General features: G+C 59.6%; 49 protein-coding genes and 1 pseudogene (1 of these 50 running past the window's edge). 24 read left to right on the top strand and 26 right to left on the bottom strand.

Annotation, left to right across the window (positions count from 1 at the left end; genetic code table 11):
* Both I5S59_RS20895 and I5S59_RS20890 read right to left on the bottom strand, forming a co-directional pair.
* Positions 1–1,974 carry the 5' portion of a dynamin family protein gene (locus I5S59_RS20895; RefSeq protein ID WP_197878284.1) on the bottom strand. 270 nt of this gene lie to the left of the window's left edge, so only the first 1,974 of its 2,244 coding nucleotides appear in the window; its start codon is at positions 1,972–1,974; its stop codon lies beyond the left edge, outside the window.
* A gap of 13 nt (positions 1,975–1,987) precedes the next feature.
* Positions 1,988–3,694 carry a dynamin family protein gene (locus I5S59_RS20890; RefSeq protein ID WP_197878283.1) on the bottom strand — a complete coding sequence of 569 codons (1,707 nt, stop codon included), beginning with the start codon at positions 3,692–3,694 and terminating at the stop codon, positions 1,988–1,990.
* 538 nt (positions 3,695–4,232) lie between these two features.
* Here I5S59_RS20890 and I5S59_RS20885 point away from each other — a divergent pair.
* Complete coding sequence (locus I5S59_RS20885) at positions 4,233–4,718, top strand: hypothetical protein (RefSeq protein ID WP_197878282.1); 486 nt, start codon at positions 4,233–4,235, stop codon at positions 4,716–4,718.
* Between the two features lie 55 nt (positions 4,719–4,773).
* Complete coding sequence (locus tag I5S59_RS20880; protein ID WP_197878281.1) at positions 4,774–6,021, top strand: hypothetical protein; 1,248 nt, start codon at positions 4,774–4,776, stop codon at positions 6,019–6,021.
* A 534-nt stretch (positions 6,022–6,555) separates the two neighbouring features.
* Here I5S59_RS20880 and I5S59_RS20875 read toward each other — a convergent pair.
* The 7 genes and pseudogenes from I5S59_RS20875 to I5S59_RS20845 form a co-directional block, all read right to left on the bottom strand.
* A complete protein-coding gene (locus I5S59_RS20875) occupies positions 6,556–9,840 on the bottom strand; it encodes a DEAD/DEAH box helicase family protein (RefSeq protein ID WP_197878280.1) in 3,285 nt (1,094 codons plus the stop codon).
* Position 9,841: 1 nt separating this feature from the next.
* Positions 9,842–13,165 (bottom strand): site-specific DNA-methyltransferase, encoded by a 3,324-nt coding sequence (locus I5S59_RS20870; protein ID WP_197878279.1) that lies wholly within the window; start codon positions 13,163–13,165, stop codon positions 9,842–9,844.
* 20 nt (positions 13,166–13,185) lie between these two features.
* Entirely contained in the window at positions 13,186–14,307 is a 1,122-nt protein-coding gene (fic, locus tag I5S59_RS20865; protein WP_197878278.1) for a protein adenylyltransferase Fic, read from the bottom strand.
* Between the two features lie 196 nt (positions 14,308–14,503).
* A complete protein-coding gene (locus tag I5S59_RS20860) occupies positions 14,504–17,404 on the bottom strand; it encodes an SNF2-related protein (protein WP_197878277.1) in 2,901 nt (966 codons plus the stop codon).
* Between the two features lie 263 nt (positions 17,405–17,667).
* Positions 17,668–18,818 (bottom strand): IS3 family transposase gene (locus tag I5S59_RS20855; protein WP_197878276.1). Its coding sequence is split into 2 segments (ribosomal slippage): positions 17,668–18,578 and positions 18,578–18,818, totalling 1,152 coding nucleotides; the frame shifts between segments, so codons are not numbered across the junction.
* Positions 18,819–18,872: 54 nt separating this feature from the next.
* Positions 18,873–19,622 (bottom strand): annotated as a pseudogene (locus I5S59_RS20850) (tyrosine-type recombinase/integrase); the annotation flags it as partial.
* Positions 19,623–20,007: 385 nt separating this feature from the next.
* Complete coding sequence (locus I5S59_RS20845; RefSeq protein WP_197878275.1) at positions 20,008–20,718, bottom strand: LexA family transcriptional regulator; 711 nt, start codon at positions 20,716–20,718, stop codon at positions 20,008–20,010.
* A gap of 465 nt (positions 20,719–21,183) precedes the next feature.
* On the opposite strand from I5S59_RS20845, the gene I5S59_RS20840 reads away from it, so the two are divergent.
* Together I5S59_RS20840 and I5S59_RS20835 are read left to right on the top strand one after the other, a co-directional pair.
* Positions 21,184–21,459, top strand: a complete 276-nt coding sequence (locus I5S59_RS20840; RefSeq protein ID WP_197878274.1) for a hypothetical protein — start codon at positions 21,184–21,186, stop codon at positions 21,457–21,459.
* The gene (locus I5S59_RS20835; protein ID WP_197878273.1) at positions 21,456–21,725 is read left to right on the top strand and encodes a DUF3077 domain-containing protein; all 270 of its coding nucleotides are present in this window, start codon (positions 21,456–21,458) and stop codon (positions 21,723–21,725) included. Before I5S59_RS20840 ends, I5S59_RS20835 begins: the two co-directional genes overlap by 4 nt.
* 54 nt (positions 21,726–21,779) lie before the next feature.
* Here the strand turns inward: I5S59_RS20835 and ppa are convergent, their stop codons facing one another.
* The 8 genes from ppa to I5S59_RS20795 all read right to left on the bottom strand — a co-directional run bounded on the left by ppa (position 21,780) and on the right by I5S59_RS20795 (position 30,063).
* Positions 21,780–22,307, bottom strand: coding sequence for an inorganic diphosphatase (gene ppa / locus I5S59_RS20830; RefSeq protein ID WP_007933577.1), 528 nt, complete (start codon positions 22,305–22,307; stop codon positions 21,780–21,782).
* A gap of 91 nt (positions 22,308–22,398) precedes the next feature.
* On the bottom strand, positions 22,399–23,214 hold the full coding sequence (locus tag I5S59_RS20825) for a zinc-dependent peptidase (RefSeq protein WP_197878272.1): 816 nt from the start codon (positions 23,212–23,214) through the stop codon (positions 22,399–22,401).
* Between the two features lie 9 nt (positions 23,215–23,223).
* A complete protein-coding gene (locus I5S59_RS20820) occupies positions 23,224–23,874 on the bottom strand; it encodes a DedA family protein (RefSeq protein WP_197878271.1) in 651 nt (216 codons plus the stop codon).
* Positions 23,875–24,141: 267 nt separating this feature from the next.
* Complete coding sequence (locus I5S59_RS20815) at positions 24,142–24,600, bottom strand: GNAT family N-acetyltransferase (RefSeq protein WP_197878270.1); 459 nt, start codon at positions 24,598–24,600, stop codon at positions 24,142–24,144.
* Between the two features lie 103 nt (positions 24,601–24,703).
* Positions 24,704–25,528: an ethanolamine ammonia-lyase subunit EutC gene (gene eutC, locus I5S59_RS20810; RefSeq protein ID WP_197878269.1), complete on the bottom strand. Its 825-nt coding sequence runs from the start codon at positions 25,526–25,528 to the stop codon at positions 24,704–24,706.
* 11 nt (positions 25,529–25,539) lie between these two features.
* Positions 25,540–26,934, bottom strand: coding sequence for an ethanolamine ammonia-lyase subunit EutB (locus I5S59_RS20805; protein WP_197878268.1), 1,395 nt, complete (start codon positions 26,932–26,934; stop codon positions 25,540–25,542).
* Positions 26,935–26,985: 51 nt separating this feature from the next.
* On the bottom strand, positions 26,986–28,434 hold the full coding sequence (gene eat / locus I5S59_RS20800; RefSeq protein ID WP_197878267.1) for an ethanolamine permease: 1,449 nt from the start codon (positions 28,432–28,434) through the stop codon (positions 26,986–26,988).
* Between the two features lie 108 nt (positions 28,435–28,542).
* Positions 28,543–30,063 (bottom strand): aldehyde dehydrogenase family protein, encoded by a 1,521-nt coding sequence (locus I5S59_RS20795; RefSeq protein WP_128323107.1) that lies wholly within the window; start codon positions 30,061–30,063, stop codon positions 28,543–28,545.
* Between the two features lie 266 nt (positions 30,064–30,329).
* Here I5S59_RS20795 and I5S59_RS20790 point away from each other — a divergent pair, with 266 nt between their 5' ends.
* The 4 genes from I5S59_RS20790 (at position 30,330) to I5S59_RS20775 (ending at position 34,581) form a co-directional block, all read left to right on the top strand.
* A complete protein-coding gene (locus I5S59_RS20790; protein ID WP_197878266.1) occupies positions 30,330–32,255 on the top strand; it encodes a sigma-54-dependent Fis family transcriptional regulator in 1,926 nt (641 codons plus the stop codon).
* Between the two features lie 66 nt (positions 32,256–32,321).
* On the top strand, positions 32,322–33,671 hold the full coding sequence (mpl, locus tag I5S59_RS20785) for a UDP-N-acetylmuramate:L-alanyl-gamma-D-glutamyl-meso-diaminopimelate ligase (protein WP_197878265.1): 1,350 nt from the start codon (positions 32,322–32,324) through the stop codon (positions 33,669–33,671).
* Positions 33,668–34,297, top strand: coding sequence for a flavin prenyltransferase UbiX (gene ubiX, locus I5S59_RS20780; RefSeq protein WP_128323104.1), 630 nt, complete (start codon positions 33,668–33,670; stop codon positions 34,295–34,297). The genes mpl and ubiX overlap by 4 nt, the downstream gene beginning before the upstream one ends.
* Positions 34,294–34,581, top strand: a complete 288-nt coding sequence (locus I5S59_RS20775) for a YceK/YidQ family lipoprotein (RefSeq protein WP_197878264.1) — start codon at positions 34,294–34,296, stop codon at positions 34,579–34,581. The genes ubiX and I5S59_RS20775 overlap by 4 nt, the downstream gene beginning before the upstream one ends.
* 219 nt (positions 34,582–34,800) lie before the next feature.
* Here I5S59_RS20775 and I5S59_RS20770 read toward each other — a convergent pair whose 3' ends face one another.
* The 3 genes from I5S59_RS20770 to I5S59_RS20760 all read right to left on the bottom strand — a co-directional run bounded on the left by I5S59_RS20770 (position 34,801) and on the right by I5S59_RS20760 (position 37,743).
* Positions 34,801–35,442, bottom strand: coding sequence for an oxidoreductase (locus I5S59_RS20770; RefSeq protein ID WP_197878263.1), 642 nt, complete (start codon positions 35,440–35,442; stop codon positions 34,801–34,803).
* 26 nt (positions 35,443–35,468) lie between these two features.
* A complete protein-coding gene (locus I5S59_RS20765) occupies positions 35,469–37,199 on the bottom strand; it encodes a C13 family peptidase (protein WP_197878262.1) in 1,731 nt (576 codons plus the stop codon).
* Between the two features lie 88 nt (positions 37,200–37,287).
* A complete protein-coding gene (locus I5S59_RS20760) occupies positions 37,288–37,743 on the bottom strand; it encodes a MaoC family dehydratase (RefSeq protein ID WP_197878261.1) in 456 nt (151 codons plus the stop codon).
* A gap of 167 nt (positions 37,744–37,910) precedes the next feature.
* On the opposite strand from I5S59_RS20760, the gene I5S59_RS20755 reads away from it, so the two are divergent.
* The 3 genes from I5S59_RS20755 to I5S59_RS20745 are packed head-to-tail and all read left to right on the top strand — an operon-like array spanning position 37,911 to position 39,586.
* The gene (locus I5S59_RS20755; RefSeq protein ID WP_197878260.1) at positions 37,911–38,273 is read left to right on the top strand and encodes a CidA/LrgA family protein; all 363 of its coding nucleotides are present in this window, start codon (positions 37,911–37,913) and stop codon (positions 38,271–38,273) included.
* 2 nt (positions 38,274–38,275) lie between these two features.
* The gene (locus tag I5S59_RS20750) at positions 38,276–38,986 is read left to right on the top strand and encodes an LrgB family protein (RefSeq protein ID WP_197878300.1); all 711 of its coding nucleotides are present in this window, start codon (positions 38,276–38,278) and stop codon (positions 38,984–38,986) included.
* A gap of 9 nt (positions 38,987–38,995) precedes the next feature.
* Positions 38,996–39,586 (top strand): LON peptidase substrate-binding domain-containing protein, encoded by a 591-nt coding sequence (locus tag I5S59_RS20745; protein WP_197878259.1) that lies wholly within the window; start codon positions 38,996–38,998, stop codon positions 39,584–39,586.
* 4 nt (positions 39,587–39,590) lie between these two features.
* On the opposite strand, the gene I5S59_RS20740 is transcribed toward I5S59_RS20745, so the two are convergent.
* Both I5S59_RS20740 and I5S59_RS20735 read right to left on the bottom strand, forming a co-directional pair.
* Positions 39,591–40,907: a bifunctional DedA family/phosphatase PAP2 family protein gene (locus tag I5S59_RS20740; protein ID WP_197878258.1), complete on the bottom strand. Its 1,317-nt coding sequence runs from the start codon at positions 40,905–40,907 to the stop codon at positions 39,591–39,593.
* Between the two features lie 4 nt (positions 40,908–40,911).
* Positions 40,912–41,604 (bottom strand): DNA-3-methyladenine glycosylase, encoded by a 693-nt coding sequence (locus tag I5S59_RS20735; protein WP_197878257.1) that lies wholly within the window; start codon positions 41,602–41,604, stop codon positions 40,912–40,914.
* 261 nt (positions 41,605–41,865) lie between these two features.
* On the opposite strand from I5S59_RS20735, the gene I5S59_RS20730 reads away from it, so the two are divergent.
* The 13 genes from I5S59_RS20730 (at position 41,866) to I5S59_RS20670 (ending at position 54,178) form a co-directional block, all read left to right on the top strand.
* Positions 41,866–43,137 carry a glutamate-5-semialdehyde dehydrogenase gene (locus tag I5S59_RS20730; RefSeq protein ID WP_197878256.1) on the top strand — a complete coding sequence of 424 codons (1,272 nt, stop codon included), beginning with the start codon at positions 41,866–41,868 and terminating at the stop codon, positions 43,135–43,137.
* A 31-nt stretch (positions 43,138–43,168) separates the two neighbouring features.
* Positions 43,169–43,825, top strand: coding sequence for a nicotinate-nucleotide adenylyltransferase (gene nadD, locus I5S59_RS20725; protein WP_197878299.1), 657 nt, complete (start codon positions 43,169–43,171; stop codon positions 43,823–43,825).
* Between the two features lie 45 nt (positions 43,826–43,870).
* On the top strand, positions 43,871–44,299 hold the full coding sequence (rsfS, locus tag I5S59_RS20720) for a ribosome silencing factor (protein ID WP_128323093.1): 429 nt from the start codon (positions 43,871–43,873) through the stop codon (positions 44,297–44,299).
* 9 nt (positions 44,300–44,308) lie between these two features.
* Complete coding sequence (gene rlmH, locus I5S59_RS20715) at positions 44,309–44,776, top strand: 23S rRNA (pseudouridine(1915)-N(3))-methyltransferase RlmH (RefSeq protein ID WP_010222895.1); 468 nt, start codon at positions 44,309–44,311, stop codon at positions 44,774–44,776.
* Between the two features lie 16 nt (positions 44,777–44,792).
* The gene (gene mrdA, locus I5S59_RS20710; RefSeq protein ID WP_128323092.1) at positions 44,793–46,682 is read left to right on the top strand and encodes a penicillin-binding protein 2; all 1,890 of its coding nucleotides are present in this window, start codon (positions 44,793–44,795) and stop codon (positions 46,680–46,682) included.
* Between the two features lie 38 nt (positions 46,683–46,720).
* Complete coding sequence (gene rodA / locus I5S59_RS20705) at positions 46,721–47,824, top strand: rod shape-determining protein RodA (protein WP_197878298.1); 1,104 nt, start codon at positions 46,721–46,723, stop codon at positions 47,822–47,824.
* A 17-nt stretch (positions 47,825–47,841) separates the two neighbouring features.
* On the top strand, positions 47,842–48,852 hold the full coding sequence (gene mltB / locus I5S59_RS20700) for a lytic murein transglycosylase B (RefSeq protein WP_197878255.1): 1,011 nt from the start codon (positions 47,842–47,844) through the stop codon (positions 48,850–48,852).
* A complete protein-coding gene (locus I5S59_RS20695) occupies positions 48,852–49,850 on the top strand; it encodes a septal ring lytic transglycosylase RlpA family protein (RefSeq protein ID WP_128323089.1) in 999 nt (332 codons plus the stop codon). The genes mltB and I5S59_RS20695 overlap by 1 nt, the downstream gene beginning before the upstream one ends.
* A 134-nt stretch (positions 49,851–49,984) precedes the next feature.
* Complete coding sequence (locus I5S59_RS20690; RefSeq protein ID WP_197878254.1) at positions 49,985–51,145, top strand: D-alanyl-D-alanine carboxypeptidase family protein; 1,161 nt, start codon at positions 49,985–49,987, stop codon at positions 51,143–51,145.
* Positions 51,146–51,221: 76 nt separating this feature from the next.
* Entirely contained in the window at positions 51,222–51,494 is a 273-nt protein-coding gene (locus I5S59_RS20685) for a DUF493 domain-containing protein (RefSeq protein WP_038606559.1), read from the top strand.
* Positions 51,494–52,141, top strand: a complete 648-nt coding sequence (gene lipB, locus I5S59_RS20680; RefSeq protein WP_197878253.1) for a lipoyl(octanoyl) transferase LipB — start codon at positions 51,494–51,496, stop codon at positions 52,139–52,141. Before I5S59_RS20685 ends, lipB begins: the two co-directional genes overlap by 1 nt.
* Before the next feature lie 2 nt (positions 52,142–52,143).
* On the top strand, positions 52,144–53,142 hold the full coding sequence (lipA, locus tag I5S59_RS20675; protein WP_010222903.1) for a lipoyl synthase: 999 nt from the start codon (positions 52,144–52,146) through the stop codon (positions 53,140–53,142).
* A 76-nt stretch (positions 53,143–53,218) separates the two neighbouring features.
* Positions 53,219–54,178: a S66 peptidase family protein gene (locus I5S59_RS20670; RefSeq protein WP_197878252.1), complete on the top strand. Its 960-nt coding sequence runs from the start codon at positions 53,219–53,221 to the stop codon at positions 54,176–54,178.
* A 30-nt stretch (positions 54,179–54,208) separates the two neighbouring features.
* On the opposite strand, the gene I5S59_RS20665 is transcribed toward I5S59_RS20670, so the two are convergent.
* From I5S59_RS20665 to lptE, 4 genes are all read right to left on the bottom strand, one after another.
* The gene (locus I5S59_RS20665; protein ID WP_197878251.1) at positions 54,209–55,525 is read right to left on the bottom strand and encodes a lytic murein transglycosylase; all 1,317 of its coding nucleotides are present in this window, start codon (positions 55,523–55,525) and stop codon (positions 54,209–54,211) included.
* Positions 55,526–55,586: 61 nt separating this feature from the next.
* On the bottom strand, positions 55,587–55,751 hold the full coding sequence (gene arfA, locus I5S59_RS20660; protein WP_010222906.1) for an alternative ribosome rescue factor ArfA: 165 nt from the start codon (positions 55,749–55,751) through the stop codon (positions 55,587–55,589).
* Positions 55,752–55,835: 84 nt separating this feature from the next.
* The gene (gene holA, locus I5S59_RS20655; protein WP_197878250.1) at positions 55,836–56,873 is read right to left on the bottom strand and encodes a DNA polymerase III subunit delta; all 1,038 of its coding nucleotides are present in this window, start codon (positions 56,871–56,873) and stop codon (positions 55,836–55,838) included.
* A 36-nt stretch (positions 56,874–56,909) separates the two neighbouring features.
* A complete protein-coding gene (gene lptE, locus I5S59_RS20650) occupies positions 56,910–57,518 on the bottom strand; it encodes an LPS assembly lipoprotein LptE (protein WP_197878249.1) in 609 nt (202 codons plus the stop codon).
* Between the last annotated feature and the right edge of the window lie 153 nt (positions 57,519–57,671).

The following is a 57,671-nucleotide window of genomic DNA, read 5'->3' as shown; positions in this document are numbered from 1 at the left end:
CAGGGTGTCAGGCAACGGAATGCCCAAATCAAAGTCATCGTCAGGAATCGATTGAATGATCGAAAGAATCGCGAGCTTGATCATTTGCGCATTGGCATCCTGTTCAAGCACCTCACGGATCTTCGGCGTGAGGGTCCGGGCCAGCTCTTCGTTCAACCCGCGATGAGAGCTCTCCACCTTGGCGCCCAGCTCATCCTGGATGTCGTTCATGAACTCGTTGATGGTGGAGATGACCTGGCTACTGATGATCTTGGCGCGGACGACCGTTTTCTCGGTAGTGCCGCCGCCCCATAGATTGCGGGCAATCCAGCTGCCAACCCCGGGGTTGTCGACGACAATGGTTTCACTGAAAGAGCCTTCCGCGTCCTTGACAGTGGACTGCGTTTCGCGAAGCAATTGCGCAGCTGTCTTGCGCATTTCGTCACGCAACTTCTGGCGGTAGTCGGCCATGGTGTATTTGAAGCTGACATCCAGTTCCAGCGAGAGATCCAGTCGCTTCGATTCCAGCGAAGCCAGTTGTTCGTCCAGCTGATCGACGTTGGCGTTCTTGATCTGGATGACCTGGTTGCGTGCCAGGGTGATGATCAGCGCCTTGAATGCTTCAAGGTTCTTTTGTTTGCGAACCATCAGGTTGGCGATTTTTTCCCGTGTGATCTGCGCTTTCTTTTCGCGCACCTGGGCAAGCATGGCGTTGATCGCATCAATGTTTGCCAGGCTGTCCAGGCTGCTCAACGACAGTGCCTGGTTGTCGCGGGTGAAGTAATCCGGGTAATCGGTGGACAGGTTGTCCCACGTCACCTGCTCATTCGAGTCCCAGGTTTCGGGCGATTCGAAGCGGCGGTTGAGGCTGTGGCACAAGCCGGAGCTATGCAGCAGGTTACGGTGCACCGAACCGATCAGGTTGTCGAACACCGAGCCCACTTCCGGGCTGCTCATCTTGAGGTCTGCAAGGGTGCTCTGTGCCCGTGCCGACAGCTGGGCACGAATGGCTTCCACGGCATCGCTCAAGCGCGCGCGCTTTTCGCTGCCGTACAGTTGTGTGTCGATCTGGCTGGCCACCAGTACCAGTTCCTGAATGCCTTCCTTCTGGGTAATTCGCCCCATCACCTCAAGGTCTTGCTCATTGAGGAACTGGCCGGCCGGGCTGACGATGAACACCACGTCGCAGGTTTTCAGCAATTCGACCGTGCGCTCTTCGCGCGACTGGACCGGATCGTTCATGCCGGGGGTATCGATGATGCAGATATCGCGTAGTGCCTCCAGCGGCATGGCGACATGAACCGTCTTGGTGAACGGCATGTATGTGCCATCGGCACCGACATAGTTGTGAAGGCCAGCCGCCAGCTCTTTCGGGTTACCTGCCTGAATCTCGCTGTGCAAGTGCAGCTTGGTCGCATCGAGCCCTGACTTCTTCATGCGCTGGAACTGGTCGTATGCCGCGAACAAGCCTTCTTCGCGTTGCAGTTCGTTCAAGGCTTTTTTATCGGCCATGATCGTCAGCTGCGCCATATCGAGGGGCGCGCCATTGGCTTGGGCGTTACGACGCTTCACCAGCTCTTCCAGGCATTCGCGCTTGCGCGTGGCCAGGCGTTGCTCGAACTGGTCCGATTTGAAGCGGATCGCGGCGATGTCCGTTTCGCTGTAGAACTCAACCTTGGCCTGGAACACTTCGCCCCAGGTAATGGTGGTCAGTGCAGCGGTCATGGGAGTGGCGGCCTTGGGCAGGATCGGCTCGCCATTAAAGATCAGCGCATTGAGTAGCGATGACTTTCCGGCTTTCACGCGACCAACAATACCGATGTTCATCAGCCGGTTCTGGTCCTGCAGCGTCTGGCACGCTTGCGCGAGCTGTTGCGGTTGGTCGATGCCGTTCAGCCGCTTGAACTGCTCGATTTCGCGCTCAAACAGGTCCTGGTTGCTTGCTGCCAGCGTGTGCAGGCTTTCGCTAAAAGCGACGAGTGATTGGTAATCCATTAGGTCGTTCGCCTTACTTGTAGAGGTGTTCGTTTGCAGCGGCTTTTACTGCGGTGGCGAGGTTTTCCAGCACAGCCGTCTTCTCGCTGATCTGCGCTTCAAGCTGCAGGCTTTCCTGTGCAATTGAGTCGATCACATGCTTTTGCTTGGTGATCTGCTCTTCGAAACCGTCGCTGATCTTCTTCAGCATGGCGTTGAGTTGCTCGTCGATGATTGCTGGAATTTTCCCGCGCAGTTCCGCCTTGATGTTGGGGAACACTTCACCGGTCAGCTTCTGGCGAAACTTCTCGCGCTCGTTACCGCCACCGTTAAACATCTTGAGAATTTCGGGCAAGAAGATGATCACCAGCTCTACCAGCGGATTGACCACGGTGGTGGTGACAGCGAGCACGGTAGAGAGGCTGCGGTAGAGCATGACGCCGCTGTTCTTGTCTTCCTCGGCCCGATTGCTCAGGCGTGTCGACCAGTCGCTGAGCATTTCCGTGGTGCGCTCCAGCGAGAATTTGACCTTGTTGGAAAGTTCCTCGCTCCAGTTGCCGCTGATGTCCAGCACGGACATCTGGCTGCTGGTGGCGCTGAGGTTGCTGGCAATCCGGTCGACCATGTTGGTGGAGATGTCCTGCACTTCAGATTTGATCGTGCTGGACAGGCTGCTGCGGATGATGTCGGAGAGTGCATTCGACAGGGCACTCGGGTTCTTGCTGCTGCCCAAGGTGACCAGCTCGTCGAGGGAGTCATTAAGCGCGTTGTCCAGGCCGCGCAGGCTACGGTCGAGCATTTTTCCCGAGTAGCGATCTTTCAGGTCCGACTCGACGTCTTTGCGTTGCTCCAGCAGCTTGGCCAGGGCCTGCTCGAGTGCGCGTGCGGTTTGCTCGCTCTCGGCCTTGTCCTTTTTCAGCATGCTCAGCGCCAGGTTGATCTGCGCCAGTACTTCGAAGTTCTGGTCCTTGAGGATGTCGATGAACAGGCGCGAGAACAGCACGTCAGGCTGCAATGCGGTCAGTGCATTCGTCAGTTCCTCGCCACCCCGGTTGCCGAGAGTGATGCTGCGGTAGTGCTCGCCGAAATACACCCCGAGCTGGTCGTCAATGTAGGCCTGCACGTCTTCCACCTGGTCGGCGGCGCGCAGGTTGCATTTGCTCAGCAGGAAGGTGAAATCGGTGTTGTAGGTTTTTAGCTCGTCGAGTTTGCGCAGCATCGACTGCGTAATGTTGCCGTCCTCGATGCTGGTCAGTACCACGAAGTGCACACCGCGCGGCAGGTAGTACGCAATGGCCTTATTGTGGTTTTCCAGCGATGAGCCAAAGCCCGGCATGTCTACCAGCACCAGGGGAGCAATGGCTTTCAGCGCCTCGCTGTCTAGGTAAAGGCGCAAGTGCGAAAATTCGCTGGAGCGACGATTGATGGTGCTCAGCGCTTCAACAGGCAAACGTTCTTGCACACCGTCGGGCTTGATCGCCAGCAGATAAGGCTCGGAGGAATAACGCAGCTCGGTCGCCAGTTCCGTTTCTGGCGCAATCCCGACCGGCAAGATGTCCTTGCCCATCAGCGCGTTCAACAGCGAGCTCTTACCGGCACTGAAGGCTCCGATTACAGGAACCACAAGCTCGGTCTCCATCACTTTTGCAAGCAATGACTGATCGAACGAAAACGCTTGGTCACTAAGCAGTGACTGCATTTTCTTCAAGTAAGTGGCGAACTCTTTCTGGCTGTTGAGCATGAAAATAATCCTTTAAGTGTTGATGGTCTGCGCGAAGACCCGCATAGGGTGCTCAGGTGCTTATGCGCTGGGATAATCAAGTAAACGCTGGTCTTTACTCGGGGTACGAGAAGGGGGGGCGATCGAAGGCGAGGGGCAAAGCATGCACAGGTCCTTGTGTGTTGGCTGTTGTACGCATGCCCTGTAATTGAAGGCATATCGCTTCCGGGATGAGCGGGCGCCGGTTCAAATCTATACATCGGCGCGATCTGTTTTGCCTGCATGATGGCACTTTGATTTGGCATCGTAAACTGTCAACAAAACGCCCATATCCCGGGGGATTCCTCAGCGGCAGCGCGTATTTTAAAGGCCTTGCATCAAGGTACATGCTTGAAAAGCTTACCTGTGTACTTAGCCAGTGTTCAGCCGTTGCCATCGACATCAAGCATTTAGCGACAGCTCCATTTTTTTGGTAATGGCCTATTGGTATTATGCTGCTCGTTTTTTGATGAAATGGATCTCGCTTGGTTATCCAGCGAACTGGCAGGAGCACTAACGAATGGTGGCAGTGATTGGTATCGTCGTTGCATTGATCGGTTTTGCGATGATGTCTCGTCCTTTCAGGATTGGTTTCGCCCTCTATCTGGCCTTCCTGGCTTATTACATTTACCTGTATGGCGGTAAAGGGGACCTGGCAGAAGCGTCCACTGCACTGTCACTCGTGTCCGGGGCGGTAGGATTATTAGTTCTCGGTGCGGTTTTGGGTGGCATACGGTCAAGTGCTGGTAGCGAGTCGGAGTACATCGCCAAACGCAAGCGCGTATTTATGTTCCTGCTGAAGTTTGGCGGCGCTTACGTTGTGTTTACCCAGCTACTGACTGTGGCCTTTTTTCTTGGCGGCGGGGGCCGTTCCTGGGACGACTGGACCGCAGCAGGGTTCGTGGTGAAGTTGCTGCCTTACAAGTGGGTTGGCTTTTTGCTGATGTTGGGTGGGTACTACTGGCTTAAAGGCAGGGCCAAAACGAGTCGCGCCCTGCGTACCTGAAACCTGCTTTTTCTTTTTTCGCACCATCAGGCGTTACCCGCAACGGAGCCCAGGGATGCATGCTTTTCGTTCAGTGATCAATTGCGCCGCTTTCGGCGTGCTGCTATCAGCGCTATCTACTGGCTCACAGGCAAGTGTTCCCGACATAGCCTTGGCCCCAAGCCATGTCGAGGGCTATATCCAGTGCATAAAGGCAGCCTATGCCTCAGAACGCTGGCGCTCAAAGACCGTTGCTGAATGCCGTGCAAGTAATCCGGCTGTGCAGTCGCTACAACAAGGCGACTACGTGGCGCTGACGTTCACCACCGCGCAAAGTAATGACTACAACCAATCCCGAAAGCGTTGGGTCGACTTCGATAAAACCGTCAAGCAATTGATCTACTCGAAGGGTTTGGCGCAGCTGTTCGGCGCTGTAGGTGTGCAAACTGCTTACTCGTTCAAGCAGGTTTCAACTGATCTGGATACGCGCTTCAGTGAGTTGGAGGCGCCGCCGTTCTCTTGGTACCCAGGCAAAAAGCCACCTTACCTGACAGCGTCCGGGCTGACGCTGGAGCAGTTGCATGCGGCTGAGCTGGATCGGTTTTCACGGTGCCTGGGGGCGTCTATCAGTAAGCTCGATGTGCTCACTAGCACTCGCCAAACTGTGGATGTCAAAGCCGGTGCCTGCATCCGCGACATCACCAAGTTGAACTCAGACGCTACTCAAGGGTTGTATAACGTCGGTGATTTCAGCCAGGTCACCAACCAGTATTGGGCACAGATAGCATCAACTCAGGCGCAGGCGAGGGAAGCAGAACGGGTTCGACTCGAACAGGAAAAAGCCAATTCGTGGCCGGTCAGACTCAAGGCTCTGGCGGGACAGGCGATGGTCTTTTTACTGATAATTGCCGGGCTGTTTGCAGCTTATCGGTATTTCAAGGACTTCTTCAGTGTCGGGCATGCTGAAGGAGTAGAGGGGCAATACATAAGCCAGGCTCACTATCGGACGCGACGTACAGAACCTGATGACGCTGACGATGAGCCAAGAAGGGAAGCACCTCGGTCAGCGCCTACGCCTCGGCGCCCGGACCTGGGGACTTTCACGCTGCAGCACAAGAAGGTGTGTTCGCTGACAACCAAACACATGTGTTCGAGTTGCAGCTGGTGGGCAGGCGAGAGGACACCGCACCCGGTTACCAGTGAGCTGTACGTGAAGGTCGGGACGGTCGGGAAATGCTCGCATCGACACCCAGGTTCGCCGTACGGGATGAAACGGTATGACGCGGGGATGACGTGTAAGGATTTTCAGGATCTTGGGGTGTGAGTGGCCGGGAGGGTGGTTGCTGGTCGGCGCTTTCCGATAGATCTCAGACCGAGCGGGTTTTCTGCAGGCATTAAAAAGCCGGCTTGTGGGCGGCGTTATTGGTTGGTTTTGGCCTTATTTTGTTGGAGTTTATGAGGGGTTCAGTTTCTGTCCCCCCATTTATCCCCCCACTCTTGCTCTGCGAGATGCGCTGCTACGTTAACCATCCACGATTTTAGTCTGACTTCTCAGCGATTCAACGGCCTTTGCCAACGCTTCGATATCCGGTGCTTGAGAACCCCAATCTTTCCAGAAATCACGGGTTGCGCTGTCAGGTGTGATGCTGGGGAGGTCCAATTTGATGCGTGATGGTAGGAGTACTGCATCCCCTAGCATTAACGCTTCCACATTCAGCCACCATTGCGGAGCCGAGGTGGTGCGACGTCATTTTTCCTCCGTACATTGTTCGCGATGACCATTTCATTCTGGTGTTAGAGCTTTTTGATCATTGAAGTGAAGCCCCCCGCCCTTCACTTCAATGACTGCAGTAAAGTCTTAAGGCTGCACCAATGCCATTACTTTGCTGATGTAGTCCTGCTCTCCAATAAAGAAGACATGCAGAGCGTTCAAGTCAGGTACCGGCAGGCCTTGTTGGCTCCACAGGTGTTCGATCCGCATACGGTTTGTGCTCGGCGACAGGATGATCGACTCCAGCTTCACGCCTGGGTCACTCAAGCGCGCTTCCAGATCCTTAATGTTCTGCGAGAGCTGAATTTTGTCGCTGCCGGGACCTTCGTGTTCTAGTCCATGAGGATCGATGAAACAGATGCGTTGGCTGCCATCCGCCTTCAGGCTCCAGAGAATGAAGTCAGGATAAAAATTCCCGGCCTCAAAGAAGCCGACTCCCTGCTTGACCAGGTTACGCAGCAGGAAAATACGTTCGCCGCGCTCGGCAAGGTTTGCTTCGTGGGCTTCCAGCCATAGGCGCAAATCGTCGACGAATTGAAACTCGGACTTATTGAGGGCGACGGGCAGGATCTTCACCTTCTCACTGGATAGCAGTGGCTCGTAGAGGTGAGCGGCAAGCTTCAAGCCCTGTACGTACCCATGATCACGCCAGCCAACTTGAGCGAGCTCTTCCTTCAGCGCCTTAATGTCGTCGATTAGGTATTGCTCGGTGGCCTCGACGATCAGGTGGTAGTTAATGTCGTCAGCCGGCAGGTTATCGTTATCGCGGGTCAGCAGAACCAGCTCCATGCGGGGATCGAGGTATTTTCGCTTTTGGTGATTGAAGCAGCGCTCAAGCGCGCCGCTGAGCAGCTCGAAAGCTATTGACTGCCAGTGGCGCAGGTTTGCCATCGAGGGTGCCCACCAATGTGCCGGCACCAGGATGCGATACCAATCAGGGGTCTCCAGCAGCAGCCGTAATGTTTCAGCTTTTACGATGACGTTGTCTAAGTGTCGCTGGCGGCGGAAACGCTCCAGATCGAACCACAGCTTGTCCCAGTCGAGCATCGACAGGCGCAGGACATCGAAATGACGTGGTGGGTTATCGATTGCCTCGGGGGCCAGGCCCATGACCTCTTTGGCCTGGATCATCTGCAGGCGTGGGAAGCGATCAACAACCAATGGCATTCCTCCCTTGGTCATGCCAGGTGGGAGAGCACCGATAGTGAGATCCACGATGGGGCCATGTTTACGGAAGTCGTACTGCTCCTGGGTGTCCTTGCGGAACTTGGAACGGAGGATCTTCAGCTTCTGGCCAAAGTCGTGGGTGACGTTGAGGGTGATTTCCTCAACATGAGGTGCATCGTTCGGCGGTAGGCCTTCGCTTTCTAGGAAGTCGCGGAAGGTTGCCATGAAGTCAGCCTGCACACCGAATACGTTCAGCGTTTCCAGGAAGTGAATATCCTTTGGTGGATTCACCGGTTGATAGCGGCTGGTACGCATCAGGCTCATTTCTTTGCCTTTTAGGCGCACTCCACGTCCGAACAGCTGAATGATCTGTGCGCCTTCACTCTGGCCCATGCGCATAAGGCCCAGGCTGGACACCCGCCAGCAATCCCAGCCTTCGATGAACTTCTTCGAGCCAACCAGCATGTGTATGGGAGAGGTCGGTTTATGTACGTCGCCAAATACGGGCTCGCCAAATTCGCTGGGGCGCACCTCGGCCAGGGACTGTTTGTTTTCCAGTTCGTCCTGAATGTGTTTGGCCAGCGCAGCAGCATCGCCGACGTTGATTACTCCAAAGGGTTGGTCGGCTTTGCCAACCTTCAGCAGCAACTCACCGCTGTCGCCTTTCACGCGTTCTACCACCAAGTGACCGCCGCCAGGGGCATGGAACAGACGCTGGCAGATGTCAGAATAGAACTGTGCCGCGCTTTGCTTTAAGCCCTTTAGGTAAGGGAACGACTGCACGAAGATGTCGCGCCCTTGGGCATCGAGCAGACCCGTCTGCTGGCTATTACCGTTTAGTACGGTATGGATGAGCGTGGTAAAGGCTTCACGGTGCGCAAGAAAGCGTGCAAGGAAGTCGAGGATTTGTGCCACATCGGATGGCGATACGTTTTCCTCATCGACCTTGCGCCCGGTGACGCTGGCACCGACAAAGACCCACAACGGCTTTTCCAGGTTGTAGCCGGTGTAGCGATTGCCGGCCTCGGTGAACATGCGCAGCTGCTGATAAAACCCCAGTAGGGCTGCGGTCAGGTAAGTGTCCTTGTGGGCCAGCTCATCCCGAGGCAGGTTGAATATGCGGTAGTCCTTGCCATAGCCGTCCGCATAAAAGTAGCGGTAGCTGTAATCGAAAAGCACTGCTTTGGCGTAGCTCTCGGCCAGTACGCGGTCGTTGGCTGCTTTGACTGCCTGCTTGAAGGTGGCGGAGTACTCGAAGGTGAAGCCCTTGGCCGCCAACTTATCGCGCTTGCTTTTCCAGTCACTGCCACTCATGCCCCGGTGGCCCTCGTCTACCAGCAGCAGGTTGGCATCGCCAAAACTGTCGACGGCCATTTGTTTAACCTTTTGTTCGTCCGCCAGTTTGGTAATTTCAGTCAACAGCGGCACATCGAGGGCGTTTTGCCCTCGTGAGATCAGGTCACTTTCCTGGCGCAGTGGCTCTGGGTAGAAGCCGTTTTCGCGCAGCTCACGTTCGTGCTGCTCGGACAGGCGTTCGTTCGGCGACAGAACAATGACCCGGCTGTAAGCATCGGCCTGGCCGGTTGCTCGCGTATGCTGGGCAAACTGCAGTAGGTTTACATGCATAAGCAGGGTCTTGCCGCTGCCCGTGGCGTTTTGCAGACAGAGTTTGTTGAGGTCTTCAACAGCGTACGCGCCGATGCCTGTTTCGCGCCCCTGGCCTTGGTGGTGCTGGTTGAAACGCTCGATAAACGCATTAAGCGCGGCACACAGACCCTGGCGGTCGTTGAAGTAGCGGTCGAGGTAGATTTCAACAAAGAGCAGGGTCAGCCACTGAAAGTACTTCCAGGCGATTTCTCCCTTGTGTTTGCGCCGGGCATTGATGGTCCGCGTATGCACCACCAGGTTGGCGTCGTAACGCTCCAAATCAGTCGGGGTTAGGGTGGCCGAGGTCGGCAGATGCGAGACCAGCTTTGCTAGAAAGCGGTGCTTGCCGTCTGGGCCGATGCCGGTCTCGGTAGTGCGCAGTGCTTTGGCAATAAGCTCCAGTGGTCGCACCTGACGACCTTCATCCTTGTGCACCACCAAGGGGTCGATGCCAATCAAGCTTATAAGGTACTGGTTCAGTACCAAGGCATCCTGAAAGTGACTGGCCACCAATGGAGGTTGTACTTTGCTTTTACGCGGGGCTCGACTTACAGCCATCTCAAGCATCCTCCCACATACGCTGAGCGAAGGTCTCTTCGATCAGACGCACGCGCGTGAAGGCACTGCCGTCGGTGGGTAGGGCATGATTACCGTTGACGTAGATGTGTTCGAATTCGCTTTCGCGCGGATTGATGCCGCGCTTGTTCAGCCAAGCTTCCAGCGCTGCTTGATCGCGGCCGGAGTCGCCGGTCAGCTTGCGCCAGATCACCAGCACGCGCTCGCGGGACAAGTCGTCGCCCGGTACGGTCAAGATGTGACCTTCCACACTGCGGAACCAAAACTCGCCGTCGTCACGTTCTTTGATGGCGCTGGTTCGCCAGCGTGTGTCCTGATCTTTGGGCAGTTCCGGGTCAGTCTCACGCATCAGTTCAATGGCGTAACGACGCGGCTGGTCGAGGTGGGCCACATGCAGGCCAATCAGCCAGTTGAAGGTTTCCACCAGGTCGATGGTTTTCTCCACTTGGGCATCGCTGCCGGCCTGTTTGACCTTGAGCTTGTAGGACGTTGGGTCAGCGAACTCGCGAACGTTAAGCAGGCTTGGACTACCGGCCGTTTCGAACTCCAGCCAGTACTTGAATAGATAGTCGCGTGCCATTTCGTGGAATTCGGACGAGCTGACATCTAGTCGGGGAGTATCCGGCAGTCGCAGATTGTTTAGCGTGTCCTCAAAAGACTCCAAGCGCAGATATTTGAAGCATTGGCCCATGCCGTCACGAGAGGAGGGCTTGCCATTTTTCCAACTGGAGGCATAAACGGCTTTTTGGATTCTGACTCGGAGTACTGTATCGAAATGCTGGCCCATCTCGACCAGAGTGTATTTGCGTTTTCCGCCATCTTCTTTGTTGAGGTCTATTACTGCTTGCGCTGTAGTTCCAGTGCCCGCAAAAAAATCCAAAATGCAGGCATCATTATCGGCTCCGATTTTTGTGATTTTCTTTAGCAACCCAGAGGGCTTTGGAAAACCAAACTCACGCAGTCCCATCGCTCCGAGCTCGACGGTACCCTGTTCGTAGATTACATCGGTATCGGTCCAGATAGATTTTGCCTTGGCTGTGCTTTTTCGCGCTTTTTCGTAGACGTTCCACCCGCCATCTCGACGCTGCTTGGCAAGGATTTTCTGCGTGCCTTGGTGACTTATCGCAAGTTGAGACTTCTCTTTTCCCCAACGCCAACATGATTCGGCACCCGTGCTGTTTAGTGGGAAAATCTCAATGCAGTAGTCATCGCTTAATTCAAGGGATACCGCAGCATATCCCTCAGGGTCAACTGAAGATGGGCTGGCGTACAATGGGTAATACAAGTTTGGACGATTGAACCGTCCGAATTTTGGGTTTCTGTTCCTCAGCTCCCATAGCTCGTATGGTCCGATGCCATCCTTAAGTGCGTCAGGGTTAACCGGCTTGTCGAGTTCGTTGACTTCTGCCTCGGTTCCCACTGAGTAGGCGAGGACATACTCATGTGTCTTTGCAATTGGCTGGTAGGTCTGTCCGCGCTTGTTGGACTGGACAATTATATTTGTTTGAAAAGCTTCGCTACCGAACTGATCGTTAAAGATCGTTTTGGCCGTCGCTTGCTCGTTGTCGTCGATGCTGCAAAAGAAATTTGCTCGGTTCGAAAGTAGTGGTGAGACTTCCCTCAGTCTGTCCTGCATCATCGAGATCCAGCTAGAATGCTGGTATTGGTCCTTGTACTTGAAATCGTCCCCTCCGGTGTTGTACGGCGGATCGATGTACACCATGTCGAATGACGCATGTGTGCTTTTTTCAATGAGCCGTAGAGCTTGGAAATTGTCGGCGTTAATTAACAACCCATCCTGGCTTTCATCTGTGTTGCTGATGCTAGCCAACAGTCTTTCCTTGAAGGACTCCTCAAAGAAAGCAGTATCCACGCTAAGGTAGGGTTGGGATGACAGGAATGCCACCGATAGCGGCTCGCTATACCCTGGCTGAGCCATGTCTTCCTCGGTTTGGTCAATGGCAAAAAGCTTCACCCACTCTTCACGCTGCCGCTCATTGGCAGCAATTTCCGGATAGAAACTTTCTGGAATGCGGTTCAAGGTAATGCAGTACTGAGTTTCGACAACGAACTTCTTCTTGAGCCAAAGCTTTTTTTGGAAGTCTTCGAGCTGGGCGAGGAAGTCGACAACACGCCGTGCAATCTTGCGCAGTACGCGTAGCTTTTTCAGGTATTCATCCACTCGCGGAGCATCGGCGGCCTCGATGTCGTCGAGGCGGATGATCTCGTTCTTGATATAAAAATCCAGCTCGCGGCGCAGAAAACCACCCAAGTTCTTATGGATGAAGTAGTCCATGGTATTACGGGCCGTGAACTGGCCCAGGTATTTGCCTAGTAGCGTGCGAGTGGGCTGCTTATCGGTGGGGGCTGGCGCAAATAGTGGCTGCTCGAATGCGCGATACTCAGGGTGTTTGAATACCAGGTTGGCGAGCTGCTCGCCTACTACCTGTTCAGCCTCTGCTAGACGTTTCTGTTGCCAGGTGCCGGCTTGGCCGGACTTCGTGCTGTCCGGGCGGTAGTCGAATTGTACGATGAGCTCCGGTAGCCCTTTATCGTTGGTTTCCAGCTTCAGCGGTTCTGCCGCGTGGATGATAAAGAATCGCTCTTGGCCTTCCTTGACGTTGTTGTGTTCACCCTCTGCCGCTGCTGCCAGGCGGAAATGTACCTTTAAGGGGGCTGTGGTTGCTGGCTGGAATTCGAAACCGCTTTGCGGGCCCTGTTCTTTGGCCAGGGCTGCAGTGAGGTCGAAGGTGAAGTTGCTGAGTGCCTCGCTCGACTTGATGTAGTACTGGTCTTTATTGGCCCAGTGCAACATGAGCTCTCGGCCATCGTAGGGCACAGCATAGGGAGCGGCACGGCTGTCGTTTTCGGCGACAAAGTAGCGCTTCGACATGAAGTCGCCTTTGTCGTAATAGCGGCTGAAGAAGCGGTACAGGTGTTCGTATACCTGGGCATCGTCAGCCAGTACGCCGCCGCCATCGCGTGCGTGCTGCTGGGCAAGCTCGTATTCCTTACCGACCTTGGTGCCGCGATATTCAGGCTTCAGTTCACCCGTGGGTAAGAAAGCATCTTCCCCGAGAGTCTCGGCGACTTTTAGGCGGGCGGCTTCTAACGCGTCATGAGCGTTACTTTGCGATTGGCCGGCGAAGTGGGCATCGATCTCGCTGCCCAGTTCGGTATCGATAAAGGCTTTGATCTGCGCGCTTCGGGCGTGAAGGATGCGGTACAGACCGAAGTCGAGTTCAGACTGATTGAGCTGGAAGAGATCACCCAGAAGGGCGATAAATTGGTCTTTTTGCTTGCTCATATGTGCTTCTCAAAAATGGGTCAGGCGTAGGGCTTGAAGTCGTTGTTGTCGCGAATTAGTAACTGCATCAGCTTGGGATGGATAAAGAGCTTTTCCTTGCCGACCTGCACCTCTTGCAGAACGCCAATGACGACCAGCTCTTTGAGGTAGCGCGAGGCGGCTTGGCGCTGAGCAATCTGCTTGTCGACGACGTTGCTGATGCGGCAGTAGGGCTGCTCGAAAATTACGTCCACCAGCTCGCGGGAATAGGTTTTCGGCAGATGCTCGCGAACAAACTGGGTGGTGTGCTCGGACAGGTTGCGGATGGCAGCAATTTTGGTGCTGGTCCAGCGGGCGGTTTCTTCCACGGCGCTGAGCATGTACAGCAGCCAAGGCTCCCAGGCTTGCTCGCGGGTAACATCGAGCAGCAGACGGTAGTAATCGGCTCTATGCGCAATGATGTAACGGCTAAGGTAGAGAATCGGCAGATTCAGCAGACCTTCCTGGATTAGGTACAGGGTATTGAGCACTCGCCCAGTACGGCCATTGCCGTCGGTGAACGGGTGAATGGCTTCGAACTGATAATGGCCAACAGCCATGCGCACCAGTGGGTCCAGGTCAGTCTCGTTGTGCAGGAAACGCTCCCAGTTGGCGAGCAGGTCACGCAAGCGATCCTCACCCTCCGGTGGGGTGTAGATGATCTCGCCGGTACGGTCATTGGCCAACTGGGTACCTGGCACCCGGCGTATATCCATGTTCACGCCCTTGAGCGTGCGACAAATCTCGACTGCTGTGCCGGTGGAGAGTGGGCGCTCGGCCAGCGACTGGTAGCCTTGATGTAGGGCCTTGCGGTAGCGCAGGGCTTCCTTGGTCGCGGGGTCGGCATGGTTGTCGCCATCTTGGACGTGCTGGAAGAGCAAATCCGTGGTGGTGACGATACTTTCGATCTCCAAACTGTCCTTGGCTTCCAGCAACGGGATGGTGTTGATCAGCATTGTCTGGTTAGGGATCAGCTCGGCTGCCTGTTTCAATTCGGCTAAGGCTGTGCGCGCCTTAATACAGAGTTTGAGCACTGCGCGGGTTTCAAGCTCGGCCGCCGGTGGCAAGGGCGGAAGCTGGTTATAGGGCTTGTCGGCCTGCCAGGGGAAGTGGGATGCAGTCATGGATGATAGCCTGGTCCTTGGGGTATCCACCTAAAGGCAAGGGCGCTCATCAGAGCGCCCTTTTTCGTGGCGTCAGTGTAAACATGTGTCCTTTACGTGTCGCTGTTTTTTGATTTCTGCGACATGTTTTGTTCTTGTGTCGCTGGTGGCGACATGTTCGCAAAACATGTTCTTGAAATCGGTTTTTTGCGACATATCAGGCGACTGCCCAGTGAATGGTAAAGAGCGCATGAGTACGGCTGGAACGGTGCAGGCGTTTCTCAAGTGCCTCGATGAGTGCATCACGTCGTGCTTCGATCTCGTCCTCCACGGAGAAGATCTCTTGGCGCTGGCGGCGTTGTTCGCCTTCCACCTTGCGAATGTCGTCCTGGAGACGGCGTGCTTCGTCCATGCTCTGGGCGGTACGGGCTTGCCGCTTTAGGCCTTTCAGCTTGAGTTTGGTGTCTTGTAGTGCCTGTTCGGCAGCGAGGATGCGGTCTTCGGCCCAGGCATCAAGTTTTTCACGCTCCTGCTGGAAGAATTTGTCGTTCTGCTCCAGCGCCTGGCTCAATGCTGCATCGAGCTGGCGACGGGCGTTGCCATGCAGATCATCTGGGGGCGTGGCATGGGTTGGCTCGGCTGTGGCAGAAAGCTGGAAGAGTTTCTCGCAGGTTTCCTGGTCAAGCAACTCGCCGGTATCTGCCATTGCGGTGAATACCAGGTGTTCCTCATGCTGGAAGCTGTCGAGCTCTAGCAAGTTGAGTTGCAGCCAGCCCTGCTGACCGACCAGCTGCTCAATGACGCTGATACGCGGGTTACGGCTTTCCAGCCATAGCGCATAACTGAAGCGCAGAGTCGCTGTGGGGGCAGGAGCATTACGTCCTTGATCTAATACGTATTCGCCCAACGGGTGCGTCAGGCGGTAGATTCGAGTGTTCTCAATCTGAGCTTGCTTTGCCAGCTCGCCCTTGCGAATGAGCTGGTAGTGCCCGGTTGCGATCTGGGGGAGGGGCGGTAGGCTAAGGTCGAAGGTTAGTAACTTGCTGTCGAACCTTGCTTGTTCTGCCAGGATGTACTGGGTCAGCTGCCAAAAAAGACGCGTGATTCTATCTAGTTGGCTTTCAGCGCGTTCTTTGTGGGTTTTAAGTAGGCTGTGGATGTCTGCATCGAAATTTTCCAGCAGGAGCTTTTCGGTTTCCAGCATGCGTGCCTGGATATCTGCATCCAGTTCCTCGCGCAAGCTGGCGAAAGCGGCGTCGATCTCTTGAGGCGTGCGGCAGCGGTCGTAGATTTCGGCAATGCGCTTCTCGAAGTCGATGCCGATTTCGATCCTGCCGAGTACTTGGTCAGACGCACCGAAGACACCATCGAACAGGTGAAGCTTGTCCTGCAGTAGCTCCAGTACGCGCTGGTCTGCGGCATTACGTTGGTTGAGGAAATTGATCACAACCACGTCAAAGCGCTGCCCGTAGCGATGGCAGCGACCAATGCGTTGCTCTACGCGCTGGGGGTTCCAGGGCAGGTCGTAGTTCACCACCAGGGAGCAGAACTGCAGGTTCACACCTTCGGCGGCCGCCTCGGTGGCAATTAGGATTTCGGCATTATCTCTGAAGTGGTCGATCAGCGCAGTACGGCGGTCGATGGCGGGGGAGCCGGTGACGCGGTCGCTGCCATGGTAGCGAGCCAGCCAGCGCTGATAGATGCCGGTAGCGGCTTCACCCTGATTGCCACCGCTGAAAGTGACAATCTTGCCAGCGTGACCATGAGCTTCGAGAAAACGGGCCAAGTATTCCTGGGTGCGACGAGATTCAGTGAAGATCACCGCCTTACGCGGTGCGCCCATGCCAGACATACGTGCGAAGCCTTGCTCCAACGCGTTCAGCAGGGCGAAGGATTTTTGGTCTTCACGAATGTTGTGAGCGATCTCGATATAAACATCGAGCTCTGCGATTTCTTTACTCAGCAGATCGAAGTCGACTTTGTTGGCTGAGTCATGGGCCTCATAGTTGGCAGACTCTTCCGCTGCTTCGAGAAGGTCTTCCTCTAGGTCGTCTTCTTCTATCAGGTGCTCGAACCATTCCTCATCGATGCTCTGGCGGTCCAGCAATTTCTGCAGGCGTGCTTTGATGGCTTGCAGCGTGGCGACTACAGCCTCCGTGGACGAGGCCAGCAGCTTGCGCAGAATAAGGGCCACGAGATGTTTCTGGCGCTGTGGGAAACCATAGCTGAAGTCGCGGTGCAGATACGCGGAGATGAGGTCGTAAAGCCTCTGCTCGTCATCGCTCGGGGTAAATGGTGTGGTCAGCGCATGGCGCTGGGTGTAGGGCACGTACTCAAGTACGTCCCTACGCAGGGTGCGCTTGATGAAGTGTTGCAAACGACGGCGTAAAGCTGCCAGGTCACCATCAGTATTGTTGTACTGAGCACGAAAGCTGCGCTCATCGCCGAAGATGTCCTCGTCAATCAGCGAGCTGAGCCCATACAGCTCCATGAGTGAGTTCTGCAACGGTGTGGCAGTTAGTAAGAGCTTGCGTCGCCCGGCCAGTGAGCGCTTGAGGGATTGCCCCGTTTCGTTGCTTTTTCGGTGGGCATTACGCAGCTTGTGGGCTTCATCGATGACGACTAAATCCCAGGGAACATTGCCTAGCTGCTCCTCCATACGCGCAGCGAAGTGGAGTGACATGATGCTGATAACGTCGCGGTCCAACGGATCGTAAATGCCGTCTTGGCGAAGCTGTTTCCAGGTGCGGGCATCCAGCACTTGGGCGGGCAAATTGAATTTGTCGGAAAGCTCCTGCGCCCATTGTTTGCGCAGTGCCGCAGGGCAGATAACCAAGAGGCGGCGACGGCGTTCGGCCCAGAGCTGTCCTAAGACCAGGGCGGCTTCAATCGTTTTACCCAGACCGACTTCATCAGCCAGCATCACGCCTTTGCTCAGTGGGTTTTGCAGGGCAAAAAGGGCGGCATCAATCTGATGAGGGTTGAGGTCGACACTGGCATCGAAAAGCGACTGGGAAAGCCGGTCCTCCTCGCTGGCTGCACGGCGACGTGTTAGCTCCCAAGCAAAATACTTGGCGTGGTGAGGGGTGAGCGTACCTTTCGATTCAATAGTCGGCATTGATTGCTCTCTGATGTTCCTATTAGCCCGTTTTGCTTTTAGGTGTCTGTGGATATGCAGACTTTTAGATAAAGCGACTATAGCCAGTGGGTCGGGAGTTCGAGGGCATAGTTTTTGGCTACCCTCTCTAAGGCAGTCAGTATTTCTTGGTGTCGAGCGGTATCAGCAGGCTGCCACGTTGAGCGGCGATCCAACAAGGATTTCAGCTCACTCAGATTGTGCATCCCTCGGGATACCAAAAAGGTTGAATCGCCCCGGGTTCTTTAGACACCCTGCAAGCTCATTGCGTAACGCTTTTCAAACTCTACCGGCGACAGCTGATTGTTGAAACCATGACGACGTTTCGCGTTGTAGAACATCTCGATGTAATCAAACACATCACTACGTGCACCTTCGCGTGTGGGGTAGATTTTCCGCTTGATCCGTTCCCGTTTCAGAAGCTGGAAAAAGCTCTCGGCCACGGCATTGTCATGACAGTTGCCTCGACGACTCATGCTGGCAACCAAATTGTTCGCCTTCAAAAAGCTGCGCCAATCGGAGCTGCTGTATTGGCTGCCTTGGTCGGAGTGAACCATCACCTCCTGTTTCGGTTTACGCCTCCAAACCGCCATCAATAACGCATCAATTGCCAAATCACTGGTCATCTGCGACTTCATTGACCAGCCAACGACCTGACGAGAAAACAGATCCAGCACCACTGCCAAATACAGCCAGCCTTCATACGTGCGAATGTAGGTGATGTCGGTGACCCAAGCCTTGTTGGGTTCTACGACATCGAACTGGCGCTTCAGCAAATTGGGTGAGGCTACCGCTGGCTTACCGCCGTACTTTCCAGGGCGACGTCGATACCCTGTCTGAGAGCGCAGCCCTTCAAAACGCATCAGCCTCGCCACACGATGGCGACCACAGTTTTCTCCGACCTCGCGCAGATCATCATGGATTTTTCGATACCCATAAACGCCGCCGCTCTCCAGCCATGAGTGCTTGATCAAACCCAGCAGTCGCTGATCGTCTTTAGCTCGTACAGATTGCGGCTCAGACAGCCAGGCGTAATAACCGCTGGGATGGACTTTCAGCGTCACGCAAAGCCGTCGAATCGAATAGTCGCCCGCGCGCTGTTTGATAAAGGCGTACTTCAGCCGCACTCCTTGGCAAAGTACGCGGCGGCCTTTTGTAATATGTCTCGCTCTTCAGTCACCCGCTTGAGTTCCGCTCGAAGACGACGCAACTCAGCGTGCTGATCATCATCCTGCTGCCGTTCTTCTTGAGGTTTGCTGTAGCGCTTTATCCAGGCATAGAGGCTATGCGTCGACACGCCGAGACGAGCCGCTACATCAGCGACAGGCAGCTTCTTTTCGGTCACTTGATTGACCGCTTGGATTTTGAATTCTTCGGGGTAACGCGGGTTGCTCATGGCACCTCCTAATTGGCCTCAGTTTAAGGCAAAGAGGTGTCTACGAAACCCGGGGCTATTCATGATCAGCAGTTGAGCGGCCCAAGACGGAGGTGTGGAGTTTACCCTGAGCTTTATCATCAGCTCCGGCACATCCTGCCAACGTAAAGCTTCAAAGTGCTCACGCTTCCGAGCCTTCTTCTTTTCAGCACGGCTCAACAGATTCTCTAAATGCCCGCGCCAGCGAGCAGGGTTCTCACCTTGTCGTAGATTACGTGCCTTGGCGGCATCCAGAACCTGCTCAATTTGCCCACGCACCTCGTCAGCGGTTCTGGTCTTGGTGGCCCAGATGGGTTGCAACACCATAAGTACTTCGGGAGTGCCGATGTCTTCGGCTGACAGCTTGCCTATGTGATCAAACGCATACAGCTCTAGCTTTCGCAGCCAGCCTTTACGCCATTTCTCCGACCACGCCGCGCCGTGAGCATCACGGTATTCCGTTGCGAGCATCTCGAACTTCAGTTGCTTGGCTTCGCTTGCACGTTGGGCTTCCCGTTGAGCAGCGCGCTCTATGTCTCTAGCTGCCAGGGGATCAATGCCATCGCTCAATTGGCTGCGTTTGGCGCTGGCGTCTTGTCTGGCTTTCTTGAGACTGACCTCAGGAAAGGAGCCCAAGCCCATCTCCCTACGACGCCCCGCCAGTTGGAAGTGAAGCAGCCAGGATTTACGCCCGATAGGTTTGACGACCAAGCGAAGCCCATCACCATCTTCATAGGTGCCGGGTTCGGTTAGGTTTTCGACTTGTTTCGGATTCAGCTTACCCATTGGATTTCCCCTGTCGTCCCTTTGTCCCCCCACTTCATCGTCGGATGAGGCTAAATGGCATTGAACACCATTGGACGGGGGAATGCCTGAAACCCCCGGAATAGCTAAGCTATCAGGAAGATTCTCGAACGGGATAGGATTATCTCGGACAATTAAAAAGCCGGCTTGTGGCCGGCTTCCAGGGGACGGCTTTGGCTAATTTATGGTAAGCCGCAACCGTCTTCAAAACGTTGTCTGGCGCGAGGGCCGACAGAAAGGGGCAGGGTGGGCAAGCAGTGTGTTGCCTCACCAGGCTCTCAGGTAGGCGTTGCGACCTGGAGCAAATGTGCGGCGTAGCATACTGGGTATGTGGCGCATTGCCCAGCAAAAAATGCGCAGCAAACGCTCAAGACGGGCGGTTGCTACGCAAGTGGCCCCACCAGAACACCCACCCCAACACGCTGAGCCTCTGCGTTTTACGCTGGGTCGCGGTGTAGGTCTCGGTAGGGTGCTCGTCGCTGTCGTGACTGTGCAGGCGCAAGGCGCCGTTGCGCCGCAGGCTGAGGCTGTGGACGCGCACGCGGCCGTTGTGCAACACGGCGTACAGCTCGCCCTCGACTATGGTGGTCATGCTGCAGTCGATGGCCAGCGGGCTGCCGCGCGGTAGCAGGGGGTTCATGTTGTTGGCCGGCATGGTCAGGCACATTGCCTTGCCAGGGTCGACGCCGACGGCGCTGAGGGCACGCGCCGGCAAGCGCAGGTAACGGTTGGCGATGGGGCTGAGTTGCCGTGATTGCATGGCGTAGAAGGGCAGTTGTATGTCATCTGCGCTGTGGGCAGCGAGCAGGCTCGGTTCTACCGGCGCTGGGCCGGGCGCACGCAGTGCCGCGTTCAGGCGCGGCATGGGGGTGGGGTGTTTGGGGCCTTCGCCAGTGCGCAGCCATTTACTGCACACGCACAGCAACTCGGCGATTTCATCGAGGCGCGCCAAGGGCACACCACGCCTGAACCAGTTGTTGACGTGCTGCGGCGTAACTTTGCGCTGCAGGGCAAAGTCAGAAGGCGACAGGTTGCATTCGAGCAGCAGGGTTTTAAGACGATCACCGGACGTATTCATGAGATCCGAGTCTAGAGCCCATCCGAAGGCGCAGCTATAAACAGGGGGTTCATATTTTGAGTGGGAAATCGGCGGAATCTTCAGGCATTGCCTAGGGCGCTGTAGGAATATTCATTTGAAGAAAGTCGCCGTTGCCGTCTCGACGCCAAGGGGGTGTTTTGCCCACAATCGGTGGACTTGCTTTCAGGCCTGAAGGGTTTCGGACCGATCCTACGTTCGCTGTCGACCTTTCGCTGTTGTTGCGCACTGTCATCAGGGCTAACTTCCTCGGGTCGCCGATATTTGGCGATTTGGGTGTGAGAACCCGATGAATTGGAAGCAGCCATGTTATGGCGGCTGTGCGCGGGCAGACTTCGGTCTGGCCGAGTCTCCATATCCTCGGTTTCTCACCCCGCGTACGGCTGCCACCCTAGTCTCGTGAGAAGGATTGCGGTGAAGGCTCCTGAATCGGTATGGAGTTAGATCATGAAAAAAATCGTTCCCGACCCTCCGCTTCATCCAGTGCCCAATCCCTTCATTGCCACCCCTTACTTCTCCATCCACAGCGACCTGATCCCCCCTGACTCTTTGGCATTCGCCAGTGAACTGCTGCGCGGTATCCACGAAACCACCAATGAATTCTGTCGCGCCCATTGCAGTGAGCCGGGGCAGGGCATGCTGGTGAATGTGCTGCATTCGGCCGAGATGGCCAGGGCCTTGGTCGAGCATGCGCTGGGCAAGCTGCAGGAGGTCCAGCCATGAGCCTGGAGGCCGGCGAGACGGCCGGTGTGGTTGATTTCATCCGTAGCCCGCAATTGCCCAAAGGCCTTTTTCGTATTGCGCCGGGGGTGCCCTGTGATTACGCGCTGGAGCAGGCTTCAACAGTACTGGGGTGTGTGCACTCGCTGCTGCGGGCGGGGCTGGTGGATGACGAGGGCGACATGATGTGGGCCGCCTATTACCTGAGCGAATTCGCCAAGGCGATCATTGATGATGTGGGGCTGGGGATGAACCGCGTCAAACCCTAGCGTCTACAGAAAACAAAAAGCCCCGCATTAGCGGGGCTTTTTGTTAAGCGGTGCTTAGCCTTTGTAGGCAGCAACCGACTTGGTGATCGCAGCACGGGCAGCGTCAGCGCCGTCCCAGCCTTCGATCTTGACCCACTTGCCCTTCTCCAGATCCTTGTAGTTGGCGAAGAAGTGCTCGATCTGCTGGATCAGCAGCGCTGGCAGGTCGGTGTATTCTTTGACGTCGACGTACAGCTGCGACAGTTTGTCGTGCGGTACGGCGATGACTTTGGCGTCGCCGCCGCCGTCGTCGGTCATGTTCAGGATGCCGACCGGACGGGCACGGATAACCGAGCCTGGGGCAACCGGGTAAGGGGTAACAACCAGCACGTCCAGCGGATCACCGTCGTCAGCCAGGGTGTTCGGGATGTAACCGTAGTTGGCCGGGTAGAACATCGGGGTGGCCATGAAACGGTCAACGAACAGGCAATCGCTGTCTTTGTCGATCTCGTACTTGATCGGGGCGTGGTTGGCTGGAATCTCGATGGCGACGTAGATGTCGTTCGGCAGGTCTTTGCCAGCCGGAATCTTGCTGTAGCTCATTGGGCAGTGCCCCCATGTTTGGCCAAAAATTGGTCGCGATTATAGGCACATTCCGCAGGGCTTGCCACGTCCGCCCTGATGTCCGGCAGCGTCAGTCGTGTGGCTGCTGGTAGCGGGGGTGGTTGTGCTGCAACTGCTGCAGGCGCGCGAGCGGGTCCTGGCGGTAAAAACCGCGCAATTGCTGGTACACCGCGGGGTAGGCTTCGTTGAGCAGGTCGGGGGCGCTGAAGAAGTATTCGCTGGTGACGGCGAAAAATTCTGCCGGGTTTTCTGCCGCGTAGGAGTCGATGGCCGTTTCGGCGTCCGGGTTGCGGTCAAGCTGGTGGTTGAGGTCGTCGTAGGCCTCTTGCATGGCCTGTGCCCAGTCGTTGACGCGCATGTCGTTGTGCAGTGGCGGCAAGCCATTGGCATCGCCATTGAGCATGTCGAGCTTGTGCGCCAGTTCGTGGATGACCAGGTTGTAGCCCTCCCAGCCGCCGCTCGCCAGCACCCCCGGCCAGGCCAGAATCACCGGGCCCTGCAGCCAGGCTTCGCCGCTGTGTTCACCGTTCCATTCATGTTCCACGCCGCTGGCGTCGCGATGGCGCTGGGGGCTGAGGAAGTCGTCGGGGTAAAGGATGATTTCGTGAAACCCCTGGTACCAGTTCAGCGCACCCAGGTGCAGCAGTGGCAGTTGCGCCTGGGCCGCCAGAAACAGCCGTTGCTCACCGTCCAGCTCAACCCCGGGCAGCGGGCTCAGGTGCTTGTCGGCCAGAAACAGTACGCAGGCTTCGCGTAGCCAGCGGTCTTCTTCGGCGCTGATGCCGTCGAGCATCGGCAGGCGCGCGCGAACCCGCTGCCAGCGCTGCGGGTCGACGGGGTGGCGGGCCAGGGTGCGGCGGCGGCGCCAGGCGCTGAGTGACCACATGGCCAGGAATCAGTGAGCTTTGGCGGTTTTACGGCTGAGGCGGCCGCGCACCAGGCCAATGATCATCGGCAGCAGCGACAGCAGGATGATCGCCACGATCATGATCGAGAGATTCTGCTTGATGAACGGCACGTTGCCGAAGAAGTAGCCCAGGGTAACCAGGCCGCCCACCCACAGTACGGTGCCGGCAACGCTGAAGCCGAGAAAACGCGGGTAGTGCATCTTGGCGATGCCGGCGACGAAGGGCGCGAAGGTCCGCAGGATCGGCAGGAAGCGCGCCAGGGTCACGGTTTTACCGCCATGGCGCTCGTAGAAGTCGTGGGTTTGCTGCAGGTAGTCGCGGCGGAAGATTTTCGAATTGGGGTTACTGAAGAGTTTTTCACCCGCTGTCCGGCCGATGACGTAGTTGGTGCTGTCGCCAAGAATGGCCGCGGCCATCAGCAGGCCACCGAGCAGTACCGGGTCCATGCCGCCGCCTGCTGCCACGGCGCCGGCAATGAACAGCAGGGAGTCACCCGGCAGGAACGGCATGACCACCAGACCGGTCTCGCAGAAAATCACCAGGAACAGGATCGCGTAGATCCACGGGCCATAGTTGTTGACCAACAGGTCCAGGTAAGTGTCGAGATGCAGAATCAGATCCAGCGGGTTGAAGTCCATGTACAGCACCTGTTGTCTTTGCCCCGCGCGGGGGTGTGCGATGTCTGGCTATGCGGGCGCGATCAACCGCTACCCATGCGATGGGTAAAGTTTCACACATTATGAGGGGGCGTATTATACGGAGGCGACAAGAAACTGCCTGCGCAGTTTGTAGCGGCGGATTTCTGGGGCTGTAGGAGCCAGGCTTGCCGGCGAACAAGACGCTGCGGTGAGGCGGCAATACCGCGTCATCGTTCTTCGCGGGCAAGCCTCGCTCCTACACTAGGATCAGTCGGAATTGATCGGCAGGATGTAGCTTTTGAACTCGGTGTCTTCATGAAAGCCGATGGACTCGTAGGTCTTCATCGCCACTTCATTGTTGCTGCTGGTGGAAACGCGCATGCGCACGGCGTTGGTTTCCTTGGCCATTTTCTTGGCTTCGCGCATCAGGTGGTCGGCGACCAGCATGCGGCGGGAGTCTTCGGCGACAAAAATGTCGTTAAGAATCCATACACGCTTGAGCGACAACGACGAGAAGCTCGGGTAGAGCTGGCAAAAGCCCATCAGTTTATTGTCGTCATCGTCTGCCAGGGCGAGGTAAATGACAGACTCATCATGCCTCAGGCGTTTCTCCAGAAACGCGCGGGAAGAGTCAGGAAATGGCAGCTGGCCATAAAATTCGCGATACCTGACAAACAGCGGGGCAAGCAGGTCCAGGTGTTCCAGGGTGGCTTTGATGATCCGCATAAGCAGGCCTCAGTGTCCATGGGAATGTGCGGCAAATCGCCAGCCGCCTTGGCAGATGCTGCCTCAAGAGAATTAGAAAGCGCAATCTACAAACGATTGCGCCTCAGGGTTTGCTCAACAGGAAGTTGCCCTTGTTAGCTGTATGGGTATCGGCTTCCAGCGTGTGCACCTGCGCTTCATCCTTGAGGTTGACCCCGGACAGCTGCCGGCGGCAGGCCTCGCGCATCAGGTACAACAGGCGATGGGCGGCCATGCCGTAGCTGAGCCCCTCCAGGCGCACATTGGATATGCAGTTGCGGTAGGCATCGGTCAGGCCGACCTTGGGGTTGAAGGTGAAGTAGAGGCCGAGGCTGTCGGGGGAGCTCAGGCCCGGGCGCTCACCGATCAGGATCACGGTCATTTTCGCCCCGAGCAGTTCGCCCACTTCATCGGCAACCGCCACCCGGCCTTGCTCCACCAGGATTACCGGTGAGGTCGACCAGCCGTCGGCGGCCGACTGTTCTTCAAAACGGCTCAGAAACGGCAGGGTATGGCGGTGGACGGCCAGCGCCGAAAGGCCGTCGGCGACGACAATGGCAAGGTCGACGCCGCCGGGGTTGGCCTGGGCATGCTCACGCAGTTGCCGGGCCGACTCCGGGTGCAGGCGTCGGCCAAGGTCGGGGCGTTGCAGGTAGCTGTCGCGGTCAGGGGCGGCGCTGTGCAGCAGCAGGCTGTCGCGTTGGCGCTCGCTCAGCTGGGCCTGCAGCCCCTGGTGGTCGAACGCCAGGTGCACGGCATCGCGGGCCTGGGCGTGGGCGTACTGGAAATCGAGCTGGGCACTGGTCGGCAAGCTGGTGCCGGTACGGCCCAGGGCAATGCGTGCCGGGGTCAGGCGGCGCAGCTCCAGCCAGGGGTTGGCGCTGTTGTCATGTTGCGGGGTGTTATCCATGGTCGCCTCGCTTATCCCAGTTGTGCCAGGGCCTGGCGGAACGCCGGCGGCAGGTTGTCGCCGAAACGTATGCGGCCGTCGGCCTGGGTGAAGATACCGGTGCGCGCCAGCCAGCCCTCGAATTCCGGCGCCGGTTTCAGGCCCAGGGTCTGACGGGCGTAGAGCGCATCGTGGAACGAGGTGGTCTGGTAGTTGAGCATGATGTCGTCGGAGCCCGGGATGCCCATGATGAAGTTGATCCCGGCCACACCCAGCAGGGTCAACAGCGTGTCCATGTCGTCCTGGTCGGCTTCGGCGTGGTTGGTGTAGCAGATGTCGCAGCCCATGGGCACGCCCAGCAGCTTGCCGCAAAAGTGGTCTTCAAGGCCGGCACGAATGATTTGCTTGCCGTTGTACAGGTACTCGGGGCCGATAAAGCCGACCACGGTGTTGACCAGAAACGGCTTGAAGTGCCGGGCCACGGCGTAGGCGCGGGTTTCGCAGGTTTGTTGGTCGACACCGTGATGGGCGTTGGCAGACAGCGCGCTGCCCTGGCCGGTCTCGAAGTACATCAGGTTCTGGCCGAGCGTGCCACGGTTGAGGCTCAGGCCGGCCTCGTAGCCTTCCTTGAGCACGTTGAGGTTGACGCCGAAGCTGGCGTTGGCCGCCTCGGTACCGGCAATCGACTGAAACACCAGGTCCAGCGGCACACCGCGGTTGATCGCCTCGATCGAGGTGGTCACGTGGGTCAGCACGCAGGCCTGGGTAGGGATTTCATAGCGCTGGATGATGGCGTCGAGCATTTCCAGCAGGGCGCAAATGGACGAGATGCTGTCGGTGGCCGGGTTGATGCCGATCATGGCGTCACCGTTGCCGTACAGCAGGCCATCGAGAATGCTGGCGGCAATGCCCGCCGGTTCGTCGGTAGGGTGGTTGGGCTGCAGCCGGGTCGACAGGCGCCCGCGCAGGCCCATGGTGCCGCGAAAACGGGTGACCACATGGATTTTCTGGGCCACCAGCACCAGGTCTTGCACACGCATGATCTTCGAGACGGCGGCGGCCATTTCCGGGGTCAGGCCCGGCGCCAGGGTGCGCAGGCTGGTTTCATCGGCCTGGTCACTCAGTAACCAGTCACGAAAGCCGCCCACGGTCAGGTGGCTGACGGCAGCAAAGGCGCCAGCATCGTGGGTGTCGATGATCAGGCGGGTGACTTCGTCGTCTTCGTACGGGATCAGGGCTTCGCTGAGAAAATGCTTGAGCGGGATGTCCGCCAGGGCCATCTGCGCGGCTACGCGCTCGCCGTCGTTGTTGGCGGCAACCCCGGCGAGAAAGTCGCCCGAGCGGGCCGGGCTGGCCTTGGCCATGACCTCTTTGAGGCTGTCGAAACGGTAGGTTTGCTGACCTACCGTGTGTACAAAACTTGCCATACAGACTCTCCAGAACGCCGCTGGCCGGGCCGGCGGCGTAGGTGGCGTTGATCAGTGCAGGGCCTCTTCGGCCTTCTGGATCGCGGCAAACTCTTCTTCAGGCGTTCCCGCTACCAGGTGGTGACGGCTGTAGAACGCAAAGTAGGCAATCAGAACGCCATAGATGACCGCTGCGCCTATCACTACCCGAGGGTCGACCAGGAAGCCTGCGACCACGGCGATGCAGGCCAGCACCAGCGCCACGCCAGAGGTGAAGACGCCGCCCGGGGTACGGTACGGGCGCTCCATTTTGGGGCGTTTGATGCGCAGGGTGATGTGCGCGGCCATCATCAGTACATAAGACAGCGTAGCGCCGAACACTGCAACGAGGATCAGCAAGTCACCCTGGCCGGTCAGCGACAGGGCAAAACCGATGATGCCGGGGATGACCAGCGCCAGTACCGGGGCTTTGCTCTTGTTGGTTTCCGAGAGCTTGCGCGGCAGGTAGCCGGCACGCGAGAGGGCGAAGATCTGCCGCGAGTAGGCGTAGATGATCGAGAAGAAGCTGGCGATCAGGCCGGCCAGGCCTACCAGGTTGACGAAGCTGCCCATCCAGGTCGAGCCGCCATAGGCTTTGGACAGTGCTTCAACCAGCGGGTTGCCCGAGCTTTTCAACGCTTCGGCACCGGCGCCACCAGGGCCGACCACCAGGATCAACAGGGCAAACGCCAGCAGTACCAGCATGGCGCCGATCAGGCCGCGGGGCAGGTCACGCTTGGGGTTCTTGGTTTCTTCAGCGGCCAGCGGCACGCCTTCTACCGCAAGGAAAAACCAGATCGCGTAGGGAATCGCCGCCCACACCCCGACATAGCCGAACGGCAGGAAGCTGCTGGCGCCCACGGCGTCAGTCTTGGCGATGTCGAACAGGTTGTTGACGTCGAAATGCGGCACCATCGCCACCAGGAACACGCCCAAGGCGATAGCGGCCACGGCGGTGATGATGAACATCAGCTTCAGGGCTTCACCCACACCGAAGATATGGATGCCGATGAAGATAATGTAGAACGCCAGGTAGATCATCCAGCCGCCGATACCGAACAGCGACTCGCAGTAGGCGCCAATAAACACGGCGATGGCGGCGGGGGCAATGGCGTACTCGATGAGGATCGCAGTACCGGTGAGAAACCCGCCCCAGGGGCCGAACGCGCTACGGGCAAAGCCGTAGCCGCCACCGGCGGTGGGGATCATCGATGACAGCTCGGCCAGCGAAAAGCACATGCACAGGTACATGGTGGCCATCAGCAAGGTGGCCAGGAACATGCCGCCCCAACCGCCTTGGGCCAGGCCGAAGTTCCAGCCGGCGTAGTCGCCGGAAATCACATAGGCAACGCCCAGGCCTACCAGCAGTACCCAGCCGGCTGCGCCTTTTTTCAGTTCGCGTTGTTGGAAGTAATCGGTGCCGACCTTTTCAAAGTCAACAGAAGAGCCTGCCGGCACGCTGCCGGTGTGATCGCTTGGCATAGGGTTCACCTGTTTTTTTATCGTCACCGGCGGGTGCCGGATTATCGGGTGATGGTCTTGCAGGAAGCGAGCCAGAGCGGCCCCGTGTGGGGCCGCCCGGTGTGTGGGTTAGAAGAAGCCCAGTGGGTTGATGTCGTAGCTGATCAGCAGGTTTTTGGTTTGCTGATAGTGGTCGAGCATCATTTTGTGGGTTTCACGGCCGACGCCGGACTTTTTGTAGCCACCGAACGCGGCGTGCGCCGGGTACAGGTGGTAGCAGTTGGTCCATACACGGCCCGCCTTGATACCGCGGCCCATGCGGTAGGCGCGGTTGATATCGCGAGTCCAGACCCCGGCACCGAGGCCGAACTCGGTGTCGTTGGCGATGGCCAGGGCTTCGGCTTCGTCCTTGAAGGTGGTGATGCTCACCACCGGGCCAAAGATTTCTTCCTGGAACACGCGCATCTTGTTGGTGCCCTTGAGCAGGGTCGGCTGGATGTAATACCCGGTCGACAGGTTGCCCTCGAGTTTTTCTACCTTGCCGCCGGTCAGCAGTTCGGCGCCTTCTTTTTCGGCAATTTCCAAGTAGGAGAGGATCTTGTCGAACTGTTGCTCGGACGCCTGGGCGCCGACCATGGTGTCGGTGTCCAGCGGGTCGCCGCGTTTGATCTGTTTGATCTTCTTCATCACCGCTTCCATGAAGGAAGGGTAAATGGACTCCTGCACCAGGGCGCGCGACGGGCAGGTGCACACTTCGCCCTGGTTGAAGAAGGCCAGTACCAGGCCTTCGGCGGCTTTCTCGATGAACGCAGGCTCGGCCTGCATGATGTCTTCGAAGAAGATGTTCGGCGATTTGCCACCCAGTTCTACGGTAGACGGAATGATGTTCTCGGCCGCGCATTTCATGATGTGCGAGCCCACCGGGGTGGAGCCGGTGAAGGCGATTTTGGCGATGCGCTTGCTGGTGGCCAGGGCTTCGCCGGCTTCACGACCATAGCCTTGCACGACGTTGAGCACGCCAGGTGGCAGCAGGTCGCCGATGACCTCCAGCAGCACGCTGATGCCCAGCGGGGTCTGTTCGGCCGGCTTGAGTACCACGCAGTTGCCGGCGGCCAGGGCGGGCGCAAGTTTCCACGCGGCCATCAGGATCGGGAAGTTCCATGGGATGATCTGGCCGACCACGCCGAGGGGTTCATGGAGGTGATAGGCAACAGTGTTGCCGTCGATTTCTGCCGCGCCGCCTTCCTGGGCGCGCAGGCAGCCAGCGAAGTAGCGGAAGTGGTCAGCGGCCAGCGGGATGTCGGCGTTGAGGGTTTCGCGGATGGCTTTGCCGTTGTCCCAGGTTTCGGTAATGGCCAGCAGCTCGAGGTTCTGCTCGATGCGGTCGGCGATTTTCAGCAGGACCAGCGAGCGCGCCTGCGCCGAGGTCGTGCCCCAGGCGTCAGCGGCGGCATGGGCAGCGTCCAGCGCTTTTTCCACGTCTTCGGCGGTGGAGCGCGGGAATTCGGCAATCAGCTGGCCGTTAACCGGCGAGGTGTTCTCGAAGTACTGCCCTTTGACCGGAGCTACGAACTCGCCACCGATGTAGTTCCCATAACGGCTCTTGAAGGAAACTTTGGCGCCTTCGGTACCGGGATGTGCGTAACGCATGGTGTGTCTCCTGGCTTTTGTGTTTGTTGGGAGGTTATTAACAGCATAGAGCAAGGCTTGGGCCAGTGTTGCCAGGGCTAGATAAATCAAGGGGTTGCGGGATTTTTCCACAGGCTGGAGGCTGCGTGTGTGGCAGTGCCGGTACAGGGCGGGTGACACTTTGTACCGTTAATGGCACAGCCTGTGACTCGGCGGTCAAGCCGGCATTGCAATGCGCGGGCGGGTGGAGGATGCTGGGTCCACTCGTCTGCGGAGAACAATAAAAAGTGCAGAACAACCACCTCAGCCGGCACGCCCGGCAAGTGCTCACGGTGACCCAGGGTAAAGCGCAGGTGCACGGGCCGGGCAGTGACCCGTCGATTGCCCGCTCATGGTTGCGCTGCCTGGAGGATTACCACCTCGACCCGGCCCAGAGTATGGCGCCCACGGTGCTTGAGCACGGCCGCGTGCTGGAGAGCCGCGAGCGCCTGCAGCAAGTGCTGCAGATCGCCGGCAACGAGATGAACAGCCTCCACCAGCAGCTCTCCGGAGCCGGTCACGCGGTGCTGCTGACCGATGCCCGCGGGGTGATCCTCAATTGCGTCACCGCGCCTACCGAACGCCGTGGTTTCGAGCGTGCCGGGCTGTGGCTGGGCGCCGACTGGAGCGAGGCCCGCGAAGGCACCAACGGCATCGGCACGTGCCTGGTCGAGCGTCAGGCGCTGACCATCCACCAGGACGAACATTTCCGTGGCCGCCACACCGGCCTGACCTGCTCGGCAAGCCCGGTGTTCGACCCGCACGGCGAACTGCTCGCGGTACTTGATGTGTCGTCGGTGCGCCCGGATGTTTCCCGGCAGAGCCAGTTCCACACCATGGCGTTAGTGAACCTCTCGGCGAAGATGATCGAGAGCTGCTATTTCCTGCGTTATTTCGAGAACCAGTGGCTGTTGCGTTTTCACCTGCAGGCCGAATCGGTCGGCCTGTTCAGTGAAGGCTTGCTGGCCTTTGACGGCGACGGGCGCATCTGTGCGGTCAACCAGAGTGCCTTGAACCTGCTCGGTACCATTCGCGGCGGCGCGCTGGGCAAGCCGGTCGAGAACTTTTTCGATTGCGCCCTGGACGAGTTGTTCAGCCGCGCCACGGCGCAGGCCAGCACCAGCTGGCCACTGCGCACCCGCGACGGCCGCCTGGTGTTCGCCAGCCTGCGAGGACAGGTGCGTGCACCGGTCCAGCCTGCGTTACCTGTACCGATACCCGTCACTCAGGCAGAGAAGGCCGGGGGCATCTGCTTGCTCGATCCGTTGCTGCAGAATGAATTCCGGCGCGCTGTGCGGGTGTTTGAGCGTGACGTTCCGCTGTTGATCAATGGCGAAACCGGCAGCGGCAAGGAGGCGTTTGCCAAAGCCGTTCACCAGGCCAGCCAGCGCCGTGACCGGGCCTTTGTCGCTCTGAACTGCGCCTCCATTCCGGAAAGCCTGATCGAAAGCGAGCTGTTCGGTTATCGCGGCGGCAGTTTCACCGGTGCGCGCAAGGAGGGCATGCGCGGCAAGCTGCAGCAGGCCGATGGCGGCACCCTGTTGCTGGACGAGATCGGCGACATGCCACTGGCCCTGCAGACCCGCCTGCTGCGGGTGCTGGAAGACCGCATGGTGGTGCCGATCGGGGGCGAGCCACAGGCCGTCAACGTGCGCATTATCAGTGCCACGCACCGTAACCTGCTGGAGCGTGTCGAAGACGGTAGCTTTCGCGAAGACCTTTATTACCGGCTCAATGGCCTGGAGATCGAACTGCCGGCCCTGCGCGAGCGCAGCGACAAATCTCAGCTGCTGGATTTCCTGCTCGCCGAAGAGGCGGGCAAGCAACGTGTCAGCCTGGAGCCGGAAGCGCGACGGGCGCTGCTTGAATTCGCCTGGCCGGGTAACGTGCGCCAGTTGCGCAATGTGTTGCGTACCTTGGTGGCGCTGTGCGAAGACGGGCGCATCAGCTTTAGCGAGCTGCCACTGGTGGTGCGTCAGGCGTCACAGCCGACCCGACATACCGAGGCTGTGGATAACCCCGCGCCGCTGCTCGACAGTGCCGAACGCAATGCCTTGCTCAACGTGCTGGAGCAACAACGCTGGCACATGACCCACGTGGCCGCGCAGTTGGGGGTTAGCCGTAATACCTTGTATCGAAAACTTCGCAAACACGGGATCGCCCGCAGCCTTTGAGCGAAACACAGGATGCGAATTCCTGCGCCCTGGGCTACCCTGCCTCGACGTTTTGCGAGGTCGATAATGCACATTCATATTCTTGGTATTTGCGGCACTTTCATGGGTTCACTGGCAGTGCTGGCCAAAGAACTCGGGCATCGGGTGACAGGCTCCGACGCCAATGTCTACCCACCCATGAGCACCCAGCTTGAAGCCCAGGGTATCGAGTTGACGCAAGGCTATGACGCCGCGCAACTGGACCCGGCGCCTGATCTGGTGGTGATCGGCAACGCGCTGTCGCGGGGCAACCCGGCAGTGGAGTATGTCCTCAACAAGGGTTTGCCTTACGTTTCGGGCCCGCAGTGGCTGGCCGATCACGTGCTGCAGGGCCGCTGGGTGCTGGCGGTAGCGGGTACCCATGGCAAAACCACCACCAGCAGCATGCTGGCCTGGGTGCTGGAGCATGCCGGGATGAGCCCGGGCTTCCTCATCGGTGGCGTACCACAAAACTTCTCGGTGTCGGCTCGCCTGGGCGGCACGCCGTTCTTCGTGGTCGAGGCCGATGAATACGACAGCGCGTTTTTCGACAAGCGCTCGAAGTTCGTTCACTACCGCCCGCGTACTGCGATCCTCAATAACCTTGAGTTTGATCACGCGGATATCTTCCCGGACCTGGCGGCCATCGAGCGCCAGTTCCACCACCTGGTGCGGACCATCCCGAGCGAAGGCCTGGTGATTCATCCCACCACCGAGCCTGCGCTTGAGCGGGTGATCAAGATGGGTTGCTGGACCCCGGTGCAAACCACTGGCGAAGGCGGGCAGTGGCAGGTCAGACTGCTCAGTGCCGACGGTTCGCGCTTTGAGGTCAGCTTCGAGGGCGAAACCCAGGGGGTGGTCGAGTGGGAGCTGACCGGTCAGCACAACGTCGCCAACGCCTTGGCCACTCTGGCGGCCGCTCGCCATGTCGGTGTGGTGCCGGCGCTGGGTATTGCTGCACTGAGCGCGTTCAAAAGCGTGAAACGGCGCATGGAGAAAGTCGCTGAAGTGCAGGGCGTGACGATCTATGACGACTTCGCCCATCACCCGACCGCGATTGCCACCACCCTCGACGGCCTGCGCAAACGCATCGGCAATGCGCCGCTGATTGCAGTGATCGAGCCGCGTTCCAACTCGATGAAGCTCGGCGCTCACCGTGATGGCTTGCCGGAAAGTGTCAATGACGCCGACCAGGTCATCTGGTACGCGCCGCCGAACCTTGGTTGGGACCTGGCGGCCACCGCCGCTGAGTGCAAGGTGCCTTCGGTTGTCGCCGACAGCCTGGAAGCCATCATCGAACGTGTCAAAAGCCAGGCCAAGCCGGGCACCCAGGTGGTGATCATGAGCAACGGCGGCTTTGGCGGATTGCACGGCAAGCTGGCCGAGGCGCTGAAATGAGCGGGCCGGAACGCATCACCCTGGCCATGACCGGGGCGTCGGGGGCGCAGTACGGGCTGCGCCTGCTCGATTGCCTGGTGCGCGAAGACCGTGAGGTGCATTTCCTGATCTCCAAGGCTGCGCAACTGGTGATGTCGACCGAGACCGATGTGTTGCTGCCGGCCAAGCCTCAGGCAATCCAGGCCTTCCTGACCGAGTACACCGGGGCTGCCGCCGGGCAGATCCGCGTGTACGGCAAGGAAGACTGGATGTCGCCGGTGGCCTCTGGCTCCGGTGCGCCAGCAGCAATGGTGGTGGTGCCGTGCTCCACCGGGACGCTGTCGGCGATTGCCACCGGAGCCTGCAACAACCTGATCGAGCGCGCTGCCGATGTCACCCTCAAGGAGCGCCGGCAATTGATTCTGGTGCCGCGCGAGGCACCGTTTTCGACCATTCACCTTGAGAACATGCTCAAGCTGTCGAACATGGGCGCGGTAATCTTGCCGGCGGCACCGGGGTTCTATCACCAGCCGCAGACCATCGACGACCTGATCGACTTCGTCGTGGCGCGGATTCTCAACCTGCTGGATATTCCCCAGGACATGCTGCCGCGTTGGGGCGAGCATCATTTCGGCGCCGATGAATGAAGCGATTGCTTGGCGTTGTACTGATCGGTGTGCTGCTCGGTGGTTGCGCTACGGTGCGCACCCTCGATGCAGCCAAGCCGGATGCGCCACTGGTGTATAGCGGCACGCGCCTGGATCTCTATGCGTTGCAGGGTGGTTGCTGTGCCATGGACCGCTTTGGTGCCGAAGCCCCGCATTATCCCGGGCTGGATCTGCCGGGCAGCCTGCTGCTCGACACCCTGTTGCTGCCCTTGTCGGCATTGACGGCGCTGGGGATTGGGTTTCAGGCAACGGGTGGGTTGTAACCTATTCGCGGGTAAACCCGCTTACAGGTCTGCGGTGCACCCCAACCTGTAGGAGCGTGGCTTGCCCGCGAAAAACGATGACGCGGTGCATCAGGGGCACCGCGGTGCCTGGTTCGCCGGCAAGCCTGGCTCCTACGTCGAAGGCCTACAGGTGGGATTGCTGACCCGACACTACTTGTAGGAGCGAATTTACCGGGACGCCGGACCGCCGCCGGTAAATTATTTCCCCAGCCGGCGCAACTCATCGGATTCGACAATGCGAATCCCGTCCTGCTCCTCCAGCGCCAGGCGCCACAACGCCCGGGCCAGCTGGCAGGCTTCGATGCCGCGATACTTGCCGGGGATCAGTTTCGAGAAGGGCCCGGCCACGCGCTCGGCCAGCCGTGGCTCGGTACGCTCGCCGAGCAGCAGCGAAGGGCGGGCAATGGTTAGCTGCGGCCAGTCTTGAGCCTTCAGCGCGTACTCCATTTCTCCCTTGACCCGGTTGTAAAAAATCGGTGATCGGCGGTCGGCGCCTAGTGCGCTGACTACCAGCAGATGGCGTGCACCCATTTCCCGGGCGCGCTTGCCAAACGCCACGACCATGTCCAGGTCAACCGCGCGGAAGGCGGGCTCGGAGCCGGCCTGTTTGATGGTGGTACCCAGGCAGCAGAAAGCAATGTCGACGCGCCCGGCCAGTTGCGGCAGGAAAACCGCCGGGTCACCCACCGGGTTTTCCAGGTGCGGGTGCTCGGCCAGAGGGCGGCGGGTGGGGGCTAATACCCGGCTGACGGTCGGCTCGTTGAGCAACCGGTCAAGCAGGTGTTCTCCGGTAAGGCCAGTCGCTCCGGCAAGCAAGATGTGCTGAGGCGTCAAGTACATGATGTCTCTCCCTTGTTACACTCAGCTTAGTGGTTGCCGGCACTTTTTGCATGCTCTGTCTCGTTCCCGGCATTGCTCTGCAGGGCTTTACGCGCCTGCTGTTGGCGCAATCGTTGCCAATGTGCCAGTACCTCGGTCGGGGCCCAGATTTGCGGTTCGGACGCTTCGAATCCTTCGGCGGCTTCGCGCTCGGCGACGGTGGCGCGGGCCCTGTCAAACGCTTGGCGCAAGTCGTCTGTCTGGTTCAGCGCCTGGGCGAACAAGGCGTCGCCAAAATAGGTGAAGTCAGCCTCTTCAGAACAGCCAAACGAGACCCGGTCGGCACGCGAGGCGGTCATGATCAGGGTCTTGTTGTCTTTCAGGGCGTCGATGTAACCACCGGAATAGCAGGCCGAGATGACAATCACCTTGTCGCGCTCCTTGAGCGGTGCCAGGGCACTGGCCAATGCGTCGGCCGGCAGGTCGGCCAGTTGCAGGCGCGGCACATCCAGCACCAGTTCGTGATCATGGCTGCCGTGGCTGGTCAGGTAGATGAACACCAGATCTTCGGGACCGCTGCGTTCAGCCAGGGTGCGCGCGGCCTGGCTGAGGTTTTCGCGGGTGGCCATTACGCGGTCGTCGAGGTGGTCGCGGTGGTTCACCAGGTTGATCTGGCCCACGGCACCAAAGCGGCCCTTGAGCAGGGCGCTGACATAATCGGCTTCGCGCAGGAACACGCTTTGATTGCCATCGCCGGCCAGAGTCAGGCTGTACAGTTCAATTTGCGGGGTTGACGCCGGAACCTTGGCGAGCGCCTGTTCCAGCAAATGCCCTTGGTTGAGCAAGGCCAGCTCGAGCGGATCCGGCAGCAGGCGCCCCTGGTCGTCGCGCACCAACTGGCCATTGACCCAGTAGCCACTCTGGCTGCTGCCATCGGTCAGGCTCAGGCGGCCATGGCCCTGGTAGGCGTCGTTGTCGAAACCGCCGACATAAAGGCTGCCGTCGCTCAGTTGCAGGCGGCCTTTTCCAGAAAAACGCCAGTCGCGAAAGTTGCCGGTGTAATGGCTGCCGTCGCTGCCGATCAGTTCACCCTTGCCGTTGAGCGTTCCGTCTTTGAACTGGCCGATCCACACGTCGCCATCGGCGTTTTCGTAGCGGCCACGGCCTTCCAGGTGATTGTCCCGGAATGCGCCGATGTACTGGTCGCCTTCGGCGCTGTTGAAGGTGCCGCTGCCTTCGAGCTGACCATTGACGAAACGGCCGCTGAACTGGTTGCCGCTGGCATCGCTGCGGATACCTTCGCCATTGGGTTTGCCACGGGCAAACAGACCCTGGTACTGACTGCCGTCTGCCAGTTCCAGATGGCCGGCGCCGCTGTACTGGTCGTCCTTGAACTGGCCGCGGTACACCGAGCCGCTTTCTTTCAGGGTGCCTTCACCCTCGCGGCGACCCAGTTTGAAGCCGCCTGAATAGCTGCTGCCCGGAGTTTTCAGGGTGCCCTGACCATGGAACAGGCCCTGCTGGAACTGCCCCCGATATACCTCGCCATTGCTGCCATGCCATTCGCCCTGGCCATGCCATTGGCCATTGAGGAAGTTGCCGGCGTACCAGCTGCCATTGGGGTAGTCGATGCGTCCTGCGCCTTGCAATAGTCCATCGATCACCTGGCCCCGGAAACGGCCACCGTCGGGCAGACGAGCGTCAGGTGGAGACAGCGGTTCACCGTCGCCACAGGCGGCGAGCAGCAAGGTCAGGGCAAGCGGAACGAGTGGGCGCATGACGGGGTCCAGACGGGTGAGGCCCAGAGTATGCCGTACAACGCAGGGGCTGAAACAGCCGCAGTGGCTGTTTCAGTGCGCGGCAGGCTCAGACAATGCAGAGTGTCAGCGGCTCGGCAATGTAGGCGGGCTTTTCCTGGCCTTCGATTTCCAGGGTGGCGGTGAACTTGAGCAGCCATTGGCCGGGCTTTTTCTCGAAGGCTTCGGTCAGGTCGACCTTGAGGCGAACCTTGCTGTCGACTTTTACCGGCTGGATGAAGCGCACGCTGTCCAGTCCGTAGTTGACGACCATTTTCAGGCCTTCAGGCAGAACGAGGATGCCTTCCATGAGTTTGGGGATCAGTGACAGGGTCAGAAAGCCATGCGCAATGGTGCTGCCAAATGGCGTTTTTGCCGCCTGCTCCGGGTCCACATGGATGAACTGAAAGTCGCCTGTGGCTTCAGCAAACAGGTTGATGCGGGCCTGATCGATGGTCAGCCATTCGGAACGTCCCAGCTCCTTACCAACGTACTGCGACAGCTCTGCAACAGGTACTAGGGGCATCATGACTCTCCAGATTGTTTTTGGTTTTCTTATAACTTGGGTATACGAAAGTCTAAGATCACCACGCCTTTAAAAAGCGGTCAAGTCGCCATGTTTTCGGCGAATATCAGGTTATAGGCAGGTCGTTAGCATGCTTATAATGGCCGTCAGGCCCCAAGGAGAGTCTTATGCTGTTGCGTGGTTTGACCTGGCTGGTGTTGTTTCAATTGCTGGGCACGGCAATCAATCATCTGTTTGTGCCGATCCTGCCCGGGCCGATCATCGGCTTGTTGCTGCTGCTGGTGTTTCTGATGATGCGCGGTGAAGTCGGGGCGCCCTTGAATGAGGCGGCCAACAGTCTGCTGCGCTACCTGCCGTTGTTGCTGGTGCCGCCTGCGGTCGGGGTGATGGTGTATGCCTCCGATATTGCTGCGGACTTCTGGGCGATCGTCGGTGCACTGCTGATTTCGGCCCTGGTCACCATGGCCTTTGTCGGCGTGCTGATGCACAAGCTCATCGCGCGCCAACACAAACGTGAGGAGCGCTCATGAGCCTGGACTGGAGCGGCGCGCTGGACGCTGTGGTGCATCACCCGTTGTTTGGCATCGGCATTACCCTCGGGGCTTACCAGCTGGTGTTGGCGGCCTACGAGAAAACCCGCTGGATCTTTCTGCAGCCGGTACTGGTGTCGATGCTGGTGGTCATTGGCGTACTGCTGGCATGTGGTTTGACCTACAGCGAATACCGCAAAAGTACCGAGATCATGAGCATCCTCCTCGGGCCGGCCACGGTGGCACTGGCCGTACCGTTGTACCTCAATCTGCGGCGGATTCGTCAGCTGTTCTGGCCGACCTTTACTACGCTGGTTATCGGAGGGGTGTTCGCCACGGGTGCCTGCCTGTTGCTCGGCTGGTGGTTTGGTGCCGAACACATGATCCTGATGACCATGGCGCCGAAATCGGTGACGTCGCCCATTGCCATGCTGGTGGCGGAGCAGATCGGCGGGGTGGCTGCCCTGGCGGCGGTGTTCGTGTTGATCACCGGCGTGATCGGCGCGATCTTCGGCCCCGGCTTGTTGACGCTCTGTGGTGTGCACAGCCCGGAGGCGCGGGGCATGGCGTTGGGCGTGACCGCTCACGCAGTGGGCACTTCGGTGGCCCTGCAGGAAAGTGACGAATGCGGGGCGTTTGCCGCCCTCGCGATGAGCCTGATGGGGGTTGCCACGGCGGTGTTCCTGCCGCTGGCAGTCAGCCTGGTTGTGTGAGGACTTGCAATGACGCTACCGCTGTTTCCGCTCAATACCGTGTTGTTTCCAGGCTGCTTCCTTGATTTGCAGATATTCGAGGCGCGCTACCTGGACATGATCGGCCGCTGCATGAAGCAGGGCGGCGGCTTTGGTGTCGTCTGCATTCTTGAGGGCGAGCAGGTCGGCAAGGCACCTGATGGCTATGCCTCGATTGGCTGTGAGGCAGTGATTCGCGACTTCCAGCAACAGGACAACGGTCTGCTGGGCATTCGCGTGGAGGGCACGCGGCGATTCCGGGTGGATCAGGCCGAGGTGCAGAAAGACCAGCTGTTGCTGGCGCAGGTGCAGTGGCTGCAGGAAATGCCCGACACGCCGCTGCGTGACCAGGATGACGACCTGCTGGCCTTGCTCAAGGCGCTGGGCGAACATCCGATGGTGGCCGCCTTGGGCATGCCGACCGAGGTGCATGGCCAGCAATCCCTGGCCAATCAACTGGCCTACCTGCTGCCTTTTATCGAAGAAGACAAGCTCGACCTGCTGGCCATCGACTCGCCTGTGCAGCGCCTGGATGCCATCCAGGCGCTGCTCGATCGTTTGCAGGGCGAGTTGTTCGCCTGAGGCCTCAATACTGATAGCGCAGCAGCGCGTCAGGCAGCGAGTGCAGGCTGAAGAACGCCAGCAAGGCGATACAGGCCGGCAGAATCAACCACCAGACTTTCTGCGGCAGGGCGGCCAGCGGCTCGCGGTGCTGGATCAGGGTCAGGCTGGTGGCGCAGATACAGCAGGCCAGCATGGCGCCGGCAAGCACGTCGGTCGGCCAGTGGGCGCCCAGGTAAACCCGCGACAGCGCAATCGCCAGTGCTGGCAAACAACCGAGCATGATCCAGGTCAGGCGCATGCGCGCCGGCTGGCCGCGACCGGCCAGTACCGCCAGCACCAGAAAAAACGCAAAGGCTGCAGAGCTATGGCCGCTGGGCATGCTGTAGGTGGTCAAAGGGTCGTGCAGGACTTCCGGGCGGGCGCGGGCGAACAGCCATTTCAAGGTGCCATTGGCTACCGCTGTGCCAATCAGTGTGGCGCCGGCGAACAGTGCCGGGCGCCACTGCCGTGCCAGCAATAGCAAGCCGGTCAGCAAGCCGCCGAGCAGGAACTGGGTGCGGAAATCACCCATGCGCGTGATCAGTACCACGCTGCCATCGATGACGCTGCTGCGGTGTTCCTGGATCAAGGTCATCAAGCCTTGGTCGAACTCATGCAGGTAGGGCCAGCCGACAAACAGCCCGGTCAGCGCCAGCAGGCTGAGCCCGGCAATTACCCGCGTGCCGCGGCGCAGGCTGCGCAAACTGCAATTGATGCTGATGCCGATCAGCGCCGCGAGGCTGGCGGTAATGATCCCGGCATCGAGCCAGAAGCCTTCGGGCAACGGCAGGCGCATGGCGGCACCGGTGGCCCAGCCGGGCAGCAAATAAGCCACCGACCAGCCAGCGCCGGCCAGCAGGCTGACGGCAATGAAGCGCGGCAACGGCATGTCGAACATACCGGCAACCATGGGCAGCATGGGGCGCAGCGGCCCGATGAAACGACCCACCAGCAAGCTGGCAATGCCGTAGCGCTGGAAATAGGTTTCGGCGCCACCGATCCACTCGGGGTGGTGGCGTAACAGCGGCAGTCGGCGGATGTTCTGATGAAATTTGCGCCCCAGCGTATAGGAAATCGCGTCGCCTAATAGGCCACCGAGAAAACCCAGCAACAGCGTTTCGCCCAGCGACAACGCGCCGCTGCCGGCCAGCACGGCAACACCGAACAGCAGCACGGTACCGGGCACGATGATCCCGGCAATGGCCAGGCACTCCACGCAAGCCACCAGAAAAATCGCCAAGCCAAGCCATTGCGGGTTGGCGCCAAGCCAACCGGTCAGGCTATCGAGCCATTGGCCCATCGTGTCAGTTTCCTTGTGTCAGTAAAAAGTAGTCCCGGCCTTCGACTTGCCCCCGGCGCAGCGGGTTCCGTGTGCAGTGGCGGGCGAAATCGGCGTCGACGAAACGAAACGGCAGATCTTCATCGCGGCCAGAAGGAATGCCTAGCCGGGTGGTCTGGATAATGTGTTTCACTTTGATTCCGCAATCTTCGACGAACAGTTGTTCTGCATCGAAGCGTTTGCCGTCCCAGTGCGGCACTTTCAGGCCCAGTGCCTTGCAGAGTAGCGTCTGTCCGTTGCACAGGCGCTCGATGGCGCGCGGTTGGCCGCTGGCGTCGGGGTTGTTGAGCTGCATCTGCGCCAGGCTGTTGGCGTCCGAGATGGCATCCATGAAGGGATAGGCGGATTTGATCAGCACGGCATTGCCCGGGCCATGGGCACTGAAGTTCAGCGAATCGCCGCCACGGGCGTAATACATGTAGATGTGGCCGCCATCGAGGAACAGTGCCTTGCGCTTTTCCGTGTAGCCCAGCGACGCATGGCTGCCTTTGTCGCTCAGGTAATAGGCTTCGGTCTCGATGATCCGCGCCGACAGCCAGTAGTCGCCATGGCGGTGGCGGATGATCTTGCCCAGCAGGGCCTTGGCCAGTTCCTGCGCGTCGCGGTCAAAGAAGCTGTCGGGCAGGGCCCGGAACGGGCAGGGGGCTGAGTCGGGCATGCGGGTGAATTCGCGCTGATAAGGTCGGCGATGATAGCAATTTCTATCTGGGCTGTAGGAGCGAGGCTTGCCCGCGAAGAGCGAGAACGCGGTGAAGAAGATACACGGCAGCGCCTGCTTCGCCGGCAAGCCGGGCTCCTACAGGTGGGGCATGGGGACTCAATTTATGACTGTTTTTGACCATCCGCCTGTGACCGCTGGGCGTGGGACGGTGTGCCAGTTATAATCAGCCCATTTCCCCTTCGCCAAGACACTGAGCCCATGACTGAGTCCGTTCTTGACTACATGACCCGTTTGGGTCGCGCAGCCCGTGAGGCCGCCCGCGTCATCGCCCGTGCCAGCACCGCGCAGAAGAACCGCGCCCTGCAGGCCGCCGCCAGTGCGCTGGACGCCGCACGCGCCGAGTTGTCTGCTGCCAACGAGCTGGACCTTGCCGCTGGCCGCGCCAATGGCCTGGAGCCAGCCATGCTCGAGCGCCTGGCGCTGACCTCTGCACGCATCGACGGCATGATCGTCGGCCTGCGTCAGGTGGCAAGCCTGCCAGACCCGGTCGGCGCGATCCGCGACATGAGCTACCGGCCCTCGGGTATTCAGGTAGGCAAGATGCGCGTGCCGCTGGGCGTGATCGGGATCATTTACGAGTCGCGGCCAAACGTGACCATCGATGCTGCCAGTCTGTGCCTGAAGTCGGGCAATGCCACCATTTTGCGCGGCGGTTCCGAAGCCATTCACTCCAATCGTGCCATTGCTGCCTGCATCCAGCGCGGTCTGGCTGAGGCCGGCCTGCCGGCTGCGGTTGTTCAGGTAGTGGAAACCACGGACCGCGAAGCGGTCGGTGCGCTGATCAGCATGCCGGAGTACGTCGATGTCATCGTGCCGCGTGGCGGCAAGGGCCTGATCGAGCGCATCAGCCGTGATGCCCGGGTACCGGTAATCAAGCATCTGGACGGTATCTGCCATGTGTATGTGGCCGAGCACGCCGAACTGGACAAGGCCCGACGCATTGCCTTCAACGCCAAAACCTACCGTTATGGCATTTGTGGTTCCATGGAAACCCTGCTGGTCGACCAGTCGGTCGCTGCAGGGTTCTTGCCGGAAATGGCCCGTCAATTTCGGGAAAAAGGTGTCGAACTGCGCGGTTGCGAGCGTACCCGTCAGATTATCGATGCAGTGCCGGCAACCGAAGAAGACTGGAATACCGAATACCTGGCAGCGATCCTGTCGATTCGTGTGGTCGACGGCCTGGACCAGGCCATTGAACACATCAATCACTATGGTTCGCACCACACCGACTCCATCGTCACCGAACACCAGGGGCAGGCCCGTAAGTTCACGGCCGAAGTCGATTCGTCGTCGGTCATGATCAACACGCCGACCTGCTTTGCCGACGGTTTCGAGTATGGCCTGGGCGCGGAAATCGGCATTTCCACCGATAAGCTGCATGCCCGCGGCCCGGTAGGGCTTGAAGGCCTTACCTGCGAAAAATACGTAGTGATCGGCGACGGTCAACTGCGCGGACAGGAGTCGATCTGACTTGGCCGAGCGCAAACCGCTCGCCCACGTCATGACGAAGTCGCCCGGCCGACGTGTCGGCGTGCTTGGCGGGACCTTCGACCCGATTCACATCGGTCACTTGCGCAGCGCGCTTGAGGTGGCCGAAGGCCTGGCGCTGGACGAGCTGCGGCTGATGCCGAATGCGCGTCCGCCGCATCGCGATACGCCGCAGGTATCGGCCCAGGACCGTCTGGAGATGGTTCGCTGCGCGGTGGCGGGTGTGCCGATGCTGTCGGTGGATGCCCGCGAACTGGCACGCGACACACCGTCGTATACCATTGAAACACTTGAATTGATGCGCGCCGAAATGGCCGCTTCAGATCAGCTGTTTCTGCTGCTGGGCTGGGACGCATTTTGCGGCCTGCCCAGTTGGCACCGTTGGGAAGAATTGCTGCAACACTGCCACATCCTGGTGCTGCAACGCCCGGATGCCGACGTCGAGCCACCGGATGCCCTGCGCAACCTGTTGGCCGCCCGTTCAGTCAGTGATCCGCAGGCCCTGGCAGGGCCTGCGGGAAATATTGCATTCGTCTGGCAGACCCCGCTTGCGGTGTCAGCCACGCAGATCCGACAGCTGCTGGCCAGCGGCAAGTCGGTGCGGTTTCTGGTGCCGGACGCAGTACTGGCCTACATCGATGCGCACAACCTGTACCGTGCGCCGAACTGAAGGTGCTGTGAAGCGCCTCACACTATTGAGTTGAATGAGTTTTATATGACCAAGCAAAAAATCAGTGCCGTCAGTGCCGAAGAACTGGTCGAACTGACCAAAGACGCCCTGGCAGAAGTAAAGGCCCAGGACATCCAGGTGATCGATGTGCGTGAAAAGCACAGCCTCACTGACTACATGATCATCGCCACCGGTACCTCCAACCGCCAGATCAGCGCGATGCTGGAAAAGGTCCGTGAGCAGGTCAAGGCCAAGGGCGTTCAGCCGCTGGGCGAAGAAGGCAAGGGCGACAGCGACTGGGTGCTGCTCGACCTCAACGACGTCATCGTGCACATGATGACCGCCGCTGCCCGTCAGTTCTACGACCTCGAGCGCCTGTGGATGGGTGCCGAGCAGAGCCGCGCCGCCGATGGCAAGCACCACAGCCCGGAAAACGACCACGCCTACTCGGCAAACCTCAAAGACCGGGAATAAGGAAGGCTTGTGCGTCTGCGTCTGATCGCGGTCGGCTCGCGCATGCCCAAGTGGGTCGAGGACGGCTGGCATGAATATGCCAAGCGCCTGCCCTCGGAGCTGTCGCTGGAGCTGGTGGAGATACCGCTCAACACCCGGGGCAAGAATGCCGATGTCGCCCGCCTGATCCGTCAGGAGGGCGAGGCCATGCTCGCCAAGGTCCAGCCAGGGGAACGGATTGTCACCCTGGAGGTCCATGGCAAGCCCTGGAGCACCGAGCAACTGGCGGTCGAGCTGGATCGCTGGCGGCTGGACTCGCGTACCGTGAACTTCATGGTCGGCGGCCCCGAAGGGCTGGCGCCGGAAGTCTGCGCGCGCGCGGAGCAGCGCTGGTCGCTGTCGCCGCTGACGCTGCCACACCCGTTGGTAAGGATACTGATCGGCGAACAGCTGTACCGCGCCTGGACCGTGTTGTCCGGGCACCCTTACCACAAATGAACCTGTAAGCCTTTCAATGACGCAGCCGATTCGCCTCAAGGATCACGAGAAAGACGCCCGTTTGGTGCGCAGTCGCGTCGTGGTCGGTGCCGTGGCGATCGTCCTGCTGATCTGCGTGCTGATCGCTCGCCTGTACTACCTGCAAGTGATCCAGTACGAGTATCACTCCACCCTGTCCGAAAACAATCGGGTGCACGTGCAGCCGATTCCGCCGACCCGCGGGCTGATATTTGACCGTAATGGCGTGATCATCGCCGATAACCGGCCAAGCTTCAGCTTGAGCATGACCCGCGAACGCTCCGGCGACTGGCAGCAGGTGCTCGATGTAATCGTCGAGGTGCTGGAGCTGACGCCGGATGACCGTACGCTGTTCGAGAAGCGCATGCGCCAGGGGCGGCGGCCATTCGAGCCGGTGCCGATCCTGTTCGAGCTGACCGAAGAGCAGATTGCCCGGATCGCGGTGAACCAGTTCCGCCTGCCCGGGGTGGAGGTAGTAGCGCAACTGGTGCGGCATTACCCACAGGGCGCGCACTTTGCCCATTCGGTCGGTTACGTCGGGCGGATCAACGAGAAAGAGCTCAAGACCCTCGATCCGGTCAACTACAGCGGTACCCACCATATTGGCAAAACCGGTATCGAACGCTTCTACGAGCCGGAACTGCATGGCCAGGTGGGCTACGAAGAAGTCGAGACCAACGCCCGTGGCCGTGTGTTGCGTGTGCTCAAGCGCACCGACCCGATTCCCGGCAAGGACATTGTCCTGAGCCTCGACATCAAGTTGCAGGAAGCGGCCGAAGCAGCACTGGCCGGGCGCCGTGGTGCCATCGTCGCGCTCGATCCGAACACCGGTGAAGTGTTGGCAATGGTCAGCCAGCCGAGCTTCGACCCGAACCTGTTTGTGACCGGCATCAGCTTCAAGGCCTATGCCGAATTGCGTGATTCGATCGATCGGCCGCTGTTCAACCGCGTGCTGCGTGGTTTGTACCCGCCGGGTTCGACGATCAAGCCGGCGGTAGCGATTGCCGGTCTGGACAGTGGCGTGGTGACGGCATCGAGCCGGGTGTTCGACCCGGGCTACTATCAACTGCCCAACTACGACCACAAGTACCGTAACTGGAACCGCACCGGTGATGGCTGGGTCGACCTCGACACGGCGATCATGCGTTCCAACGACACCTACTTCTATGACCTGGCGCACAAGATGGGCATTGACCGCCTGTCTACCTACATGAACCGCTTCGGTATCGGTCAGAAGGTGTCGCTGGACATGTTCGAGGAGTCGCCGGGGCTGATGCCGTCACGCGAATGGAAACGCGCGACCCGCCGCCAGGCCTGGTTCCCGGGTGAAACCCTGATTCTGGGTATCGGCCAGGGCTACATGCAGGCCACGCCGCTGCAGCTGGCGCAGGCCACTGCGCTGATCGCCAACAAGGGCAAGTGGAACCGTCCGCACCTGGCCAAGACCATCGAAGGCCTGCCACCGGTGGATGAGAACCCGATCGACGACATCGTCCTGCGCGACAAGTCCGACTGGAACAAGGTCACCCATGGCATGGAGCAGGTGATGCACGGCGCACGCGGTACCGCGCGCAAGGCCTCGATCGGTGCGCAGTACCGGATTGCCGGCAAGAGTGGTACGGCCCAGGTGGTGGCGATCAAGCAGGGCGAGAAGTACGACCGCAACAAGCTGCAGGAGCGCCACCGCGACCACGCCTTGTTCGTCGGCTTTGCCCCGGCAGACAACCCGAAGATCGTGGTATCGGTGATGGTCGAGAACGGCGAGTCCGGCTCCGGCGTCGCCGCGCCTGTGGTGCGTCAGGTCATGGACGCCTGGCTGCTCGGCCCGGATGGCCATCTGAAGCCCGAATTCGCCAACCCGTCCATTGCGCAGGAATCTGCCCCGTGATGAGTAATTTCGATCGCATGCTCTCCAGTGAGGATGTGATGCGCCGTCGCGCCAGCTTCTTGCAGCGCATCCATATCGACGGCCCTTTGCTGATTTTGCTGCTGACCCTCGCGGCCGGCAGCCTGTTCGTACTCTATTCGGCCAGCGGCAAGAACTGGGACCTGCTGCTCAAGCAGGCCAGCTCCTTCGGTATCGGCCTGATGTCGATGTTCGTCATCGCTCAGCTTGAGCCGCGATTCATGGCGCGCTGGGTGCCGGTGGCGTACATCTTCGGGGTGATCCTGCTGGTCGTGGTGGATGTCATGGGGCACAACGCCATGGGCGCCACACGCTGGATCAACATTCCCGGGGTCATACGCTTTCAGCCCTCGGAGTTCATGAAGATCATCATGCCGGCGACCATCGCCTGGTACCTGGCCAAGCGTTCACTGCCGCCCAACCTCAAGCACGTGATGATCAGCCTGATCATGATTGGCGTGCCGTTCATCCTGATCGTGCGTCAGCCCGACCTGGGTACCGCGCTGCTGATCCTGGCCTCGGGTGCCTTCGTGCTGTTCATGGGGGGCTTGCGCTGGCGCTGGATCCTCAGTGTGATTGCCGCGGCAGTGCCGGTGGCCGTGGCAATGTGGTTCTTCGTCATGCACGACTACCAGAAGCAGCGGGTGCTGACCTTTCTCGACCCGGAGAGCGATCCGCTGGGCACCGGCTGGAACATCATCCAGTCCAAGGCGGCCATCGGCTCTGGCGGTGTGTTTGGCAAAGGCTGGTTGCTGGGTACGCAGTCGCACCTGGACTTTCTTCCGGAAAGCCACACCGACTTCATTATCGCGGTGATGGGCGAGGAGTTCGGCCTGGTCGGTATCTGCGCCTTGCTGCTGATCTACCTGCTGCTGATTGGCCGTGGCCTGGTGATTACCGCCCAGGCCCAGACGCTCTACGGCAAGCTGCTGGCGGGCAGTCTGACCATGACCTTCTTCGTGTATGTGTTCGTTAACATCGGTATGGTCAGCGGATTGTTGCCTGTAGTGGGCGTGCCGCTGCCCTTTATTAGCTATGGCGGAACTTCGTTGGTGACGCTGCTGTCAGCGTTTGGCGTATTAATGTCGATCCATACGCATCGCAAATGGATTGCGCAAGTTTGAATAAGGTGAAGAATTACATGCAAGCAATGCGTGGCTGGGCCGCTCGTTGCGCGCCTTGGGTCGGCCTGATCGGTCTGCTCGGTGGTGTTCAGCAAGCGACCGCCGGGGACTATGACGGTTCGCCCCAGGTGGCCGAGTTCGTCGGTGAGATGACCCGCGATTACGGCTTTGCCGATGAGCAGTTGATGGAGGTGTTTCGCGACGTTCAGCGCAAACAATCGATCCTCGATGCGATTTCCCGGCCGGCCGAACGTGTGAAACCCTGGAAAGACTATCGCCCGATGTTCCTCACCGACGCCCGGGTGGCCCGCGGTGTGGATTTCTGGCGTCAGCACGAGGCAACCCTGGCCCGTGCCGAGCAGGAATATGGTGTGCCGGCGCAGGTGATCGTATCGATCATCGGCGTTGAGACTTTTTTTGGCCGAAATACCGGTAATTACCGGGTGATCGATGCACTTTCGACCCTGGGCTTCGATTATCCGCCGCGTGCCGAGTTCTTCCGCAAAGAACTGCGCGAGTTCCTGCTGCTGGCGCGTGAGGAACAAGTCGACCCGTTGACGCTCAAGGGCTCCTACGCGGGGGCCATGGGGCTGCCGCAGTTCATGCCCAGCAGCTTTCGCGCCTACGCCGTGGACTTTGACGGTGATGGCCACATCAACATCTGGAACAACCCGGACGATGCCATCGGCAGTGTTGCCAGCTACTTCAAGCGCCATGGCTGGGTGGCCGGCGGGCAAGTGGTCAGTCGTGCCACCGCCACTGGTGAGCGCATCGACGAAGGGCTGAGCCCGGGCATCGACGCGGTCAAGACGGTCGGGGAGTTGCGGGCACTGGGCTGGTCAAGTCATGATGCGCTGCGCGATGATCTGCCGGTCACCGCTTTCCGGCTCGAAGGCGATAATGGCCCGGAATACTGGCTGGGCCTGCAAAACTTCTACGCGATCACTCGCTACAACCGCAGTGTGATGTACGCCATGGCGGTATATCAGCTGTCGGACCTGCTGGTTCAAGCACGGGGCGCCAAGTAATGCGCGTATTGTTTACAGATGCATCTCTCAAACTGATCGGCTGTGCGGCCCTGGGCCTGATGCTGGTCAGTTGCTCGTCGAATCGCCCGGCGCAGCAAAGCAACAACAATGTCGTGCGTGCCAAGCCCGGGCTGGACATCAACCGAGCCCACAAGGACGGCGCGCCGTGGTGGGACGTGGATGTTTCGAAGATCCCCGACGCCACGCCAACGGTGCATACCGGCAATTACAAAGCCAACCCCTATACCGTGCTGGGCAAGACCTACTTCCCGATCCAGGACTCGCGCAACTACCGCGCGGAAGGCACGGCGTCGTGGTACGGCACCAAGTTTCATGGTCAGAACACCGCCAACGGCGAAGTCTATGACCTCTATGGCATGAGCGCGGCGCACAAGACCCTGCCGCTGCCGGCCTACGTGAAAGTTACCAACCTGGACAACCATCGCAGTGTGATCCTGCGTGTCAACGATCGCGGTCCGTTCTATTCGGACCGCATTATCGACTTGTCCTACGCCGCGGCGAAGAAGCTGGGGTATGCCGAAACCGGTACCGCGCGGGTGCGGGTGGAGGGTATCGACCCTAAACAGTGGTGGGCCCAGCGTGGCCAGCCGGCGCCGATGGTGCTCGATCAACCACAGGTGGCCCAGACCCAGGCGCTGTCGGCCAGCACCGGCACCGTCGAGCAATGGACGCCGCCACCGCAACAGCATGCCGCAGCGGTCGTGCCAGTACAGATCGCCAGCAACAGTGGCATGGCCAGTAATGGTCTTTACTTGCAGGTCGGCGCTTTCGCCAACCCGGACGCGGCCGAGCTGTTGCGCTCCAAGCTCAGCGGCATGGTCAGCGCGCCGGTGTTCATCAGCTCCATCGTGCGCAATCAGCAAACCTTGCACCGTGTGCGCATGGGGCCGATCAACAGCCAGGGTGAAGCCCAGCAGATGCAGGACAGTGTGCGCCTGGCCAATCTTGGCCAGCCGAAAGTTGTGACGGCGGACTGACCGGGGGGACTGGTCGGTTTGTCATGCAAGCGGGCGGAACAGCCATGTACAATGGCCGTTTTGCTCGCAAGGCCGCGAGCCTGAAAACGTTTTGCCCATAAGGGCATGAGCCCATTAGCCATTTCGAGAGACGGATGAACATCACCACCTTTGCCAAACGCCTTTGCCTGCTTGTACCGCTGATGATCACCCCTGCCGCCTTCGCGGCAGAGCAGATGATGCCGTCGCCGCCGCAACTGGCAGCCAAGTCCTACGTGCTCATGGAAGCTTCCAGCGGTAATGTCCTGGTCGAGAACAATGGTGACGAGCGTCTGCCGCCGGCCAGTCTGACCAAGCTGATGACCGCCTACATCGCGACCCTGGATATCCGTCGCGGGCAGATCGGTGAGAACGATCCGGTTACCGTCAGCGAGAACGCTTGGCGTACCGGCGGTTCGCGCATGTTCATCAAGGTCGGCAGCCAGGTCACCGTCAGCGACCTGCTGCACGGCATCATCATCCAGTCGGGTAACGACGCCAGTGTCGCCCTGGCCGAGCACATTGCCGGCAGCGAAGATGCCTTCGCCGACATGATGAACAAGACCGCCGCCGATCTGGGCATGAGCAACAGCCACTTCATGAACCCGACCGGCCTGCCGAACCCCGAGCACTACTCCTCGGCGCACGACATGGCCGTACTGGCGCGCGCGATCATCCACGAAGACCCTGCGCACTACGCGATCTACTCGCAGAAAGAGTTCTTCTGGAACAACATCAAGCAGCCTAACCGCAACCTGCTGCTGTGGCGCGACAAGACTGTCGACGGCCTGAAAACCGGCCACACCGACGAAGCCGGTTACTGCATGGTGTCTTCGGCCGTGCGTGACGGCATGCGCCTGATCGCCGTGGTCTTCGGTACCAACAGCGAGCAATCCCGTGCTGCCGAAACCCAGAAGCTGCTGACCTACGGTTTCCGCTTCTTCGAAACCCAGACCTTCTACCAGAAGGGCACCGAGCTGGCTCAGGCGCAAGTCTGGAAGGGCGCCAGCAACCAGGTCAAAGCCGGTCTGGCCGAAGACCTGAGCATGACTTTGCCTAAAGGCCAATTGAAAAAGCTGGCGGCAAGCATGACCATGAACCCGCAACTGACCGCGCCCATCGCCAAAGGTGACGTGATCGGTAAAGTGGAAGTCAAACTGGATGACAACGTTGTACACAGCGCCGATCTGATCGCGCTGGATGCAGTCGAGGAAGCTGGTTTCTTCGGCCGGGTGTGGGATAGCATTCGGCTATTCTTCTACGGGCTGTTCAACTGATATCGTGACCTGCCACGCCCCCGCCAACTCACGCGGGGGCGTTGTTGTTGCCACGGCTTACGAGGCCGTCATTGCCATGACCGAAGCTGACAAATCGCACAAAATCGAATTCCCTTGCGCCGATTACCCGATCAAGGTGATCGGTGACACCGTGGTCAATTTCAAGGACACGGTGATCGAGATCCTCAAGAAGTACGCCGAGGTAGATCTCAAGACCCTGGCAGAGCGTCAGAGCAAGGAAGGCAAGTACACTACCGTTCAGCTGCATATCGTCGCCACCGGCGAAGACCAGTTGCACAACATCAATAGCGCGCTGCGCGCTACCGGCATCGTGAAAATGGTGCTCTGATGTCGAAAAGCCTCGGCTTTCGCGACCTCGGACTATTGCCTTACGAGCCGGTGCTCGAGGCCATGCGGCGGTTTACCGATCAGCGTGGCCCGCAAACCGGTGATGAGATCTGGCTGGTAGAGCACCCTGCGGTGTTCACCCAGGGCCAGGCGGGCAAGGCCGAGCACCTGTTGGTGCCCGGCGATATTCCGGTGGTGCAGACCGACCGAGGCGGCCAGGTGACCTACCACGGCCCTGGCCAGTTGGTAGCTTACCTGTTGCTGGATGTACGCCGGCTCGGGTTTGGCGTGCGTGATCTGGTGTCCCGGATCGAGCGCTGCCTGATCGAGTTGCTGGCCAGTTATGACGTTGTCGCGGCGGCCAAGGCCGACGCCCCCGGCGTCTATGTCGATGGGGCCAAAATCGCCTCCCTCGGCCTGCGGATTCGCAATGGCTGTTCTTTCCATGGCCTTGCCTTGAACGTGGACATGGACCTTGCGCCATTCCGCCGGATTAACCCCTGCGGGTATGCGGGGCTGGCCATGACCCAGCTGCGCGACCAGGCAGGCTCGATCGAACTCTCTGAGGTAAGGGCAAGGCTGCGCGGGCAGCTGGTCAAGCACCTCGACTATGCTGAGCAGACGACCCTTACGGGCGGAATTTTCTGAATATGACTACTGTTGTGCAAGAACCAGTACAAAGTGTGACACCTGCGCCACGGCCCAAGGTCGAGGCGGGTGTCAAACTGCGTGGCGCGGAAAAAGTCGCGCGTATTCCGGTGAAAATCATCCCTACCGACGAACTGCCGAAGAAACCCGACTGGATCCGCGTGCGCATCCCGGTTTCGCCGGAAGTCGACCGTATCAAGCAACTGCTGCGCAAGCACAAGCTGCACAGCGTCTGCGAAGAAGCGTCCTGCCCGAACCTGGGTGAGTGTTTCTCCGGCGGTACTGCGACCTTCATGATCATGGGTGACATCTGCACCCGTCGTTGCCCGTTCTGCGACGTAGGTCATGGCCGGCCGAAGCCACTGGATGTCGACGAGCCGAAAAACCTCGCCGTCGCCATTGCCGACCTGCGCCTGAAGTACGTGGTTATCACCTCGGTAGACCGTGACGACCTGCGTGACGGCGGCGCCCAGCACTTTGCCGACTGCATCCGCGAAATTCGCGCCTTGTCGCCGGGTGTTCAGCTCGAGACGCTGGTGCCGGACTACCGTGGCCGGATGGATGTGGCCCTGGCCATTACCGCCGAGACCCCTCCGGATGTGTTCAACCACAACCTGGAAACCGTGCCGCGCCTGTACAAGGCTGCGCGCCCGGGTTCTGACTACCAGTGGTCGTTGACCCTGCTGCAGAAGTTCAAGGAACTGGTGCCGCACGTACCGACCAAGTCGGGTCTGATGCTCGGCCTGGGCGAAACCGACGAAGAAGTGATCGAAGTGATGCACCGCATGCGTGAGCACAACATCGACATGCTGACCCTGGGCCAATACCTGCAGCCATCGCGCAGCCACTTGCCAGTACAGCGCTTCGTGCACCCGGACACCTTCGCCTGGTTCGCCGAAGAAGGCTACAAAATGGGCTTCAAGAACGTCGCCTCCGGTCCGTTGGTACGTTCGTCGTACCATGCTGACCAGCAGGCACACGAGGCCAAGATCAAGCTCTGACGCCTGGTCGTGATCAATGCCGATGCCCGCTTGCCGGCGGCATCGGCATTTTTGTATCCCAAAAGGAGCCGTCTGGATGAACCTTCCTTTCGATCATCAGCCTGAGCTCTCCCCAACAGCGTCTCCATTGCCAAGGGCATTGCCGCCAGGCGGTCGTCTGGCAATCATCGCACCTGCCGGGCCTGGCCAGATCGATACCCTCAAAGCGATTCAGTGGTTCGAAGCGCGCGGCTATCAGTGCCGCATCTATCCCGGGGTTCTTGAGGCACAGGATTACCTGGCTGGCGACGATGCCTGTCGGTTGGCCGACCTGCATGCCGCGTTTGCCGCCCCGGATGTCGATGCGATCATTTGCTTGCGCGGCGGCTACGGCAGCATGCGCTTGCTGGATGGGCTGGACGTGGCGCTGTTGCGCAGCCGCCCAAAACCCTTTATCGGCTACAGCGACATCACCGCGTTGCACAACGCGATTGCTCGTCATGCGGGGTTCGTGACCTTTCATGGGGCGATGCTCAAGTCCGAGTTGCTGGCCAGCAAGCAGGAACCGACGCTTTCTTCGTTGTTCGAGCTGCTCAGCGGGCGTCTGCGGGCTGGTGACGTCTTGCAACACCCACAGGCCTACCCGCTGACCACTGTCTTGCCTGGCGCAGCGTCAGGGCGTCTGGTGGGCGGTAACCTGGCAATGCTCTGCGCAACCCTGGGCACGCCGGCAGAGTTGCACAGCGAGGACGGCATCCTGTTTATTGAGGACGTTAACGAGCCGCTCTACCGCATCGACCGCTTGCTCACCCAGTTACGCCTGGTCGGCAAGTTCGAGGGGCTGCGGGGCGTGCTGGTCGGCGATTTTGCCGGGTTGACGGTGCAGGCGCTGGCGCCGCTGTTGCGGGAAATGTTCAAACCCTTGCAGATCCCGGTGCTGGCCGGCTGGCGCAGCGGTCATTGCGACCCCAACATCACCTTGCCGCTGGGCGCGCAGGTGCACCTGGACGCCGACGCGCAATGCCTGACACTGCAGCAGGATATTTTCTGCGGATAAAAAAACGCCCCTGATCAGGGGCGTTTTCATTTAGCGCTGGCGCAAGCTGTCCAGAAGCTTGTGGGTTGGATAACCATCGGCCGGCCAGCCCAAGGCCTGTTGCGCGTTACGGATGGCTTTGCGGGTGTTGGCGCCGATGATGCCGTCGGCCGTCCCGGCATCGTAGTTTTTGGCGCTGAGCAGCGTCTGCAGCTCGACGCGTTCGCTGCGGCTCAGGGGCAGGTCGTCCTTCGGCCAGGCGCCGGCAATGTAGCCCGAACCACCGAAGCGCTCGCTGAGCAGGCCCACCGCCATCGCATACGACGACGAGTTGTTGTACTTGAGGATGGCGCGGAAGTTGTCCAGCACCAGGAACGCCGGGCCGCGGTATCCGGCTGGCAGCAGCAGGGCGGCCGAAAGCTGTTCGCTACCGGCGGGCAGGCGTACGCCAACGGGCAGCTTCAGGCCCATTTGCATCCATTCGGAGACGGTCTTGCGCTGCGCGCCATCGGCCAGCCAGTAGTCGAAGCCTGGTGTCAGTTGCACTTCAAAACCCCAGGGCTCGCCGCGTTTCCAGCCGGAGCTTTGCAGGTAATGGGCGGTGGACGCCAGGGCGTCGGCGGAGCTGTTCCAGATGTCCCGGCGACCGTCGCCGTCGAAGTCCACGGCATGGGTGTTGTAGGTCGTGGGGATGAACTGGGTCTGACCCATGGCGCCGGCCCAGGAGCCTTTCATGGCTTCAGGCTGCACATCGCCGTGTTGCAGGATTTGCAGGGCGGCGATCAGCTGAGCCTGGGCGAAGGCCGGGCGACGGCCTTCATAGGCCAGGGTGGCAAGGGAGCGAATGACCGACTTGTTGCCCTGGAACTGGCCAAAGTTGCTTTCCATGCCCCATACCGAAACCAGCACATCGCGATCGACGCCGTAGCGTTGCTCGATCTGGCTCAGGAGCTCGGCGTGTTTTTCCAGCAGGGCTTTACCGTTGCGCACGCGCACCGGCGACAGCGCGCCGTCGAGGTACTCCCACACCGGCCGGGTGAACTCAGGCTGGCTGCGGTCGGCCTTGATGACATCCATGTCGGGCGTGACATCAAAGAACGCGCGGTCGAAGGTCGTGGCGTTGATACCGGCCTGCAGGGCTTGCTGACGGAAACCCGCCTGCCATTGGGCAAAGGACTGCAGGGGCTGGATTTCAGTGCTGGTGTCGACAGCGGGGTTGGGCACGGTAACGACCGGAGCGGGCTGGGCAGGGGCCAGCGGCAACGCGTCGGCGGCGGTAGGTTTTTCCGCGCAGGCGACTAGCAGGATGAGGCTGGAGGCAGCAATCAGCTGGCGTGGTTGCCAGCGATGGGAAAGACAAAAGGGCATGCACAGGTCCAGGTATTACAGGTCAGGTGACGACCATACCATGCCTATCGGAATCTTGCTTTTATGCAGCCAAAAAGTAAGAAGCCTCCCAATCTCTCGATTGGAAGGCTTCGCGGCGGTAGCTGCCTTTGCCTTTGCCTGCACGTTCCTGGCGGCTGCGGAACAGGGGTTGGGCGATGATTGATTTGGCCTTGTTGGGCCCGGGCTTTGCGGGTTTCTTGCTCATGACAGGTGTCCTGCTGGGTGGGGTTGCGGCGCAATATAGGCGCTGAACCCACCGCAGGCAAGCCGGTGCCGACGTAGCGCTGCGTTATTCCGCCGGCAGAGGCAGGCGTTGACCGGCCATCAGCAGCGTCAACCGCGCGAGGCTGGTCCAGGGCGAGCCTTGCGCCTGGCCTTTGATCTGCGCATCGATGCGCTGGGCATCCTGCAGCAGTTGGCTCCAGCGTTGCGCCGACAGGCGCTGCAGGGCCTTGGTCATCAGCGGTTTGCGCTTGTCCCAGACCGGCGGCCTGGCCTGGCTGAAGGCCTTGTCCAGCGGCACGCCCTGGCTGTACTGCTGGGCAAGCCCTGCCAGTACGCGCAATTCGCGGGCCAGGGCCCAGAGAATGACCGGAGGTTCGACGCCTTCGCCGCGCAAACCTTCAAGCATGCGCAGGGCATGCGCGGCCTCGCCGTTGAGAATGGCATCGACCAGGCCAAACACGTCAAAACGCGCGCTGTCGGCAACCGCCGCCTGCACGGTTTCAACCGTAATCTGATTGCCTTCAGCAAGCAGCTTGAGCTTCTCTATTTCCTGCGCAGCGGCCAGCAGGTTGCCTTCGACCCGGGCGGCAATCAGGTCCACGGCATCGCGCTGGGCGGACAACCCTGCCTGCGACAGGCGCTGGTTGATCCATTGTGGCAACTGTTGGGCGTCGACGGGCCAGATCTGGATGAACTGGACATCCTGACCTTCAATCAGTGCTTTGCCCCACTTGGTTTTTTGCGCGCTGCCATCGAGCTTCGGCAGGCTGATCAGCAGCAAGGTGTCTTCGGCGGGGCGCGAGCAGTATTCAATCAGGGCCGCGGCGCCCTTGTCGCCGGGCTTGCCGGACGGCAGGCGCAACTCCAGAAGGCGGCGCTGGGCAAACAGTGACAGGCTGGCGCCGGCCTGGAGCAGGGTGCCCCAGTCGAAGTTGGCGTCGGCACTGAATACCTGGCGTTCGTCGAAACCTTGCTGGCGCGCGGCGGCGCGCACGGCATCGGCGGCTTCCTGACACAGCAGGGGGTCATCGCCACTGATCACGTAGACCGGCGCAAGGTTGCCTTGCAGGTGTTTGTTAAGCTGGGCGGGAGTGAGTTTCATAAGGGCAGACGGGGCACCGAAGTGCCCCGTTCAATCTCACTGGATCGGCAGTTGCAGAGGCGACTGTTGAGGCGTTTCGTCCTGGGCGCGGCGGGCCGCTTCCTGGGCCTGGGCTTCGGCTTTGGCGCGCTCGTCAGCTTTTTGCTGCAGCTGGTCGAGCTGGGCCGGCGTCAGCAGTTGCAGGCGTACCAGCATGTTCTGCACCAGGTTGCGACGCATTTCATTACGGGTTTGCAGGGCGGTCTGGGTGGAGCCGGTAATGTTGTTGCCGTCATACACGTAGACTTGGCGGACTTCGATCTTGTCGTTCAGCAGGTTGGTGCTGTTCAGGCCATTGATGCTGTAGTTCAGCACGGTGGTCAGCTCATACTCGGCGGAGCGACCGGAGCCGCCTGCGTAGGTGGCTGCACGCTGGGTCTCGATTTCACTGGTCAGGACCAGCTCGTACGGTGCGCCGGCATGAACGTTGACGCCGCTGCTTTGCAAGGCCTGGCGCAACTGGGTCACGGTTTCGCCGTAGGCGTTGCGTGCACTCAGGTCCAGTTCCTTGATCGACATTTCGTTGGTGCCGGTACCACGCAGCTGGAAACCGCAGGCACTGAGCATCACAGCCAGGCCCATTACCAGCAGATTGCGTTTGATCATCTTGTTGCTCCCTTTTGGGCCGATTCTGTGTACCGGGCCGCGGGGGGGGGGGGGGCGGGGGGCGGGGGGGTGGGGGCCCGGTTGGCCCCCGAGGCCCGGTCCACGACGACCCGGCGGGGGGGCCCGGCCGGGGGGGCGCCGCCCCCCGTTTGG

Origin of the sequence: Pseudomonas alkylphenolica (assembly GCF_016009175.1) — a bacterium.
In the GTDB taxonomy this organism is placed as follows: domain Bacteria; phylum Pseudomonadota; class Gammaproteobacteria; order Pseudomonadales; family Pseudomonadaceae; genus Aquipseudomonas; species Aquipseudomonas alkylphenolica_B.
This window is presented reverse-complemented; position numbering and strand designations above follow the sequence as displayed.

Bases quoted from the DNA above. Each gene is read 5' to 3' on its own strand.
- I5S59_RS20760 (WP_197878261.1), bottom strand. From the start codon at position 37,743: ATGCCCCTAGTACCTGTTGCAGAGCTGTCGCAGTACGTTGGTAAGGAG.
- I5S59_RS20825 (WP_197878272.1), bottom strand. From the start codon at position 23,214: ATGTGGTCACTCAGCGCCTGGCGCCGCCGCCGCACCCTGGCCCGCCAC.
- I5S59_RS20815 (WP_197878270.1), bottom strand. From the start codon at position 24,600: ATGCGGATCATCAAAGCCACCCTGGAACACCTGGACCTGCTTGCCCCG.
- I5S59_RS20885 (WP_197878282.1), top strand. From the start codon at position 4,233: ATGGTGGCAGTGATTGGTATCGTCGTTGCATTGATCGGTTTTGCGATG.
- rodA (WP_197878298.1), top strand. From the start codon at position 46,721: ATGCGCCGTCGCGCCAGCTTCTTGCAGCGCATCCATATCGACGGCCCT.
- I5S59_RS20740 (WP_197878258.1), bottom strand. From the start codon at position 40,907: ATGGGCCAATGGCTCGATAGCCTGACCGGTTGGCTTGGCGCCAACCCG.
- I5S59_RS20840 (WP_197878274.1), top strand. From the start codon at position 21,184: ATGAAAAAAATCGTTCCCGACCCTCCGCTTCATCCAGTGCCCAATCCC.
- lptE (WP_197878249.1), bottom strand. From the start codon at position 57,518: ATGATCAAACGCAATCTGCTGGTAATGGGCCTGGCTGTGATGCTCAGT.
- I5S59_RS20685 (WP_038606559.1), top strand. From the start codon at position 51,222: ATGACCGAAGCTGACAAATCGCACAAAATCGAATTCCCTTGCGCCGAT.
- I5S59_RS20845 (WP_197878275.1), bottom strand. From the start codon at position 20,718: ATGAATACGTCCGGTGATCGTCTTAAAACCCTGCTGCTCGAATGCAAC.
- I5S59_RS20805 (WP_197878268.1), bottom strand. From the start codon at position 26,934: ATGGCAAGTTTTGTACACACGGTAGGTCAGCAAACCTACCGTTTCGAC.
- lipA (WP_010222903.1), top strand. From the start codon at position 52,144: ATGACTACTGTTGTGCAAGAACCAGTACAAAGTGTGACACCTGCGCCA.
- eat (WP_197878267.1), bottom strand. From the start codon at position 28,434: ATGCCAAGCGATCACACCGGCAGCGTGCCGGCAGGCTCTTCTGTTGAC.
- rsfS (WP_128323093.1), top strand. From the start codon at position 43,871: ATGACCAAGCAAAAAATCAGTGCCGTCAGTGCCGAAGAACTGGTCGAA.
- I5S59_RS20755 (WP_197878260.1), top strand. From the start codon at position 37,911: ATGCTGTTGCGTGGTTTGACCTGGCTGGTGTTGTTTCAATTGCTGGGC.
- I5S59_RS20775 (WP_197878264.1), top strand. From the start codon at position 34,294: ATGAAGCGATTGCTTGGCGTTGTACTGATCGGTGTGCTGCTCGGTGGT.
- I5S59_RS20690 (WP_197878254.1), top strand. From the start codon at position 49,985: ATGAACATCACCACCTTTGCCAAACGCCTTTGCCTGCTTGTACCGCTG.
- I5S59_RS20695 (WP_128323089.1), top strand. From the start codon at position 48,852: ATGCGCGTATTGTTTACAGATGCATCTCTCAAACTGATCGGCTGTGCG.
- mpl (WP_197878265.1), top strand. From the start codon at position 32,322: ATGCACATTCATATTCTTGGTATTTGCGGCACTTTCATGGGTTCACTG.
- I5S59_RS20870 (WP_197878279.1), bottom strand. From the start codon at position 13,165: ATGAGCAAGCAAAAAGACCAATTTATCGCCCTTCTGGGTGATCTCTTC.
- lipB (WP_197878253.1), top strand. From the start codon at position 51,494: ATGTCGAAAAGCCTCGGCTTTCGCGACCTCGGACTATTGCCTTACGAG.
- ppa (WP_007933577.1), bottom strand. From the start codon at position 22,307: ATGAGCTACAGCAAGATTCCGGCTGGCAAAGACCTGCCGAACGACATC.
- I5S59_RS20860 (WP_197878277.1), bottom strand. From the start codon at position 17,404: ATGCCGACTATTGAATCGAAAGGTACGCTCACCCCTCACCACGCCAAG.
- I5S59_RS20875 (WP_197878280.1), bottom strand. From the start codon at position 9,840: ATGGCTGTAAGTCGAGCCCCGCGTAAAAGCAAAGTACAACCTCCATTG.
- arfA (WP_010222906.1), bottom strand. From the start codon at position 55,751: ATGAGCAAGAAACCCGCAAAGCCCGGGCCCAACAAGGCCAAATCAATC.
- I5S59_RS20730 (WP_197878256.1), top strand. From the start codon at position 41,866: ATGACTGAGTCCGTTCTTGACTACATGACCCGTTTGGGTCGCGCAGCC.
- mltB (WP_197878255.1), top strand. From the start codon at position 47,842: ATGCAAGCAATGCGTGGCTGGGCCGCTCGTTGCGCGCCTTGGGTCGGC.
- I5S59_RS20670 (WP_197878252.1), top strand. From the start codon at position 53,219: ATGAACCTTCCTTTCGATCATCAGCCTGAGCTCTCCCCAACAGCGTCT.
- I5S59_RS20735 (WP_197878257.1), bottom strand. From the start codon at position 41,604: ATGCCCGACTCAGCCCCCTGCCCGTTCCGGGCCCTGCCCGACAGCTTC.
- ubiX (WP_128323104.1), top strand. From the start codon at position 33,668: ATGAGCGGGCCGGAACGCATCACCCTGGCCATGACCGGGGCGTCGGGG.
- I5S59_RS20665 (WP_197878251.1), bottom strand. From the start codon at position 55,525: ATGCCCTTTTGTCTTTCCCATCGCTGGCAACCACGCCAGCTGATTGCT.
- I5S59_RS20745 (WP_197878259.1), top strand. From the start codon at position 38,996: ATGACGCTACCGCTGTTTCCGCTCAATACCGTGTTGTTTCCAGGCTGC.
- I5S59_RS20795 (WP_128323107.1), bottom strand. From the start codon at position 30,063: ATGCGTTACGCACATCCCGGTACCGAAGGCGCCAAAGTTTCCTTCAAG.
- mrdA (WP_128323092.1), top strand. From the start codon at position 44,793: ATGACGCAGCCGATTCGCCTCAAGGATCACGAGAAAGACGCCCGTTTG.
- eutC (WP_197878269.1), bottom strand. From the start codon at position 25,528: ATGGATAACACCCCGCAACATGACAACAGCGCCAACCCCTGGCTGGAG.
- I5S59_RS20820 (WP_197878271.1), bottom strand. From the start codon at position 23,874: ATGGACTTCAACCCGCTGGATCTGATTCTGCATCTCGACACTTACCTG.
- holA (WP_197878250.1), bottom strand. From the start codon at position 56,873: ATGAAACTCACTCCCGCCCAGCTTAACAAACACCTGCAAGGCAACCTT.
- I5S59_RS20880 (WP_197878281.1), top strand. From the start codon at position 4,774: ATGCATGCTTTTCGTTCAGTGATCAATTGCGCCGCTTTCGGCGTGCTG.
- I5S59_RS20770 (WP_197878263.1), bottom strand. From the start codon at position 35,442: ATGTACTTGACGCCTCAGCACATCTTGCTTGCCGGAGCGACTGGCCTT.
- I5S59_RS20835 (WP_197878273.1), top strand. From the start codon at position 21,456: ATGAGCCTGGAGGCCGGCGAGACGGCCGGTGTGGTTGATTTCATCCGT.
- fic (WP_197878278.1), bottom strand. From the start codon at position 14,307: ATGACTGCATCCCACTTCCCCTGGCAGGCCGACAAGCCCTATAACCAG.
- I5S59_RS20765 (WP_197878262.1), bottom strand. From the start codon at position 37,199: ATGCGCCCACTCGTTCCGCTTGCCCTGACCTTGCTGCTCGCCGCCTGT.
- I5S59_RS20890 (WP_197878283.1), bottom strand. From the start codon at position 3,694: ATGCTCAACAGCCAGAAAGAGTTCGCCACTTACTTGAAGAAAATGCAG.
- nadD (WP_197878299.1), top strand. From the start codon at position 43,169: ATGACGAAGTCGCCCGGCCGACGTGTCGGCGTGCTTGGCGGGACCTTC.